The sequence below is a fragment of the Allofournierella massiliensis genome (assembly GCF_004345265.1).
GTDB lineage: Bacteria > Bacillota > Clostridia > Oscillospirales > Ruminococcaceae > Allofournierella > Allofournierella massiliensis.
Map to the genome: position 1 here is coordinate 1 of NZ_SLUM01000030.1, position 41,489 is coordinate 41,489.

Consider the following 41,489-nt stretch of genomic DNA (forward strand, 5'->3'; position numbering starts at 1 on the left):
CCAAGACACTCTCATTCTAACAGCTTAGGCAACGATACGGAAAAGACACGGCTGGCTGCCGTGCCTTAAACCGTAAATATATTGTAATAGGAGGAAGGGAACTTCACTCCGGAAGAGATCGAGGAGCTGAATGAGATCTATGTGTATGTGGCCAACGCCTACAAGAACTTCAAAAAGTACGAGCAGGTAAAAATCGTTACCAACATTCAGAACAAGATCATTGCATCGGGAGAAAAGGCGTACCTGATTACCGATGATTTTATGCATGTGATGAGCTGCAACCAACCTGCGCTGGATTGCTTGAAGGATATTCTGGGGTCTGCTGCGGTCAAACAGATCAGCAGTGAAACACCGTGCAACTGGCTTCCGTTTCTGCTGGGAAGCGATGCAGAGGAAACAGGCGAAAACGAAGTGCTGACCCGCGTGATCAAACAGTATACCTTTCACATTTACACCTACGACCAGACCTATTCCAACGGCATTGTGGACCGGTATCACTGGATCACCATCTCGCACAGCAGGAAAGGGCAGTCGGAGGAGTGGCTGGAAGCCAGCGGTACGCTGACCCCCACCGAACAGAAGGTGGCAGAGCTGATGCATCAGGGGCTCACCTATCAAAAGATTGCAGACGAGCTGGTGGTAAGTTATCATACCATCAAAAAACATGTACAGAACATATACAGCAAGTGCGGTGTGAACAGCCGGTTCGAGCTGTACAAATGGCTGGAAAACAGGGAAAAATAAAAACAAAATTCACACAAGACACCAGAGAAACACCATCCGCCTCCGTTCAGCAGGAGTAAGGCGGACGGTGTTTCTTTTTCTTTGCCTGAGAATTGTTTAACAAATACGGAAGAGCTTTGTTGTGCACTGTGTACAATAAAAATTCAGAAAAAATAAAATATAGGGAATGTTCCCTATATAGAATAATCCTTTTGTCTACTTTTAAAAAAAGCTGGCCTTGATATAATTCTAACGAACGGTGAAACTCACACGAAAAACGATACCGAAAGAGGTGAGCCGATGGGTCAAAAGGGAATGGTTTTTAACATTCAGCGATTCACGATTCATGATGGCCCCGGGCTGAGAACAGAGATCTTTCTGAAGGGATGCCCGCTGCGATGCAGATGGTGCAGTAATCCGGAAAGCTGGATGCTCCAGATGCAACCCGGTGTGTACCGGTCAAAATGTATTTCTCAGAAAAAGTGCGGTGCCTGCCTGGATGCCTGCCCCGGCGGCGACGTTCTCAAATTTTATCGAGGCAAGCTGGCCGCGATCGACCGGGAAAAATGCCTGCACTGCCTGGCGTGCGCAAGGGAATGCCCCTCCGAGGCGGTAAAGCAGTGGGGCGAATGGATGACCGTGGAGCAGTGCATGAAGATCATCCTGAAAGACCGGGGATATTATGAACGCTCCGGAGGAGGCGTTACGGTTTCCGGCGGCGATCCCATGGTCCAGAGTGACTTCGTGGAAGAGCTGTTCAAGGCCTGTAAGGAAGAAGGCATCCAGACCTGCCTGGAGTCCACCTTTCATGCTAACTGGAAGGACATTGAAAAGGTTCTCCCGTATGCCGATATCATCATATCGGACATCAAGCACATGGACCCGGAGATCCACAAACAGTATACGGGCGTGGACAACGCAAAGATCCTCGAGAATCTGAAGCGGCTTTCCGAAACAGGTAAGGAACTGATTCTCCGAATTCCGGTTATCCCGAACGTAAACGACGATATGGACAACATCGCCGCCACGGCCGATTTCATTCTGAACGAGATGAACGGAAACGTGAGAACGTTGCAGCTGCTGAGCTTTATGCGTCTGGGCGAGGAAAAATACGATTCGCTGGGCATCCCCTACGGGATGGAGGGCGTGAAGCTCAACCGCAAATCCTTCCAGAAACACGTTGAAAAAATCGCCGAGTATTGCAACGGCCGGGGCATTCATTGCCTGGTCGGAACAAAAGAAAAAGAGTAAGCAATTCACTTTACATACAATATTCAGGAGGAATCAAAATGAGCGAGAAGCACACCACTGCATGTGGCACCGAGCCTTTTGACAAGACTTACAGCCTGGGTTACCAGGTTCATCACGAGGACTGGTCTCCGTACCCCCGGGTCAACCGCCTGCGCCAGACCTTCCTTGACCGCCCCTACGAGATCGACGTGGAGCGTCTGCGTCTGGTCACCGAAGCCTATCAGAAGCACGCCCGTGCACCCCGCAAGCTGCAGTGCGCATACGCGTTCGAAAATGTCTTGCTGAACACCAGCCTTTACGTGTATGATGAAGATCTGATCCTGGGCGAGATTGCTGCTCCCGCAAAGGCGTCTCCCATCTACCCGGAATTCTCCGTGGCCTGGATCATCGACGAGATTCTGCATTCTCCCTTTGAGGAGCGCGAGCACGACCAGTTCTACATCCGCAACGACAAGGAGCGGCAGGAGATTCTGGATCTGTGCGCCTGGTGGCAGGGCCGCACCGTTGCCGACCGCATCGAAGGCCGCCTTTCCTACGACCAGGAGAAGGGCTCCGAGGTGGGCGAGAAGATCTTCCAGACCAACCTGTACCACTATGCGGGCACCGGCCATCTGGCCATCGACTACGCCAAGCTGATGCGCGTTGGTTACGACGGACTGATCAACGAGGCCAAGGCCCGTCTTTCCGAGCTGAGCATGCGTGACCCGGAATACGCCGACAAGCGCGATTTCTACGAGGCCATGATCATCATGCACGAGGCTGCGAAGAAGTACATCGAGCGTTACGCAAAGCTCTGCGAAGAGAAGGCAGCAGAGGAGAAGGACGAAAAGCGCAAGGCGGAGCTGGAGACCATGGCGGCAAACTGCCATCAGGTTGCAGGCGGCGTACCCCAGACCTTCTGGCAGGCTATGCAGCTGTTCAACTTTGCCACCACCCTGATTCAGGTGGAGAGCAACGGCCACTCCATTTCCTACGGTCGTATGGACCAGTGGCTGTACCCCTACTATGAGAAGGACATCAAGAACGGCACCCTGACCAAGGAATTCGCTCTGGAGCTGATCGAGGTCGAGTACGTGAAGATGAACAACCCCACCAAGCTGAAGGACAAGGGCAGCATGGCCGTGCGCAACGGCCGCGGCTTCGGCGGCGAGAGCCTGACCATCGGCGGTGTGGACAAGGACGGCAACGACGCCACCAACGACCTGACCATGCTGATGCTGGAAGGCTCTGCCCATACCCGTATGATGAATCCCTGGGTATGCGTCCGTATGCACAAGGACACCCCCTATGAGCTGAAGGTCAAGGCTGTGGAGTGCATCCGCGCCGGCTACGGCCATCCCAAGCTGTTCAACGACGAGCCCGCCATCAAGGGTATGATGCGCAAGGGCATGACTCTGGAAGAGGCCCGCGACTACTGTGTGGTTGGCTGCGTGGAAATCAGCCTGCCCGGCAAGGAGTACGGCTGGCACGACGCCGCTTATGTGAACACTCCCAAGATGATGGAGATGGTGCTGAACGGCGGCCGTTCCATGAACACCGGCGCACAGCTGGGCCCCGATCTGGGCAGCCTGGATACCTACCAGAGCTTCGAAGAGATTCTGGAGAGCGTGGACAAGCAGTTCGAGTACTGGACCGATCAGATGTGCAGCAGCCTGAACATCATCGACAACGCCCACCGGGAACTGAAACCCCTACCTTACCTGTCCGGCTTCTATCAGGACTGCATGGACTCCGGCAAGGACGTGACCGAGGGTGGCGCCAAGTACAACGGCACCGGCCCCCAGGCCTCCGGTATGGCCACCTGCGCCGACGAGCTGTCCACCATCAAGCAGCTGGTATTCGATGAGAAGCGCGTAACCGGCGCCGAGCTGCTGCAGGCCATCCGTGACAACTGGGAAGGCCACGAGAAGCTGTATGCTCTGGTAAACAGCTCCAAGGTGCATCACTACGGCAATGACGACGACTACGCCGACGAGCTGTTCAAGTTCATGTTCGAGTGCTACTGCCGTCACATCAGCGGCCGCAAGAATCCCCGCGGCGGCATCTTCAGCCCCGGCGTATACTCCGTAAATGCGAACGTTGCCATGGGCCTGAACACCAACGCTTCCGTTGACGGCCGCAAGAAGGGCGAAGCCATTTCCGACAACATGGGCCCCGTACATACCGATGCAGGCTCCCATGACGTGAGCGGCCCCACTGCCCTGACCAACTCCCTGACCAAGGTCGACCACAGCCTGGCCACCAACGGCACCCTGATGAACATGCGCTTCCCCCAGGAAGCCGTTGCAGGCATCGAAGGCCGTGACAATCTGATCAGCTTCATCGACGAGTATATGGCGAAGAAGGCCATGCACGTTCAGTTCAACATCATGAGCTCCGAAACCATGCGTGCCGCGCAGAAGAAGCCCGAGGATTACAAGGACATGCTGGTTCGTGTGGCAGGTTACAGCGCCTACTTCGTTGAACTGGGCAAGCCGCTGCAGAAGGACCTGATCCAGCGCACTGAGCTTCACTTCTAATTAAACAATAAAAAGCAGGAACGGCCGCCGCCTCTCTGTACGGCGGGTATCGGCAGAGAGGCGGCCCGGACTATGAATTTTGGGGGATATTATGACGTTCGAATTTAATTTTATTCTTGTGGGCTTAATGCAGATCATCGGATTCTTCGTACAGGGCTGTACGGGATTCGGCTGCACGGTAATTGCGGCTGCTGTGACCAATGGTCTGCTGGGCACCACCGCCGGTGTGCCCTACGGCACCCTGCTGACCCTCCCGTTCATGTATTTTCTGGCGATCAAGGCTCGGAAGGAAGTGGCCTGGAAGGATCTGGGCAAGATCATCCTGATGTGCCTGCCCGGCATCATCATCGGTAACTTCCTGTTCTATGTGATCAGTCCCGACGTTGCCAAGATCTGCATCGGTGCAATGGTAACCCTGATTGCCCTGATGAACATCTACAAGTGCATCATCAAGCCTCTGGTTCTGAAGGTGGAGGAAGAGGAAGAAGTCGATACTCCCGTGAAGAAGGCTCTGCGCTATGGCTGCCTGGCTCTGGGCGGCGTGGTTCACGGCGCATTCAACATCGGCGGCCCGCTGATCACTGTGTACACCATTTCCGCTGTAAAGGAAAAGGAGAAGTTCCGCAACACCATGAACATGGTGTGGGTTATTCTGAATACCTGGAACGCCATTTCCCAGTTCCGCAGCGGTGTGGTTACCCCTTACGTTCTGAGCGCCCTGGCTGTGGGTCTGCCCATGGCGGCCATCGGTTTCTTCCTGGGCATGGCGTTCCTGAAGAAGATCAACCGGGAGCAGTTCCTGCGTATCGTTTACTGTGTGCTGCTGTTTGTGGGCGGCAATATGCTGTTCACCAGCTTGATGGCAGTTCTTTAATTCGTTCAGAGAGAAGGCAAAGCAAATGAATGATTTCCGTTTTAAAGTACCTCAGGTAATTGAATTTGGCGTGGGCAGCCTGAAGAAGCTCCCCGAAATTCTGAAAGAGAGCAAGTCCGAGCATGTGTTCCTGATTTCCGACCATGGCCTGGAGAGCATCGGCGTTGTGAAAAAGGTGCAGGACATCATTGCTGAGGGTGGCCTGAAATGCACCACCTTCCTAGATGTAATCCCCAACCCCACCGTGGATGTGGTCAACGACTCCGCGAAGCTGTACAAGGAATCCGGCGCCACCAGCATCATCGCGCTGGGCGGCGGCAGCCCCATGGACGTGGCCAAGGCCACCGGTGTGCTGGCCACCTACGGCGGCAAGATCACCGATTACGAAGGCCTGTACAAGGTTCCCGGCCCCATCGTGCCGATCATTGCGATCCCCACCACCGCCGGTACCGGCAGTGAGGTTACTGCTTCCGCGGTAATCACCGACGAGGAAAGAAACTACAAGATGTCCGTGATCAGCTACGAGATGTTGCCCAAGTATGCCGTGCTGGATCCTGAGCTGATCATGACCGCTCCCGCATCGGTTGCGGCCTCCTGCGGCGTGGATGCTCTGATCCATGCGATGGAAGCCTACGTGTCCAACTTTGCCTCTCCCTTCACCGATGCCATGGCAGAGAAGGCCATGGAGCTGATCGGCGCCAACATCCGCCGCTTTGTTGCCAACCGGAAGGACGTGGACGCTGCCTGCGCCATGATGACCGGTTCCACCTTTGCCGGCATGGCCTTTGCCTGGGCAAAGCTGGGCAACGTGCATGCCATGAGCCATCCGGTAAGCGCATACTTCCATGTGGCCCATGGTGTGGCGAACGCTGTGCTGCTGCCCACCGTTGTGGAGTACAACGCACTGGCAGACCACGGCCGCTATAAGAAGATTTATAACTTTATCCGTGAGTCGAAAGAGCCCGCAAAGGATTTCAAGCCCCAGATGCTGGTGGATGAGATCAAGAAGCTGAATGCGGATCTGGGCATCCCTGCTTCGCTGTCCGAGGTCGGTGTGACCGAGGATAAGATCGAGGCCATGGCGAAGGATGCTGTGGTGCATCCCAACGTGATGGCCAACCCCCGTCAGACCAATCTGAAGGAAATGATCGCTCTGTACAAAAAGGCACTGTAATGTGAGGGCAGAGCCGAACAATTCACGTCGACTGACCAGAGCGGCGTGAATTGTTCGGTATTATCAAAGGAATATGAGGGAGAAGGAATGTTAAAGAAAAATCATGATCGAGTAGCATTAATCGGATGGATCGTCAGTATTCTGGTACCGGTGATCGTCTCGCTTCTCCCTGTTTCAGGGATCTTTACCGGGTCGCTGAAAACCTTCTTTGTAATCACTCTGTTTGTAATTCTGATTATTGCCTTTGAGCTGCTGCCCAAGCTGATTGCGGCAATTCTGCTGCCGTCGCTCTACCTGATCAGCGGGCTTGTGCCGGCAGACATTGCCTTTGCCTCCTGGACAAGCACCACCGTATGGATGGTAATGGGCGGCCTGATTCTGAGCAACGTGCTGGAAGACTGCGGACTGCTGAAACGAATCGCGTTTTTTGTGATTCGAAAATGCGGCGGAACCTATACCGGCGTGGTGTTCGGGAGCTTCATCATCGGCATTATCCTGAACCTGATCACCTTCTGCAATGGCTGGCTGGTGGCCAGTGTGCTGGTTTACGGCATCTGCCGGGCCATGGATCTGAAACCGTCCAAGGAGTCGGCTCTGGTCTGCTTTGCGGGAACGATCGGTGCAACGGGCTGCACCGTCTGCCTGTTTTATCCGGGCTACTTCTCCATTATGGAGGAGTCCATCCGGGAGTTTATTCCCGACTTCACCATGACCATGACCTCCTCCTTCCAGTACAACGGATGGTTTGTGCTGTGGAGTGTGCTGCTTATCCTCATTATGATGAAGGTCTATCGCATCAAGGACCTGAAAATCAATGTGCACAAAGAATATTTCGAGGAACAGTACGCAGCATTGGGCAAGGTCAGCACCAAGGAGAAAAAAGCGATTCTGATGATCGTTCTGCTGCTGGCCTACCTGATGACCTGTCGTTTATTCGGCCTTCCGGAAGCCTATGGCTTTATGGTGATCCCGTTCCTGATGTTCATCCCGGGGATCCGTTTGGGGGATGAAAATACGCTCAAGCGGCTGAACTATTCCACCGTGTTCTTTGTTTCCGCCTGTCTGGGAATCGGCACGGTAGGAGCCGCCGTGGGCTTCGGTGATTTCCTTACCGCCATTGTCGTTCCGGTTCTGGAAGGGAAGGGGACTCTGGTCGTCTGCCTGATCTTCCTGACCATGGGTATGATCGCGAACCTCTTCATGACACCGTACGCAATGCTGGGCGGTCTCTCGCTTCCCTTTGCACAGATTGCGGTTTCGCTGGGAATGAGCCCGGTCGCCGCATGCATGCTGCTGCTTTACTCCTGCGAGCTGCTGTTCTTCCCGTATGAGTCGGCGGGCAACCTGATCATGTACGAATTCGGCATGCTTCCCATGAAGGAGTTCATCAAGCAGATGACCCTGAAAACTATCATCATGTATTTGGGTTTTATCTTTGTCATGTACCCCATGTGGCATTTGCTGGGCTTTATCTGATAGAGGTAAGCACAAGGCAGGATACGGGAACCAAAAATGAAAAACACCCCACAGGGTGCTGCCAGCAGCGGCATCCTGTGGGGTGTTTTGTTCGTTTTACATGCGACCATGGTGCAGGATCAGACGTCGGAAATATCTGGGCGATAGATCACAACATCAGAAAGCTCACAGGCCAGAATTTTGCATAATGCATCCAATGTGTTGGTGGAAACCGACTCGTTTGCCTTCAGGCGGCGAATGGTGGAACTGCTAATTCCGCCCTTTACCTGCAGGGTATAGGTGGTGGCACCTTTCCGCCGCATTGTCTCCCATAGTGGATCATAGGAAATCATGTTCGCCGCCTCCTTTCCATCTTGCTATATCTCCATTATTGTCTATAATGAAGATATAGTGTGATAGGCAATATTGCCTATGATGAAAGGGCCGTGTTTTGGATTGGGCGGGAGGTATACCATGCGGCGAAAAACGTGTTGTGTGATTGGCGGAAAAAATGTGCCGTTTGAGCGGATGGACACGCTTCAAAGAGCATTGGAACAGGAGCTGGAGAGGGCATTGAAGGATGGATGCAGTCGTATGGTTTGTGGGTTTTCCGGGCCGGGGGATATGCTGTTTGCGCGGCTGGTCAGAAAACGAAAGACACAGCGGCCCAGGCTGTTTCTGGAGGCTTTCCTGATTAGTGACAGCGAGATAATCGGAACAGATGGAAAACTCCGAACAGAACTTACCTGGTGCAATGGCATACGGATCTTCTCACATACCATGTGCGCAGATGGTTCACGTCTGCGGGATGAGGAGATGGTTTTAAAATCCGATCGAATCATTGCAATTCTGAATGGGCCGACACAGCGGGAGACTTACCTGTGTTCCATCGCTCAATCAGCAGGGAAGGATGTTGGGGTAATTCGGATGGACTAAAAGGCTTTTCGAGTTTTGGCATCCTGCAATCAACGAAATCAATTGCAGCAAAAAACCAGGCATAGATTTCCCGGAAAGGAAGTTCTATGCCTGGTTATTGCAGCGATATTTTGAATGCCATTTCAATCGGTTGCCCGCAGCCGTTCCACGATACTCTGCTTTTCCAGATTTTTAAAGCAGATGTAGGGGATAACAATTGCAAACAAAATCAGAATCGGCGTGCAGATGGCAAGTGGCAGCAGTGTGAAATGGAAGGTTGCCGTCCAGTCATCGGCCACCATCATGCGTACACCGATTCCGACGGCTACCGCACCCAAAGCATAGGATGCCAGCAAGGTGATTCCGGCGTAATATAAGCCCTCGTCGATCAGCATGCGCCGAAGCTGACGTTTTGTCATGCCGATGCTCTGAATCATGGCAAATTCCTTCTGGCGGGAAACAATCGCCGTTACCATGGAATTGATGAAATTCAGAATCCCTACAAAGGCAATGATCAGACTGATGGCAAAGCCCATCACGGTGTTTGCCCGGGTCTGCTCCTGATAATGCGCGATCAACGTGGATTTTGCCGTGTAATTCAGGCTCTTGTCCACGTCATGCCGGTATTGAATCAGTATTTCTTCCGCCTGCGGATGGTATTCCTCGGCCACATCAAAGAACAGCTTGCGCAGGGTGTTGTCCGGGTACATGGCCCGGAAGGTATCGGCAGGAAGATAGAATGAAAGAAAGTCCTGTGTGCTGCTGTTCACGCCCTCGGTAATGGTGGGAATATCCGCCACAATCGCCATGACCTCGTATTGCTGCCCGTTCAACTCAACCGTATCTCCAACAGAATAAGTCGGCTGTGTTTCTTTCTCGCTGTCCTCCGCGCCGGTGGCTGCTTCCATTACCACATAGCCCCCGGACAGAAATTTCTTCTTGTCAAAGGTGCCGTCCAATATCCTGCCGTCCTGTGTAAAGGTGTCCAGAATCAGGCCGTCAATGCCGTACAGAATGGAAGTACATTCGCCGCTGTGGATCATCTCGTGATAGGCTTCTGCCAGGCTAGTATCGGTTGCCTCTATATAGGCCAGCCGATCATCTGCGTTATAGTAGGTCTGAATGTTTCGAAGTGCAGATGCCCCGATCTTATGCGTGAACACCTGCGAATACAAACACCCGGTTGCTCCCAGTCCGGGAAGTCCCTCAATGTTTTGTACCAGCTCCGGGGAAATGGTGGTACCGTAGGGATTGTATGTGCCAAAGGTGGAAGAAATCGAACTGTCCTCTACCTCAAAATCACTGATCACCATCTGGCTCATGTACTTATCGATATCGAAGCTGGCATTTTTCGCATAGACACAGGAAAGCAGCACAAGCCCCAGTGTCAGGGAGCAGATTACCGTAACGGTGCGTTTTTTGTTCCGGCCCAGGTTCGCCAGAGCCATTTTCGGAATGCTGGCTCCGCCGGTGCTTTTCTTTGTTTTCCGTTTGCTGTTCGTCCCGGCGTCGGTGTAGCGCAGAGCTTCCATCGGGGAAACCTTCCCTGCGATTTTCGCAGGCTTCTTGCAGGAGATCAGGACCGTCAGATAGGCAAACAGCGCGGAGCCGATGAAGAGATAGGGGTTGACCGCTGTTTTGGCTTTTCCCGCTGTGCCGGTTATCATGACCGGCACCAGCACAACCCCCAGCAGATACCCGATCACAAGCCCGACAGGAATGCCAATCAGCGACAGGCGATTGGCCTGCCCGTAAATCAGCTTTTTCAACTGCCGTTTGGTTGCGCCCAGAGTTTTCAGCCGGCCATAAAAGCGGATGTCGCTGGCAACGGAGATCTGAAAGATGTTATAGATGATCAGATAACCGCTGGCAAATACCAGAACCATGCAAATTGCCATAGGCAGAACTTCACGGATGATATTCTGGTTCATGGTGGAATCATAAGCGGCATTGGGAGAAAGGGACACATGAGACAGGCCGGTGTCGGCTAAAATCTGCTCCGCAGTCCCTTCCAGATTGCTGTCACTGTACAGATCGAGATGAAGCATCACCGTTCCCAATACCTGCCCGTTTGCCAGCTGTTCCGCCTGATCGATACCTGCACACTGGCTTTGCACAAAGGCTTCGGAAACCCACGCCATACTTGCCATGGCAGCGGAGTTTCCGTCCCAGTAGCCGGAGAGGGTAAAAGTGCTGGCGGTGGTTTCTTCACTGTTTAAGTCCTTCCGCCATTGCAGGGTGATTTCCTGCCCCAATTCATAAGGCAGGCCCAGCTTATCAAGGGTGATGGTATCCAAAGCAATTTCATTTTCCTGCACCGGCATGGTCCCTTCGGTGGGATAGGAAAAGCTGGAACGGGCATAGGTTTCATCCGCAGAGCGGATTTCCACCTGCCGTCCGGTCAATTCCTTGTTTTCAGCAATTCCAACCACAATGCTTTTTCCAAAATCCCGGACGGCTTCATGGGTGGTGATCTTCTCCGCATCCGCGTCCGTCATGATGCCGGAACTCAAGTGGCTGTTGTATCCGGCCTGCTGAAAATTCATGTTCCGCAGGTTTTCCACCATGCTCTGGGACAATACAAACAGGGAGGTAAACATTACCGTTGTCAGAACAATGGCTGCAACGGCAACCAGATTGCGGGTTTCGTTTGCCTTGAAACTGCGGTTTGTCAAGGTGCGTATCATTGATTTCTGCCGTTTCATGGAATCACCGCCTTACTCTGCAATCCGGCCATCTTCAATGCGGATGGTGCGGTCTGCCTGTGCTGCAATTTCCGGGTTATGGGTAATCATGACGATGGTCTGGTGAAATTTCCGGCTGGTGACCTTCAAACGTGCAATCACCTCATCGCTGGTCTTGCTGTCCAGATTGCCGGTCGGCTCGTCGGCAAGGATGATCGCCGGTTTGCTGGCCAATGCTCTGGCAATGGCGACGCGCTGCTGCTGGCCGCCGGAAAGGGTATTGGGCATATTGTAGAGTTTCTTTTCCAGACCCAGCAAAGCCACGATCTCTTTGATGAATTTTCGATCTGGCTTCTTGCCGTCCAGCTGGATGGGCATAACAATGTTTTCATACACATTCAAGACGGGAACCAGATTGTAGTTCTGAAAGATAAAACCGATCCGCTGGCGGCGGAACACAGTCAGATCCTCGTCCTTCAGCTTGCCCAGCTCGTAATTGTCCACCTTGACCGAGCCGGAAGTGGGGCGATCCAATCCACCCAGCATGTTCAACAGGGTGGACTTGCCGCTGCCGGAGGTGCCGATGATGGCAACAAATTCGCCCGCTTCAATGGAAATGCTCACGCCGTCCAGCGCTTTCACGATATTCGGTTCGGTGCCGTATTGCTTGGTCAGTTGATTGGTGCTTAGAATGCTCATGCTCCATGCCCTCACTTTGCTGTTTTTTCTTCATTGTATCCGGGCACAGAAAAGGCACAATGAAAAATGCGTAATCTAATATCCACAGCGAAAAAACTAACACGGCACAAAAAGAAACGCCGCTTCCTGCGAAGAAGCGGCGTAAATCCCATCAGGGAATGGGAATCAGAATTTTCAGCAGATAGGTTCCGTCTTTTGGGCGGAAGCTGCACTGGCCGTCGTATTTCTCAACGGCCTTTTGATGTTGGGGATACCGAATCCGTGAACAAAACGGTCGCTTTTGGTGGTTCCTCCGGTTGACTGGGTTCCCGGTGGGGTGTTGTTTTCCACGGTGATGAGCAGCATATCCCGTACGCGCTCTGCTTTCACGGTGACCAGCCGATCTTCCTCCGGCAGCTGCTCGCTGGCCTCCATTGCGTTGTCGATGGCATTGCCGAATATGGTGCTGATGTCCAGCGGCTCCAGAAAGTCCATCCCCTTAAAATCAACCAGGGCAGAGAAGTCGATCTTTTTTTCACGGGCTCTGGCAGCCTTATCCTTCAGGATGATGTCCAGAAACTCGTTGCCGGTATGCACATAGTCCTCATAGTCTGCAATCTGAGAGCGCAGCGTCTGGGCCATCTGCCGGGTCTCGGCGGTGTTCTGCCTGCTTTCCATCACAAGCAGATGGTTTTTCAGGTCGTGGTAGATGGCGCGCACCCGTTCCTCTTCGGCAATGCGTTCCTTGTAGTAATCCCGCTGAATCTCCATCTGCTGCACCCGGTATGCAGTCTGCATGGAATCGTAGATGTAGGCCGCCAGATACATACAGCCAAAGCTGGAAAAGACGGAGGCCCCGCAGATGGGGTAAACGATTGCGGTCTGTTCGGGCATAAAATAGATGATGGTGAAGATTGCCACGAAAGAGGAAAGAATCAGCATGTCAATGATCAGCCAGGTTTTCGTGTTCAGGTGGGACGGAATCTTTTCCAGAAACCGCCGCAGAACCAGCCATGCGCCAATCCAGAACAGCAGACGCAGCAAAAGCGATGCCGTGTGAATGGCGGTGCTGATGAGCGCCAGCTTTGGAGACTGTAACGTATCCTCATAGCTTGCCCCGGTCACCAGCTTAAACAGGCGTCCGCCGATATCCAGCATCAGGTAGTTGATGGCGATGAGTGCCGGATAAAACACCAGCAGCACAGACAGCTTTTCCATAAACGTTCCGCGGTAAAACAGCAGCACAAAAAGGAAGAACAAAAGCATGGTGCCGAACAGGCTTCCCGGGTCATTGGAGTATATAATGGAGTCGGCCAGAAAACCACAAACCAGAAACGTAATCACTTTCAGAATCAGAGGCTCCCGAAGGGGAAGAAAGGACTTTAAAATCAGGAAGAAAACCGCCGTATACCCCCATGCCAGCAGAAAAGAGAGGGCCTCGAAAAGGTGTATCACAAAAAACCCCCCCAATAATCGGTCAGCCGCTCCATGAATTCCTTTCGCTTTGGCTGGCTGATGGGAATGATTTCGCCGGTAATCAGCTCGATCTCCAGCTTTTTGATGCCCTTCACATAAAACAGATTCACAATATAGCTGGTATGGCAGCGTGCAAAGTCTCTGTCGCAAAGCGCCCGTTCCATCTCTTTCATGCTTTTGTAGCAGATGATGTTTTCCTGCTCGGTATGAACCATCAGATTGCGGTTAAAGGTTTCGATATAACGGATGGATTTCAGGGGGACCTTGTATTTGCCGGTATCGTTGGCAATCACCAGAGAGGGGGCATCTTCTTTCTGGCTTCGTTCAATGAAGTGGTCCAGCTCCGATTTGAGCCGGGCATATTTCATGGGCTTGATGATGTAGTTGGTGGCGTGATATTTATACCCTTCAAGCCCGTATTGAGTGAGTGTAGTCAGGAAAATAATGCCCACGGTTTCATCCATCTGCCGGATTCGTTCCGCCGCATGGAGACCATCCATCAGCTTCATCTGGATGTCCAGAAAAATCAGGTCAATGGTCGGATCGTATTTCTCGATCAGCTCCATGCCGTCATAATACGGGGTGATTTTTATATCCCGCCCGGTCTCCCTGCTGTATTGGTTCAGCAAGCCGGTCAGATATTGAACGAAGTCCTTTTCGTCATCACAAATTGCCAGATGCAGCACTGGCTCACCTGCTTTCGCTGTACCTGTCTGTGAACAGGCTTAATCTACTTCATTGTATTTCATTTGCCAAAAGAATACAAGAAATTGGAAAAGACGGGTTTCTAAAACTGCATCAGGCGAAGAATAGAAAACACCCCGGCGGCAGGAAATTGTCGTGCTGAAAACCTCCCTGACTGAGATTTCAGCGCGTTTTTATGCTACAATAAAACCAGAAAAATTCAGTATCCTTGATTGCAGCAAAGCGCAGCCGATTCCAAAGCTTTGCCCCGAAAAGGAGGAACGAACCCATGAAAACCGTTCAAAAAATCCTGTTGCTGGCAGCAATGCTGGTCGCCGTGCAGCTTACCGGGTGCGCACAGACACCAGAAACTTCGCAGCCGACATCGGAGCAGGAAGCGGCATCCGCTTCCTCTTCGTTGCCGGAATCGGAGCCTGCACCCGCAGAGGATGTGGTTCTGGACTATGACGAAATCCGAACCATAGCCGTTTACAGCGCGTCGCCTGCGGTTCCCTGTGAGGGCTACTTCACCATGTCGAAAGATGGACTGTGGGGTCTGATGCGTGCAGACGGAACAGAACTGCTTCCCTGTGTGTCGGCAGCGCCGGTTTCCGCATGCGGAATGGAGCAGCACTGGATCTGGGGAAGTGGCGGGAATCCGCTGAGCTGGGAAGAAATCGAGAAGCTGTCCGAACAACTGACTGCGTCCGGCGACGGCTCTATCTGCCCGGGGCATGGCGGCGGGGGAGACATGTTCTTTTATAATCTGGATTCCGAAGGACGTGACCCGTATGCGCTGGATGCGTCCGCCCTTCGCTGGTATCGGATGGGAACCCCCGGCGATGTGTTTCCCATGGAGGAAGAATTGTGGGACAAATACGGCCTGATTTTGCCGGTGTTCTCGGCTCATGAGGAAGGTGAGGAGGGCGATCCTGCCTATCCCTCGGAGCCGGTCGAGGACGAAAATGGTGCACTCTACTGGTACTTCTGCAAGGATGGCAGCGGTCTGCTGATTCCCGGGGCAAAACAGGCACTCTGGTTTTTGGATGAGGAACTGGCACCCGTCCAGATGGAAGAGAAGTGGGCCTATGTGAACCGAAAAGGGGAGATTGTGGCGAAAGCACAATATTCCCCCACATGGGAATCGGATTCCTTTATGGAAGATACCGGCCCACGCTATGCGGCCTGCCTGCAGAACGGTTATGCAGCCGTTTGCCGGGATGGCCAGTGGGGACTGCTGAATTACAGCGGAAAAGAAGTGATCCCCTGTGAAAAGCAGGGCGTTGCCTGGGAAGGAACGAACCTCTGGATCAAGGAACAGGATGGCTGGCACCGTAGTCCGTTGCCGGAATAAGCGACTGGAGCAATAATAGAGGGGGATCGATCAAATTTAGCCAAAAGAGAATTTAAAATGCAAAAATCCCCCCAGACACATCTGGGGGGATTTTCTGGCTAAAGGTTGGATGTGAAAAAGGGAATCACAGCGAGGGGGAGGCAGAAATTTTCCTCTTTTTAAATGCACAGGTAGATTGAATCAACATCATCAGCTCTAACTCACTCCGAAAACACACGGTCTTGGTGTTTCCAAGATTGGTATAGATAGTAGCTTTTCCCTGCATGCTGCTATGCTGTCGATACATGATGTCCGTCAGAACGCTGCAAATATCACCACGGCGGGGCTTGACGGGGATGGGCTGCAGGATCTTTTCAGGCGGAATATTTAAGATGGAACATTCCTTGAGAGGCCAGTTGGCTGTTTCGCACAGAGCATCCAGAGAAAGAATCATGTGTGACAGAGAATTGAACCAGTAATAGCGCTGTTCTACAGGATCGAAAATCGTTCCTGTACACGAAAACTCTATGCAGTCTTTGATATGAATCAGATATGTGGTTTTTCGCAGAAATTGAGTGGATTTCATGATGAATCTCCTATATAAAGTAGACATCCGAGGCAGAATATAAAAGGTGATTACAGGAAACGAGAACACGATCAGGACTGGAAAAAAGAAGAATTTACATTTTTCTGGATACAACGCAGATGGACACCACGGACAGGATGGTTGTGGTAATATTCGCAGATGCGTTTATGAACAATAAAAAATCCGTTGCTACTTGTGTTCGTCAGTAATACGATATATTGTCCACTTCTATATTGTGTGAAAGTATCACCGCGACGCAGACAGTTTTGCAGTGCTTCTCGCAATGAACTGCCGGCAAGAGAGATTTTACTGGAGTCAGCGATTGAACGTCCCTGGAAATCGGAAAAACTGTACAGCATGAGACAGGCGCTGGTATTAGAGCGTTCAGCCATACGGCAGACCATGCGGAACACATCCACAAAGCTGGATGGGCTGCAATAGTAGGGACCGTGCGCCTGTTCAGTCTCACACAGGCGTTGTTGTAAATCATGAATTGTCTCATGACCGTCCAGAAGCAACTGATCGATTTGATTTGCGTGATCCAAAAGAGCCTGACTGGGGGCAACAGATAGCTCATCCCGCAAAACGTGGGTTGCTTTCAGATAAAGTTGTTTTGCATCCCGGTACTGATTTTGTGCCAGCAGGCAGTCGATCCCGACGCAATAAAAATATTCCATAGGGTGCATGTTACAGGCTTTTAATACAACAGGGTATAGCGTTGCCCACTGTTCCTTCTTCCTCAGCAGGTGAATCAGGTTGTCCACACAGGACAAATATTTTTGCTGGAGTGAGGCTTGAACGCTTTGGATCCAGTTATTGACAGCAGAAAAGCGAAGGAAGTCGTCCAAATATAGTTTTTCTGCTTCCTGAAATAAAGAAAGTCCGGCAGAGGATTCTTCTGATTGACAGGCCTGAACATATAGCCTTTGAAAATCAATGGCATCAACGAAAAGAGGAACGGTACATTCAAGCCAGCGGTAATTTGCGTTGCCACAAATGGTAAAATAATTATGCAGAGGTGTGTTCTTCAGAAACTGTTTTAGCCGAAACATGATTACTCTCAGATTTGCGCTTGGATCTGCAGACTCTCCATCGGAAAAGAGAATCTCCAAAAGCAAATCACGGGAAACCTTGTGGGGATAATGGTAAATCAACACCTGTAAGGCCAGGATGATTTTTGAATTACGACCTTCTCCAAGCACAACGGGCTGGCCGCATACATCAACTTGAAAATTGCCAAACATCTGAACACGGATGTCTGTATCAGACATGACGGAGGAAATCCCCTTTCTTTGACAGGAGAATCAGATGCAGAAACAGAATAATAATTTTGTTGCATTTATTTAAAGGCGTCATTGAAAAAAAATGGACACTGATTGGACAATTTTCATAAAATTATATTAAATCACGCAAAAAAGGTAGCATTAAATACGCTGATGACACGAACACAGTGGTCATCGGCTTGCTTTGCTTTGTATTAATATAGAAGAAACTCTTGAAAAAAGCAAAAACATGCGATATATTGAAAATATAGCACAGGCAGAAAGAGAAAAAGTGCAACAAAATTATTATTTTGTTGTGTATATTGGTTTGAATCTGAACTGAGTGCATGTGGTTTGGACAAGAAGATTCAGGCGATCCACCTGTTGCGCATGTGTGATTCCGCTTTCGATGGTGTAAATGCGGGTGGTATTTGTATCGCTGTGGCCAAGGATATCCGCAAGATATCCCAAGTTGTGATGCACGGCATAATGCGTGCGTGCGAACAAATGGCGCAGGTTATGGGGGAACACCTTGCTGCAGGCTATCCCTGCCTTGCTGCACAGCTTTTTCATGCTCTTCCAGATATTGATTCGATGAATTGGCCGACCGGTCCGTGTGGTGAACACGGGACCGGTCTTTTTTTTGTGCTGTTTCAGGTAACGGGTTAAAAGTTGGCAAAGTTGTTTCGGAAGAAACACATATCGGATTTTTCCCTTGTTTCGAATTTGGGCATAGCTGAGTTTAACGGCTTCCGCAGTGATGAACTGTAGTTCTGATACCCGGATTCCGGTGGAACAGATCGTCTGGATAATGAGGGCAGTCTGTATGTCGTTCTGCCGCATGGCTTGCTTTACAAGCTGGGTATATTCGTTTCGTGTCAGTTCACGTTCCGGTTTGCAAAAAAGGCTGCGCTGGATGCGCAGAGGCTTAAGCTGGAGCTGGAATGCACCGATATATTTCAAAAAACCATTCACAGCAGCAAGAATGGTGTTTACGGTGGCAGGAGCATAGCGCAGAATGAGAGTTTCTTTCCACTGAACCAGCAGAGACTTGGTCAGGACGCCGTCAGGGGAAAATCCCATAAGGCGGATCAGATCCCGGCGATACTTTTTGGCGGTTTGCGCGCAGCGTTCCTGTTCAAGTAATGTCTGGATATACTCATTGATGATTTCGTTGCTGATGTGTGCAAAAGCTGGCGACTGATTCATGAAGGCTCCTTTGTGATTGCGTGGAAAACGAAAACGCTCTGAAAAATAAAAAAGAAATCCGTTTTGTTACGCTTATGTAACGGTGAATATGTAATAATAGACAGCGTTGTAATAGCCGGTAAACAATATGATGTGTAGCGCTGTTGGTTTGCTTCGAAAGATGCGCCCCAAAAGGGCTGCCTAAAAATTATACAGCGAATAAACTACGGAATCCATTCTGTTCCATAATTTTTATATGTGAAAAACGTGTGGAAGGAAAGGACAGTCCAGAGGTAGTGAGCTAAGGGGAAGTTGCGTATGCGAAAGGAATATCGAATCATAGCGGCAGGTTTGGCAGCAGTTCTTGCAGTGAATATATATGCGCCGATTCATGTAAAGGCGTCACTGTTTCCCATTCCTGTTGTTATGAGTGCAGAGGAAACACTGGATGGAAGTATTGAGCGGATAGAAAGCGCCGATGATATAACAGATTCTTCCGTGACCACGCTGGAGCCGGAAGCCAGTGCGCAACCGGAAGCCAGCGCGCAACCGGAGGCCAGCGCTCAACCGGAAGCCAGCGCGCAACCGGAGGCCAGCGCTCAACCGGAAGTCAGCGCGCAACCGGAGGCCAGCGCTCAACCGGAAGCCAGCGCGCAGCCGGAAGTCAGCGCGCAACCGGAAACCAGCGCGCAGCCGGAAGTCAGCGCGCAGCCGGAAATCAGTGCGCAGCCGGAAGTCAGCGCACAGCCAGAAGCTAGCACACAGCCGGAAGCCAGCACACAGCCGGAAGCAACAACCCGGCCAGAAGAGAATTCAGAGGGGTATGCAGTTTATCAGAACGGTGTGATCCTTCTGTATACTTACGAGCAGCTGTGTGCAGTGGGCAGCGGCCAGCCAGTAATGACTGGTGATGGTACAGAGCTGGGTAGCGGCGAACCGGTCTTGGATGAGCAGGGCCAGCCGGTCCTGTATGCACTGGATGCTGACTATCAGATCATGGAGGACATCCCGCTGGAGAGCGTCTGGACGCTGCCGGCAGACTTTACCGGGCATTTTCTTTCCGACGAAGTAGCACAGGATGCTCCGCTGTATGACAGAGAGACAGATACCATTTACATTTACCACAACTATCAGCTGCTCACCATCGCTTCGGAAAATGCAGCCCAAGAGCCGGTGATGAGCAACGATATCTGGCCGGAGCAGTTTGGTACAGGTCAGTTTGTGTATCCAGACGGACAGCCGGAGGACGAAGAAGGGGCCCAGGCGTATGTGACCTATGACCCTGACCATCACTATGTACTTTCCCGCTCCTTTACCGAGCAGATGCCCCAGATGATTGCGAGTCTGGTGGAAGCCCGTGAGGCAGACCCGGCTCAGCTGGGTGGTCGTGAGCATATCGGTCAGGTGTATGTGGAAATTGACGGGACCAAATATATTCTGATTGGCAATGAACATCAGCTTGCGGCCATCGGCACTGACGCCCAGGTGGCGCCGATGCTGTTTGTGCGGACAGAAGTGAAATTTCTGGTTGGACTTTTCCGTAAAGTAACACTGATTCCTTATTATCCGGGCGATGCGGATCTCAAAGCAACCAGTGTTTCGGATACAGGTATTACATACAAGGATATTGAAGAGGATACGCTTGATTTCCAATATTTAAAGAGCGAGGAATCGGACGGATTATGGAATCCGAATTTTGATGATCCCGGTCTGGTTGGAGCTGTGGTAGGAATTTTGGGAGATCTTCTGAAAGGTATTCTTTCCATTGTGAGCAGTAATAATGCCGAAATTGTGGGCCTCAAAGGAGAAAATACTGCCACACCCAGCATTGGTGCAGATGACGGTGGATTGTTAGGGAAGCCGGAGTACATGCCGTTTAACGAGGTAAAGTCCACCTATCAGGACCTAAAATACACCTCGGACGGCAACTACATCATCTTCCGGGATATCGATCTGAATAAGCTGAACGGCGATACCAGTCAGTCCAACTGGGTGCCGCTTACCTTTTCCGGCACCATGATTGGCGCAAAAGCGATAAATGGGGAAACGCTGACGAACGGAACTACGATCACAGCCACCGGTCGGCCTGTGATTTCCAATGTAAGAGTACTTCAGAATACCCCTTTGGATGTGGGGAAACGTATGGGAGTTGGTTTCTTCGCCACACTGCACAGCGAAACTGGTGAAGTAGAGGGAGAAGGCGGCTCATCCTTTGGCAGCACCGGCGCAACGGTAGTATCCAATTTGAGTTTTGCAAATCCGACGATTCACACCACCACGAGTGAGACCACGACAGAGGATACCCTCATCAACGACCTGACATCAGGACTAGGTTGGATTGTCGGCGTCATATTGGATGAGATTTTGGGGATGTTGGGAGCAGACGTCAGTTTGAAAGATATTCTGACTGATTTGTTGGATGCCCGTAAAAGTGACCCCACGGCACTGGCGACCGGTGCATTGGCTGGTCGTATAGTGGGGAATGTACAGATTACGGGGTGCGATGTAATAAGTCCTGATCTGTACAATCTCAACTCTGTCACAGGCGGTTTTGTGGGCTATTCTGAAGGTGCAACGAGCTATGCGACGGAGAATCTTGGCGTCCTCGTGAAATTGCTGTCTGGAGTTCTGAATTTGATCCCCGGCCTTGGCTTGGGAGATGTGATTACAATTCTGCTGGGAAATGCGCTGCCGTTGGATAAGCTGGTTCCCACTGGATATGAAAGCCCTGTACTGACGGACTGCACCGTCACCGGCCTGTCGGGTACCGTTGGAGTGTCTGATACCAAATATAACGGTGGTTTTACCGGTCAGATCATCGGCACCCAGATGATCGACTGTGATGTTATAAATAGCGATTACACCGTACAGGCGGAAAGCTACGGCGGCGGCTTTGTGGGTCTGGCCCGCGACGCTGAGATCAAGGGTATGCTGCAGGAAGGCCTGGGGATTCTGGATGCCGGAACCACCGGCACCCTGATGCTGGACTGCGATGTGAATGGCTGGACGCCTAAAAGAGGGGATGCCGTATCCGGCGGCAGCTATCTGGGCGGTTTCGCCGGTGCGCTGGCCAACAGCTATACCGTAGATTGCAGCCTTTCGGTGACGGGCGCTATTACAGGCAGTGGCAGCCATGTGGGCGGCTGGGCTGGCGTAGGCGCAATTGGCTGGGCCACCGACCTGGGCAAAGATAATACCAATGACACCACTTTGCTGGGCGGTGTGACCGACCTGCTGGGCAGCCTGTTGAGCAGCGGCGGTGATACAACCGCATTGCTCTCTCTGGCGGGTGTTTCTCCCTCTGCCATTATGGGGTGCCAGATTAATAGTGTTAGTCTTACCGTCCATGCCGATGGTGACTATGCAGGCGGTTTTGTGGGAAATGGCAATGGTCTGTTGTTAACGCCGGCTACCGCAGAATATCTGAACAAGTTGACCTATTGGAAATCGAACACCATTACCGGTAGCCCCTCTGAGGGTTCCAACAAACTGGCAGGGCTTTCGGCGGTTACAGCCAATGGCAACTATGCCGGCGGTATTGCCGGCTCGCTGGGTGGTGCCAGCGTGGGTGGCCTGCTCAACGATACCGTGGGTCTGGGTGAGTTCCTGGGCTTTACGGTGGATGGCGTAGTGCTGGCCGAGCCATATACTGTGGTTGCCAAGGAGTATGCCGGCGGCGCAGTGGGCCTGGCAGTAGGCGGTACTGTAAAAAATGTGGATCTGCAGGCATTAGAGAAAGTGTCTGCGGAAAACATGGCTGGCGGCTTTGTGGGCGCTGGTGGCCCCGGTAGTCTGGCCGATACAAATGGACTGAGTCTGAACCTGTTGGGCCTCGATCATCTGCTTACGGTGGGAGGTCTCCTGAATGTCATTCCTGGCATCAAGCTGGAACTGGAGAACTGCACGGTTTCCGGAGCAGGTGAAGGGTATATCGTGGAAGCCATAGGCCACGATACCCCGACTGTGGAATATGTGGCGGGTGGATTTATTGCTCGTTCCAACAGTACAAACATGACCAATTGCCACGCTGATAAACTGAAGAGCGTGACCGCGGATAACGCCCAAGGTTATGCCGGCGGTTTTGTGGGAATCTCCCGTACCGGAGATTTGGCAGACCTGGGTGATTTAAGGGATTCGGAAGGCGCATTGATTGCGGTCAATGACCTGCTGGGTACCATCGGCACCATGGTTCCCGATTACACCAACTGCACCGTCACTTATACGAATGGCGGCTATGTCCAGGCCGATGTGGCCGGCGGATTTGCCGGCGACTTCCAGAGCGGCAAGGTGAATAACCAGAGCCGTGGTGAGGAAAATTATTACGCCGTCTACAACATCGCCTCTGTAAATGGCCAGACCTATGCTGGCGGCTTCGGCGGCAAGGTATATTCCGGCGCGCTGGCCGATGTCGGCGGCGGTATCTCCATCCTGGGCGGCAGCGGTTTGGACATCAATCTGACCAATCTGCTGAATGTTATCGAGGCTTATGTGCCTTATGTGTCCTATGCGGGCGTCTATTCAGAGAACGGCTTCACCGTCACTGCCACCGAGCTGGGCGAGAACGATGTCTATGCCGGCAGTGCCGGCGGTTTTATCGGCTATGCCAGCGGTGCACAGATCTCCACCTGCGATGTGACCTATCTGAAACATACCAAGGTCACTCCGCCCGATGATCTGGAAGCGGTGAATGCGCCCAGCTACTTTGATAACAACAGCGCCTACGCCGTCACCGGCGGGCGGTATGCCGGCGGGTTCATCGGATGTATGGACATCGGCAGTGCGGCCTCGGTGGGCAGCGGTCTGAGCGTGCTGGGGGATCTTCTCAACCTGGACAATCTGCTCAGCGCCCTCAACGTGGTGGTCACCACCATTGAGCAGTCCGATGTCACGGGCGGTCCCGGCGGTTACTCCGTTCTGGCAACCGCCAGCGCTGCGTCCGGTGCGCTGGGTATGGCCGGCGGTTTCGCCGGAGCCATCAACGGCGGCCACATCCAGGACTCCAACGCCCACAACTTCGAGTACATCATCGGCCAGATCGCGGCCGGCGGTTATGTGGGTGAAATGAAGCCCGGCGATGTGACCCGGGTCATGGAAGATGCCAGCATTCTGAATGGATTGATCAGCGTGGATACCTCGCTGGCTTCTCTGCTGCAGACCTTTGTGCCGACCATCCGCAACAGCAGCACCGACGCGGTGCCCTGCGGCGGCGTGGTGCGCGCCCAGGCGGCCTCGGATGAAAGCATCCAGCGCGGCATGGCCGGCGGTTATGTGGGCCACAACATGGGCGGCAGCATCTGGGGACTGAATACAGACCCCTGGAAAACCGCTCTGAACCCGTACACGGGTCCCACCAGCATCTGCAAGGCGGAACGCATCCGCTCGGTTTACGGTGCGGAATACGCCGGCGGCTTTACCGGCTTTATGGAGGCTGCTGACACCGCCAGTGTGGGCGGACTGAATATCCTGGGCAATCTGATCAGTGTGAACAATATTCTGGGAGCCCTCAGCGTGGTGTATCCCACCCAGGAGAACACCGCAGTGTACGGCCCCCTGGCCAATCTGGATGTGAATACCTGGAACAAGTGGGTGGAATACGTCGGCCAGCACGGTGGCTACGGCTTTGAGCTGGCCCAGGCCGGTACGGTGACGAGCCCGGAAGAACTGAACCAAAAGCTGGCCAACTATATTTATGGTTTCAACGTGGTGGCCGGGCGCAGCGCGCAGGAAACGCTGCTGCCCAATCCCGGCGGTGACGCCGGTGGCTATGTGGGCCTGATGCGCAGCGGCACGCTGACCAACTGCATGGCTTACGATGTGAAGCTGGTCAGCGCCCGGGGCGCGGCAGGTGGCTTTGGCGGCCGGATGGAAACCGGCGGTGCGGCCGACTTCGGCGGTGTGGATATTATCGGTTTGAAATTGGAAATCGATAAGCTGCTGCAAGTAGTGGAAGTCTTTGTTCCCGCAGTCCGCAATTCCTCGGCGCAGGGCTATACCTCCGGCATGACGATAACGGCCACCGGTACCCCCGCTGCGGGGGATGACGTGGGCTATGCCGGCGGCTTCGTCGGTGCGGCTTACGGTGCACAGATCCAGCTCAACGATAACGACCTGCCCAACGCAGGCAAAGACTCCGCCACTTGGGTGGGCACCGGCAAATACCCTGCCCCCACCGCCAGCTGCGATGTGACTGGCCTGCGCCGGGTCACCGGACGCAATGCCGTTGGCGGCTATGTGGGCGTTGCCTCGTCTTCTTCCCTGGCCAGCGTCAACACCAACGCCTCCAGCGGCATTCTCCAGGGTATTCTGAACAGCCTGATCGATAAAGCGGGTGACCTGGTCGATCTGCTGCCCGCCACCTACACCACCATCCATAAGGCATCCGTCTCTCCGGCGGACAGCCAGTGGGGCTTCGTGGTGGATGGCACCTACCAAGAGGGTTCCACAACCCGGTACGCCCCCTATGCAGGAGGGTTTGCCGGATTCGTCCAGGCGGCCTCCATCGGGGAGAAAGCAGATGCCGGAACCACGGAAGAACAGCAAACAACCTATCGCGTGACGGTCAACGGTCTGCGCAGCGTGCAGGGCGGCCTGTACGCCGGCGGCTTCTTCGGCATGGCTGATGTGGCCGGTGTGGCCGAAGTGGGCGGCACCGGTTCCGATGGCGGCACCACAGATGTGATCGGCCCACTGATCCAGCTGGGCAGAATCGACGCCATGGACGTACTGCGCTGCTACATCAACAATGCGGCAGTTCACGGCGTTGCCGAGGGCTTTGCCATTCAGGCTTACAGCACAAACGCTGGCGAAGGTATTTATGAAGAAACCCGCCAGACCGGCTGTGCCGGCGGCTTTGGCGGCGGCCTGATGAACGGCACTGTCCAGAATGGCGCTGTGACCAGTCTCTCCAGCGTTCAGGCGCTCAACTATACCGGTGGCTTTATCGGCCACATGGGTAAGAGCGGCGTGGTGGACGTGGACAGCGTGGAGCTTCTTAACAAATTCCTGGCCCTGGGAGCCGGCGTGAGCGATCTCTTTGGTTCCCAGGTGTTTGACAGCATCGTGGCGGGCATTCCGGAAGGTGCTACCATTCAGGCTATGGGCGGCAAGGAACCCATTGCTGGCGGCTTCGTGGGTTACAGCGACCTGGGACGCATCAAAAATGACCATGTCACCGATCTGAAAAAGGTCACCAGCGACCAGATCGCCGGCGGCTTCATCGGAAAAACCGACATGGCCTATCTGGTCAGCGTGGGGGCGGATTCGCCTTTGCTGAACGGTGTGCTGTATGTGGTCAACGAGCTGGTGAAGGCCCTGTATCTGGATAGCGACCGCCTGCAAAGTATCAATCTTGCACATTTCAATCTTGGTATTGTAAGTGTGGATGTCCTGCGGGAGGGCAATGTTGCCAAAGTCAATCTTTTGGGCATACAGATTTCGGTGGCCCTGTCGAAACAATCGGATAACCCCAACCAGCAGACCGACGTGGCCATCATCACCATCGGCGATTCCGCGATTCGCCTGCCCTGCACGGAAGATGGCGTGAACGAGGACGATCTGAAAAACGTGGAGATCAACCTCATCAAGGGCAACCGCACCGAGCTGGACAACTGCTCCGTCACCGGTGTGGCCAATGGCTACGACGTGTTTGCCGGCGGCGCCACCCAGGATACAGACGGCACCCATGCAAACGGCATGGCCGGCGGCTTTGTGGGCTACAACCACGAGGGCAAGATCAGCAACTCGGAGATGGTGCTGTGCGATACGGTGCGCGGAACAGCCCAAAAGGTAGGGCCGTTTACCGGTTACAACGATCTGAAATCCGTGTATTGGTTCAACACCATTGCCTCTATCGAAGGTGAAGGAAATACGTACTCCATCTATCGTCCGCTGGAAGCGGCACTGACCAACATCAACACAAACGGCGGCAATCCGATCGGTGCTGCTGCAGTGGAATATCCGCAAGAAGCCCCGGTCTACAACCGTTATGTGATCCAGCACATCAACTCCTTTGAAGATGTGCTGGATACCGGTAAGGAGCTGAGCGTCTACGACATGTTCAAGGCGCTGGAAGGTGCCGATGAGGTCGGCGAAAATGACGAAGGTGAAACCACCGCCACACGGGAGCTGAATGCCTATATCAGCGACGCTCAGGCGGTGCTGATGCGGAATGCTGCTTCCCCGGACAACCCGCCCACCCTTGTGCCGGAGCCCGGCGTAAACGCCGACCCCTGCTACGAGAATGTGGACCTGACCATCCACAAGGTCTGGGACGACTGGTTCAACTTCGGCCAGACCCGTCCGGACAGCATCACCCTTACCATCTGCCGGCAAGAATATAATGCCGATGGCACGCCAATCGGCGCAACAGAAACCTATAAATCGGTCACCTTGACTTCTGCGGACCAGGATGGCCCCTGGTCTGCGGTTTGGAGTACTGTGCTGAAGAATGTGCCCCTGTATAAGTACGAGGATGCCAATGGAAACGGTGTACTGGACTACGAAGAAACCATCACAGCCTACTACGTCTACACGGTGAAGGAAGAGAACGTGCCGGCCGGATACACGGTCAGCTACGAATTCTACGACCCCAACCATGCAGGCGATTATGAACTGACCGTCACCAACAAGCTGAACATTCCGCTGCCGGACACCGGCGGTGCGGGCGACAGCCTGTTTGTGGTGGTCGGGGTAGGAATCCTCCTGCTGGGGGTGGCGCTGGGTAAGCGCCGTACCCGTAGAAGGGGGGCGCAGTAGTTCTTTGACTGTCCGCGGCGGTTTTCGACCGCCATACACCCTTGAACCAAAACCCAAAAAAGAAAACGAAAGGAAATGTGAAGAATGAAAAAGCAAATGAAGCGCGCAACAGCGGTTGCACTGGCAACTGCCATGACGATGGGCATGAGCTTCCCCGCTTTTGCAGCGGGCAATGGCGGCGACCGCACCCTGGTTGTCACAGGCGACACTCTGGACAATAAGAAGGTTTATGCCGTCCAGATGTTTGATGCCCGTGTGACCGAAGGCGGCAGCAGCAACACCTTCGATAACTATGAGCTGGTCAATACGGAGAACTGGCTGGAGTTCTTCACCGCTAACACAGAGGCTGGCGGCATGGGCCTGACCGATCAGGACGATGACAGCGATATCGACGCGGATGATGTGCGCGCTTATCTGGAAGGGATGACTGCCGATAGCGCTGAGGTGAAAACCCTTGCCGACAAGGCGCAGGCCTGGGTGCGGAATCACAGCACTGACTTTGCCGTGATCACTTCTGATGATGAGACTCCTGCTGTTGCCGACAAGGAGACTTTCACTCAGCTGAAGGCCGGCTACTACCTGGTGTATCCCGAGGGCGGCTCCACCGGCACCGGCAACCGCGGTACCGACGCCATGCTGGTGAACGTGCCCACTGACGCAAATGCCGAGTGGGCCATGAAGAGTACCTTCCCCACGGTGGACAAGAAGGTTGACACCGACGGCGAAGGTGGCAATGGCGCAGCCGATAACGGCAGCGCCCAGGTTGGCGATGTGGTCACCTTTACCCTGACCTCCGCTGTGCCCGATATGAGCGATTACACCACCTTCTACTTCGCCTTCAACGATACCCTGTCCAACGGCCTGAAGGTCGTAGACAACACTGGAGCCGATGTTGTTGATGGTGATAATCTTACGATTGACGGTCTGACCGTCACCATCGACGGTGAGACCGTCACCGGTTATACTGTTTCTCTCCACAGCAACGTACTGAAGGTGGAGTTTACCAATCTGAAGTCTGTTACCCAGGCCGCCGAGGCTGAAGACATCGGCAAGGCCATCGTGGTCACCTACAAAGCCATGATCACTGAGGGTGCTGTTGTTGGCAATCCCGCTCTGAACACTGTTAAGGTGGAGTACAGCAACGATCCCACCACTGGTACCACGGGTGAGTCCACCCCCGACGAAAGCGATGTCTTTACTTACGAGATCGATGTGAATAAGTGGTCCACTGAGGCCGGTGGCATTACTGGTAACCTGGCCGGCGCTGAGTTCAAGCTGACCACCGATAAGGCCGGCGAACAGGTTGTCGAACTGATTGCCACAGAGGACGGATACCGCGTGGCCAAGCCTGACGAGGTTGGTGTCAACTCCTTCACCACCACTGAGGTCGGCGACATCACCATCTCCGGCCTGGAAGCCGGCACCTACTACCTGCACGAGGTGGCCGCTCCCGAGGGCTACAACAAGCTGAAGGCCCCCATCGAGATTAAGATCGAAATGACCAATGAGGAGACCGGCGAAGCCAAAATCACCGTGGATGGTGAGGCTGCGACCGGCGATGACGGCACCACCGTGGACGTGGAGAACAAGAAGGGTATCGAGCTGCCCGAGACCGGTAGCATCGGCACCATCAGCCTGACCGCCGCCGGTGTGGCCATCGTGCTGGCCGGCGTGCTGGCGCCCCGCAAAAAGAAGTCCGAGCAGGAGTAATCCATGAAAAAAGATACGCTGTGGCGGCTGGTCCGGGTGCTGGTGATCCTGGTGGGCATTGGCGTTCTGGCCTATCCCTCCCTCAGTGAGTATCTTGCCGAGCGAAATAGCAGCCGGGTCACCTCTTCCTATGACGATACGGTCGCTCGTGCCGAGCAGGCCCGGCTGGATCAGCTGCTGGCTCAGGCGCAGGGATACAACCGCCAGCTGGCGGGCGCCAGTGCCGGGCAGGCTCCGCTCAGCGATGACAATGGAAATCCGATTACCCCGGAGAGCTACTGGGATCTTCTCAATGTGGATTCCACCGGCATGATGGGCTACATCGAGATCCCCAAATTGAACACCACCATCCCCATCTATCATGGCACTGAGGAGGCAGTTCTGCAGGTTGGCGTGGGCCATCTGCAGAACACCTCCCTGCCGGTAGGGGGCGAGTCCACCCATGCGGCGCTGTCCGGCCACCGGGGCCTGCCCACCCGCAGCCTGTTCACCGATCTGGACAAGCTGGAAGTGGGCGACATCTTTTATATTCGTGTGCTGAATCAGACATTGTGTTATACAGTGGATCAGATTCTGACCGTACTCCCTTCGGAGATGGACGCACTGGCCATTGAAGAAGAAAAGGATTATGTGACACTGATTACCTGTACACCTTACGGGATCAACTCTCATCGGCTGCTGGTGCGCGGCGTGCGCACACCTTATGATCCGCAGCAATACCAGGAAGAAACGGCGGAGACGCTTTCTTTCTGGCAGCGTATGCCGATTCAGTATCGGCACATGCTTACCGGAGCCGCTGTGCTTGTGGTGATTTTGCTGCTGCGCTGGATCGTAATTGCGCTTGCAGGTTTTGTGAAAAGGAGGAAACAGCAACATGAATAGCAACAGGATTTCCTCAAAAAATCGCTGTTGGATCATTCTTCTTCTGATAGTAATGCTGTTGGCATCCTTCCAGCGACCGGTGTATGCGCAGCAGCTGATGGGAAGCCTTCAACTGGATTGCCATGTGAATGTGGATGGTAGGTCTATTCCACTTGCGAACGACACATATGCCATTGTAAAAATCGCAGATATTACTGTGCAGGAAAGCCCGGCCATACTGACTTACAAAACAACAGAGGAATTTTCTTCCTTCCAGTACGACTGGGCGAACCTTGACGACAATGCGCGTCGTCAGGCAGCTCAGGAGCTGGCGGCGTTTGCTCAGGAACAGCCAGAGCTGTTGTCCACTACGAAAATCACAGACAGGAATGGTGACTTGACCTTTTCTCAGCTGGAGCCGGCGTTGTACCTGGTGGTCAGAACGCAGGTCGATGTGGCGAACCGTGCCTGTTCGCTGGACCCGTTTCTGGTGGATATTCCCACCATTGTGAACGGCAAACTGGAATATACGTTGACCGCAGTACCGAAATTCGATTATCAGAGCATCCGGCTTCGGCCCTGCAATGTGACCATTTACATGGGCGGCAATGAAGGCTATGACGCGGTTGGCGGTGTGCAAACCACTTCTCTGCCGAAACCGATGTTTGTGATCGAAGCTCCTGAGGGTGTGGCTGTGGAAGATTTGACATTGCTGTATCATGATGACCCCAACTATACCGGTAACCCCGGCAAGCGATTCGAGTGGACGCCAGTGGAAATCGGTAAGGATGAAGAGGGAAATGTGTGCTACCGCCTTGACCGCAAGGATGGCACGGATGAAAATTTCCATGTTCAGTATTATGCGGACGGAGAACCGGTACAAATGGATGAATTTCAGCCGGAGCTGGAAGAAGAGCTCTATAAAATGTATACCACAGGCATTCCGCTCAGTGAAGGCGAAGTGCTTGTGGCATATGTTACCAGTGAAGAGGGGTCTGTTTTTTATCCTATACAGCGTGGGACGGCTGAATTAACGGTTCGAGGTGTGGAAAGAGAATCTATCATCAGCAACCCGGAAAATCCTGTGACCCGTGTATTTGCGCAGGAGGAAACGATTCCTGAGATTCCAGCAGGAGTAGGTGTTGTGGTTGCTCCGGAAGGAACAACCTACACCTTGAATGAAACGGACATTGAATTAGAGAATCTGCACGGCGATTCTACCGAAATGGATGTGGGCCTGCTGTTTGATGACATCATGAATGAAGTGTATGACCGGCAGTCGCTGTTGGAAGCACAGGCGGATGAATGTATGCCGGAACTTGAGCCGGGAGCCACGAGGCACTTCCAAAGCCAATATCTGGACTTGGTGGATATGAACAACGGCAATGCCTGGGTTATGGCTTCTAATCCGGTTGAAGTTTATTGGGGTTATCCGGAAGGAACCGATGCGAATACATCCTTTACGCTTTGGCATTTCCGGGGATTGCACCGGGATGGCACGGATGACGCGATGGAATCTGGCTATAATCTGGAAGATATTATGGCGGTCGAGCCGGAAAAAGTTTTTATTGAGAATACGCTTCAGGGAATTCGCTTTACTGCTGAACCCGGTGGCTTTTCTCCGTTTGTCCTCGTTTGGGAGGAAAACACAGGCCCGGCCGAAGACTCGGATTCGCCTGTTCTGCCGCAAACGCCGTCAGATCAAGTGGATAAACCAATTCGAATTCCATTCCTGCCGCAAACAGGCGACACTGCTTTGTATGGCTGGTTGACTATTCTGCTTGTGGGCTGTATTGGAATTGTTTCCATCACGATTTACAAGGCATACGAGAAGAAAAAACAGAAGTAGCTGTTTGACCAGCAAGAAGCCTGCCCGGCGGGTTTCTTGCTGGTTTTTGTTTGAGAAAAAGTAAGTAGCAGTGAATATTGAAAAAGAAGCGGCAAGTGTTACGCTTGTGTAACGCCCCGTGTGGAATAATAAAGAAAACAATAGAAGGAGGCACCAAAATGATACCGTGGGAAAGAGCGACGGATTTCTATAGTGTTTGCATGGATAACACGGAGGATGGAGTGTGTAAAGGAAGACTGTATCATCGGTATCTGAGTGGCCCACTGATGTTTCAAAATCTGGATGATCTGATCTTTCAAATTAACGAACTCTGCAACCAGATTGGAGTGCCAGAAGCCTGGGAAAGATTCCGCGGAAAAAGAGTATCTGAACGGGTGGGAAATCATCTGGTTGAAGTCCCCAGAAATCATGAAGAGATTCGAACCGAGCAAGGCAAGAAGGAAACGTTTTGGATAGTGATTGTACGGCGGCAATTCAACACCTGGCAAGGGGAAGTCTTCTGGAAAGAGAAGCAAAAAGAGGGTCAGTTTAACAGTATAACAGAGCTTATGGTGTTGCTGGCATCTGCTGCAATGTGCTCAGAAACTGGAGGGGTATCGCAATGAAACACTGGGTAAAACAATCCGTTGCCGCATTGTTGACGGGATTGATGTTGACCACATCGGTTCCGATTTCTGCATTTGCGCGGGGAGAAGATCAGCAAGGTGGAGTAGTGAGTCAAGTCGATTTTGTGCCATCGGTTGAATATGGCTCGACGGAAAGAGAAACCGCGACGGTAACATATCATCGTGATGGTATCGCTCCGCCTGCATATAATGTGATATTTTTGGTGGATGTTTCCTGGCAGGGCAGTGGCTCCATGGAGCAGTTCAAGTATCTGGTGGGCAATGAAGCGTTTGAGTCCCTTTTTGAGAATGAGGAAGAGTTTGCCTCTACGCTGCAGATTATTACCTATCAGCAGGAAGTAACCCAGAATCTTTCGGGAATCAGGACGCGCGAAGGTCTGCTGAATGCGTTGAACAACATCAATGCAGTAGAAGGGCAGGGAACTGCAGATGCCACTAAGGGCTTGAATGCGGCGATTGCTGAAGTGTCGAAGGCCAAAAGCAACAACAATAATCCCACTGTGGTGTTTTGGGTGTTGGGCAGCTACTTAGGTTCCGCTGATAAAAGTGCGATAGAAAGCGAGCTGCAGAAGCTGAAGAATACTCTGAATGAGGATGGCGATGCGCTGATTACCTGGCAATACGGCTGTGATGCGCCCAATGAGCTGCTTGCAGAATATGCAACTGAATATACACCGGCCAACGCAAATCAGCCTGTTGTGGCGGCTTATTGTGAGACGGATGGTGCGCTGTATCGCCAGGGAGTGGCGGATACACTGGAAGCTGTTTTGCATGAGCACTACAGAGACACAGGATTTATCCTTAGCCTGAACAGCAATCAGACCGTGGTAACGGAAATTAAAGGCGCTCGATTTGAAAGCAGCAATCATTCCACAGAGATTGAGTTTGAAATTGCGGAAGATGGCAAAAGTGTAGGGGTCAAAGTAAATAAGCTGTGCCAGCAGACGGATCTGGATTTGATTCTGGAAGTAGAGCTGGACTGTAATGTCCATAAAGAACAAATTGCTGTTGACGCGTCAGAATTGAAAAAGCTGTACAGTGGAACATTTGATGAAACAACGAGTGATGCACCGGTACAAATTCCGTCGGTAACGATTGACCGCCAGCTTTATACCATTACCTTTGAAACGGGAAACAGCGGTACGGTGGACTCGATTCAGGCGATGGGAGACCAGATTGTGACCATGCCTGGCAGCGACAATCTGACCAACATAGGCAATAGTTTTGGCGGCTGGAATGTGACTGCGGGAGAAGTAAATCTGGAAACTCATTATGATTCCGGCGAGGTGATTCTCATGCCGGAAGGCAATATGACGCTCACACCTGCCTGGGCGCATGTGGAATTGGAACTGGATCTGGGCGAAGTGTATGTGGATGAGCCTGGCACGAATAATATGAGTGAAAACGCAAAAGTTGGCAGTGGTAAGTGGTTGAATTTTTCCGGTTGTGAAATTGATGGCCAACTTTTTGACCAGGACAATATTATCAGTGTTCAGGTAATTGATAAAAATATAAATTATGCATTTGTAAATGAAAAGACCCCTGGAGCAGAGGTTGAAATATATGACCCGGATATTCCGGAGGTTTATGCGCGTCATGTGGGTGCTACGCTGGAGGATGATGTCATCGCCTACCTGGTAAAAAATCAGGAAGACAAAGGAAAATACGATTTGATCATTGCAGGACCGGGCGGGGTAAAAGCGCCGCAAAGTTTGTACCAGTGGTTATATTCGGCCTCTTACTTAAAAACTGTAGATTTGGAGGCACTTGATACCAGCAACACCGTTAGCATGCAGGAAATGTTTCATGAATGCAAAGGCTTAGAAGAGATTAAATTTGGTGAAAATTTTGACACTGCTAATGTGACAAATATGTCATATATGTTTTATCAATGTCATAAGCTGACCGCCATTGATGTGGCGAAGTTTAATACATCGAAAGTGACAACGTTCCACCGGATGTTCTCGAGCTGTCCTAGTCTCACTACTTTGAATTTGAAGAGTTTCGATACTTCAGCTGCAACGAACGTGTCTTATATGTTCCAGGGGGCAAGTAAACTGATTGACTTGGATTTGTCCGGATTTGACACATCCGGGGTGACGAATATGAGTTGGATGTTCCAAGAGTGCACTAGTCTGACTTCCATAGAATTTGGCGAAACTTTTGACACATCGCAAGTCACTACCATGAGTTTCATGTTCCATGAGTGTAAGTCTCTTAAGTCTTTACATTTGGATTTTGATACGGCGAATGTGACGGAGATGAATCAAATGTTTGCCTGGATGAAGAGTCTGGAAAGCATTACGTTTGGCGACAGGTTCAAAACGCCCAAAGTCACAAATTATTTTGCGATGTTTATCGGCGATGAAAAATTAACGACGGTAGATTTGAGTGGTTTTGGCAGTTCCAGTTATGAAGAAGGCGCTGTTAACATACCGATGAATAGAATGTTTGAGCAATGCGAAGCATTGGAAATCGTTGTTTTTGGTGATGACTTTGACACGCAAAATGTAGTGAATATGCAAAATATGTTCTTGGGCTGCTCAAAATTGGAAACCGTTGATTTCGGAAAGAAATTTAACACATCCAGAGTGACCGATTTTAGCTCCATGTTTTCGGGATGTCAGTCTCTTACTACCATTACACCGTTCGATCAGCTTGATACGACCAGTGCCACTAATATGGGATATATGTTTAGTTCCTGCAAATCGCTGACTGAGATCGACTTTGGAGAAAAAGTGGATACATCCAGCGTAACAAATCTGAAGGCCATGTTTAATTACTGTACGGCATTGCAAAGCGTGAAATTGGGTGAGCACTTTGATGTCTCCAATGCAGAGTCTATTGCAGAACTGTTTTATCATTGCGAAAATCTGGAAACCGTAACTGGAACTATCAAATTTTCAACCGAAGAGCCCAATGCAGCCACGACGATGGCGGACATGTTTAATTCCTGCTACAAATTGAAAAGTGTGCCCATTGAACCCGTACCAAGAGGAGCGAAATATCGGTTTAATAATCTGTCAACAATGCAGAATATGTTCAACAGCTGTATAGCTCTGGAAAATGTGGACTTGGGGAATTGGGAAGTACCAAACCTAACCAGCACAGATACCATGTTTTATAATTGCAACCAATTGTCTAAACTGGATCTTTCTTGGAGTGGCATCCAGGCGCTTGAAAATGGTTTTAGCATTACAAACATGTTCGGCGTAGCGACTCAAAGTGTAGGTGCTAGTGTAGGGGGCGCGACATTAGAAATTGGTCAGGCGCCCACCGAGAATGATCACTTCATGAATGCGGTGGTAAGTGAATTCTTAAAACTGAAAAACTCTGAAATTACAGTAGCTGGCGAGGCTTGGGATCCTTCACAAACATCCGAAGAAGTTTCGGAGAATGAAGAAGGCTCTAATACAGAGGAGGAACCGTCCACCCCGGTAACTGGTGAAGAAGATTCTGCTCCCGCAGAGGAGGAACCGTCCACCCCGGTAACTGGTGAAGAAGATTCTGCTCCCGCAGAGGAGGAACCGTCCACCCCGGTAACTGGTGAAGAAGGTTCTGCTTCCACAGAGGAGGAACCGTCTGCCCCGGTAACCGGTGAAGAAGGTTCTGCTTCCACAGAGGAGGAACCGTCCGCCCCGGTAACCGGTGAAGAAGATTCTGTTTCCACAGAAGAGGAATTGTCCGCCCCGGTAACCGGCGAAGAAGGTTCTGCTCCCACAGAGGAGGAGTCGTCCACTCCGGTAGAGGAAGAAGTGCCCGCGCGCTTGATCGACGAAACGGAAAATACATCTGCTGAGAGCGGAATAATTGCTGCAGCATTGCAAAATGTAACGCAAGTGGCAGGAAAAATAAAGGCCAACATCATTACGTTAGCAGCTGAAAATAATACCGCCAGAACATTGTCGGCTCCGCAATCTTTTGAAATCTTGGGTGAAACCAATGATGCGAATGAAGAAAATGCGGTTATTAATTCTGCTAATGAAACGATTGTTGTACATAAAGATGCAACACCTGCCGGCTCTGTATTTCAGTATCGAATTCATGTGAAATACGTAGGTGATTCCGGAGCTCGAAGCAGCCGCATTGATGTGGAATTCCCCATTCCCAATGATGTGAGGGTATTGACCGACGAGGAATTGGAACAGCTGAATCAGCAGAATGGAACGTCTTACACGCTGGTAAATGTTGGAAGTGTGCAATATATTGACGGGCAGGGCACAGGCCCTATGGGAGGTCGCGTTGTAACGGAACCGTATTACGACACGGAAAGTAAGACCTTGTATGCTTCGTTCAGCGACCTGTACGCCGGGTGTGAGTTCGAGGTCACGGTTTGGTGCACCAATGAATCGAAGGCCTTCGATAAAGAAACCGGTTATTGTTACTGGGATGGTATTGCTTACGGCAGCAACAACACCGCTTCGGCGCAATCCAATTACTATCGTCTTTGGGATCACTATAAGGAAGGAGAAGTGCCCGATCCGAAAGAGTATAGTTTGAGCTATCAATTTGTGGGCGATGTGCCGCCGGATGCCGAGCTGCCTGCTTCGGGTCTTTACGAAGCGGGAGAGATGATTTCCGTTGAGCAGAAACCAGTAACGGCGTATGATTATTATACTTTTACTGGTTGGACCTATATTGATAATGAAGGTGGATCGCAGACGGTCGCTCCGGGAGAGGAACTGAAAATGCCGGCTTCCAATCTGGTACTGGTTGGCACCTGGACATTGGATAAGGATAAGGCACCTTTCATCACCGTGAAATATCAATATGATGGCAAGGTCCCATCTGGAGCGCCTAAGATTGATGAAGTGAATGCAGCTATTATTTCGCCTAAGTCGGTACTGGTAGGGGAAAATCATATCGTTGCACAAATCCCGGAAAATGCGGTGAAATATTATATCTTTACCGGCTGGACGCCGAGCCTGAGTATAGCTGGTCAGAATATTCCGTTGACAGATACTGATGCGGATGGCGTGTATACAAATGCAGAAAACAACTGTTCAATCAGCTCCAGTGGACAACTGCTTACCGAACAGTTCCGCGATAAAGAAGAGGTGGTTGTTACCTACACCGGAAGCTGGCAGGCATTTACTGGTACGATCAAGTTTAATGCCAACGGTGGCTCAGGTACGATGAAAGACATGGAAAATGTGACTGTTGATGATACCAGAACATTGACTGCAAACACATTCACTGCGCCGGAAGATTGTTCTTTTCTGGGATGGGCCTTGACGCCTGGTGGCAACATAGTAAAGGAGGATCAGGAAAGTGCGGCTGGTCTGATTACAGAAAAGAATCAGGTGGTTACGTTGTATGCGGTCTGGAAGTACACAGAGATCCCGCAGGAAGGAACATTGACCATTGAAAAACAAATAGCAGGAGATTCCGGAAGTGGTGAATTCAATTTCCGCATCACAAATGGAGCCGGAGATGTTTGGTATATGCATGTTGCGGGAAGCGGATCTGCCACATTAGACGGAACGACTGCCTATCTTACCCTGCCGGTCGGTGACTATACTGTGACGGAGTTGGATGGTTTGAATTTCAATGCCGACGAAGCGAATATCACAGTGGATGGTGAATCAAAGGGGAAGGGCTCTGATATACAAATTTGGATTTCAGCTCTAAATACAACAGATATTGTTTTCGAAAATACTGTGGCCAGCAGCAATATCCCCAACGACAGCAGTGCCGTGATCAATGGTATGCAGAAGAATGATGATAACCAGTTTACTCTGACCTTCGAACAGAAGAAGGAGCTGGGTCAAGAACTTCCCCAAACCACCACCAGCGACTAAACCGGAAAGGAGCGATGAAACATGAAAAAGTTTTTTAAAACCCATGCGAAACTGTGCATCGCCGTTCTGGCTCTGGCGCTGGTCACGGTGGGCGGCACTCTGGCTTTGATGGCGGTTTCCTCCAATTCGGTCATCAACAGCTTCACCGCTGCAAGCATCGACACGGAGATTGAAGAAGGCGTTGGTGGTGATGGAACAAAACAGGTATCCATCACCAACAAAGGCCCCTCCGATGCCTACGTCCGCGCCCGGATCATGGTATCCGGCGTGGAAAAAGATCAGGTGGGAATTGTTGGCAGTGTACCTTCTGACGCAGGAATAGCTGCAAACAAGGTCTATCTGGTAATGCCAAACAGCACAACCTGGAAGCAGGCTACAGGAGAAACGGAGAAGGATGACTTCTATTACTATCTGGGCGTATTACCCAAAGATGGAGAAACCGATAAGCTATTGACCGAAGTTGTGTTCGGCAGTGAGCTGGCGAACGATCAGAAGTTCCTTGCCGGGTTCAACATTACCGTCTATCACGAAAGCGTACTGGCCATCAACAAACCGGAACAGCCGAATGGAACGGTTGATTTGAACATGGTAACGAAATCTTTCGAGGCGGCCTCTGCAGCAAATGCGGTAACGCCATAATATGTGCAAAAAGAAATCGGATAAGGAACTGGTTGCATGCTTCAAAAAATTTGCGGCTTCTTTTCAACCATCCTGATGGTGGTGCTGCTTGCGCTGGCTGCGGTGCTCATTGTGCCCGTGATTCTGGGCTACACAGAGCTGGCCGTGCTTACCGGCAGCATGCAGCCCACCATCCCGGTGGGAAGCCTGATCTATGTAAAAGAGGTGGAGCCTTCCACCCTGCAGGTGGGCGATGTGGTCACCTATCAGCTGGAAGGTGATACCATGGTCACCCACCGGGTGGTGGAAGTCAACCCGGACGAAGGCTATCTGGTTACCCAGGGCGACGCGAACCAAGACCCGGATGGTCAGATCATCTTCGACCGGATCGTTGGCAAAATGGATTTTCATCTGCCGTATCTTGGATATATCAGCATGAACATCCGCACCCAAACCGGCATTTTTGCCATCTGTGGAACGCTGATTGCGATTATTCTGCTTACCTTTATCCCCGAAATTTTCTCCAATGATGAGGAAGAGGAAGAAAAAACCGAACCGGCAAAATAACAAAATTGAAGGGCGGTTTTTTAGGCGGGCTTTAAGTCTTGCATGGTAGGATAGTGGCAGTTTAGAAAACAGCGTTTCTGGAAACAGACAAAGGAAGAACACGGACGCAGCGGCGCCCGGTATGTACCAAAGGAGGAACGATCATGAAGAAAAAGAAGCTGATGATGGCGGTTGTGTCTGCCTCTCTGGTAGGCGTAGTTGCCATCGGTGGCACCCTGGCTTATCTGAGCGATAAGTCCAACACCGTAACCAACACCTTCAACGTGGGCGTTGGTTATACGGAAGATGGCGATCACGTTGGCCTGTGGTTGGATGAGAAGAATGTAACAGATCCAGATGGGCCGGAGCGCACTGAGAAAGGCAACCAATATACCGAGCTGATGCCCGGATCTGTTGTGGAAAAAGACCCCACCTTCCACCTGACCAAGGGCTCTGCCGACAGCTATGTGTTTGCAGAAGTAAAGGGTCTGGATGCACTAGTAAAGGCAGGCTTTGTGGTGAGCGATACCGACCTGAACAATGTTCCGGAGCCGGCATCCAACCTGAGCGACAGCTGGCAGAAGGTTGCCGATTTCGGCGATGATCAGGATGCTGGTCTGGATGGCCTGTACATCTACGGTATCAAGGACAGCTGGGCAGAAGGCGGCATTCAGCCCATGACTCCCGGCGGCGGCGAAGACGGCTATACTTACGATGCCATGTTCAACTACGTGAAGTACAGCAGCACTGTGGAAAACGGCCAGCACAATGAGAATCTGAAGGGTCTGGATGAAGTGACGGTTCGTGGCGTTGCGGTGCAGGAAGCGAACCTGACCTGGCAGCAGGCACAGGTAGAAGCCGAAAAGGTACTGGCTGGCCCCACTGCCACTCCCGAGCCGTGAGCGGATACATACGCTGAGAAAATCAAGCAATAGTATGGAACAATTCCCCAATAAATCTGCGATGGGTAGCCATCCGGAGGGGATTTAAAAACAGTGAAAAGGAGTTTTGAACAATGAAACGCAAGAATATGGCAACGATGGTCACTTGCATTGCCCTGGTAGGCGCAGTAGCAGTAGGTGGCACTCTGGCCCTGCTGAGCCGGGGGTCTAACCCTGTTACCAATACTTTTACTGTAGGCAAAGGGTATAAGACTGGTGATGTAATCCTGGATGAGGCTCCTGTAAAGCAGGAGACCAGCGGTGTTAATCTTGGCGATTATGTAGAGATTACCTCGAATGATCCAGAGCATCCGGTAGTTCGTGTAAAGGAAAATGACTATAAGAATCTGATCGACACTTCTACTATGGACAAAGACCCTCAGTTCCATATTTCTGGTGCCTGTGAAGTGAAATATTCTTGGATCGTAGCAAAGGTAGATGGATTTAATACGACTCAGGGAGCCACCACTCTGAAGTTCACTGATGTAATTGATGATACACTGGAAAACAACGCGGTCGCTGGTGAGTGGGTCAAAGTAACGAAAAAACCAGAGGGTGGCTATAACTATACTAACGTAACGGACAATACCCAAATGGGTAATGGCATCTATATTTATAATATGCCGCTGATGGCAGGCCAGAGCACCGAAGATCTTTTCCAGGAATTGGAGATTAATAACTTTGTTGCCGGCAATAGCCCTTCCACCATTACTGTTACTGGTTATGCAGTAGAAGGTGTATACAGCACTACTGTTGTAGAAGGTGAAGAGACCTATACCCCTGTTGGATACAACGACATGCGTGATGCCGTTATGGCGCAGGTTGATACTTGGGCATTCCCCACTGCTGGCGAAGCAGGCTGAGAGTGTTCCTATTAACTAAAACAAAGAGGTACATACCATGAAGCATAAAAGATTTTTGACCGGTGCGATCAGTCTGGCGCTGGTTGCCGTGGTCAGCGTGGGTGCTACCTTGGCTTAT

Annotated in this window: 26 protein-coding genes; 18 read left to right on the plus strand and 8 right to left on the minus strand. The window is 51.8% G+C overall.

The genetic code is table 11. From position 1 onward, the window contains the following. Nucleotides 1-141: 141 nt before the first annotated feature. The 6 genes from EDD77_RS14920 (at nt 142) to EDD77_RS14945 (ending at nt 8,017) form a co-directional block, all read left to right on the plus strand. Nucleotides 142-744 (plus strand): LuxR C-terminal-related transcriptional regulator, encoded by a 603-nt coding sequence (locus tag EDD77_RS14920; protein ID WP_058964963.1) that lies wholly within the window; start codon nt 142-144, stop codon nt 742-744. A gap of 294 nt (nt 745-1,038) precedes the next feature. Continuing rightward, nucleotides 1,039-1,974: a (2S)-3-sulfopropanediol dehydratase activating enzyme gene (gene hpfH, locus EDD77_RS14925; protein WP_243117495.1), complete on the plus strand. Its 936-nt coding sequence runs from the start codon at nt 1,039-1,041 to the stop codon at nt 1,972-1,974. 38 nt (nt 1,975-2,012) lie between these two features. After that, nucleotides 2,013-4,493 (plus strand): (2S)-3-sulfopropanediol dehydratase, encoded by a 2,481-nt coding sequence (gene hpfG / locus EDD77_RS14930; protein WP_058964566.1) that lies wholly within the window; start codon nt 2,013-2,015, stop codon nt 4,491-4,493. Between the two features lie 91 nt (nt 4,494-4,584). After that, complete coding sequence (locus EDD77_RS14935; protein ID WP_058964449.1) at nt 4,585-5,367, plus strand: sulfite exporter TauE/SafE family protein; 783 nt, start codon at nt 4,585-4,587, stop codon at nt 5,365-5,367. 25 nt (nt 5,368-5,392) lie between these two features. After that, nucleotides 5,393-6,541 carry an iron-containing alcohol dehydrogenase gene (locus tag EDD77_RS14940; protein WP_058964447.1) on the plus strand — a complete coding sequence of 383 codons (1,149 nt, stop codon included), beginning with the start codon at nt 5,393-5,395 and terminating at the stop codon, nt 6,539-6,541. An 87-nt stretch (nt 6,542-6,628) separates the two neighbouring features. Beyond that, entirely contained in the window at nt 6,629-8,017 is a 1,389-nt protein-coding gene (locus tag EDD77_RS14945) for an SLC13 family permease (protein ID WP_058964445.1), read from the plus strand. Nucleotides 8,018-8,136: 119 nt separating this feature from the next. Here EDD77_RS14945 and EDD77_RS14950 read toward each other — a convergent pair whose 3' ends face one another. Further along, nucleotides 8,137-8,349, minus strand: coding sequence for a helix-turn-helix domain-containing protein (locus tag EDD77_RS14950; protein ID WP_058964443.1), 213 nt, complete (start codon nt 8,347-8,349; stop codon nt 8,137-8,139). A gap of 121 nt (nt 8,350-8,470) precedes the next feature. Between EDD77_RS14950 and EDD77_RS14955 the strand changes: the two genes are divergently transcribed. After that, nucleotides 8,471-8,932 (plus strand): hypothetical protein, encoded by a 462-nt coding sequence (locus EDD77_RS14955; RefSeq protein ID WP_058964441.1) that lies wholly within the window; start codon nt 8,471-8,473, stop codon nt 8,930-8,932. 122 nt (nt 8,933-9,054) lie between these two features. On the opposite strand, the gene EDD77_RS14960 is transcribed toward EDD77_RS14955, so the two are convergent. The 4 genes from EDD77_RS14960 to EDD77_RS14975 all read right to left on the minus strand — a co-directional run bounded on the left by EDD77_RS14960 (nt 9,055) and on the right by EDD77_RS14975 (nt 14,435). Next, nucleotides 9,055-11,616 carry an ABC transporter permease gene (locus EDD77_RS14960; RefSeq protein WP_058964439.1) on the minus strand — a complete coding sequence of 854 codons (2,562 nt, stop codon included), beginning with the start codon at nt 11,614-11,616 and terminating at the stop codon, nt 9,055-9,057. Between the two features lie 12 nt (nt 11,617-11,628). Next, nucleotides 11,629-12,294: an ABC transporter ATP-binding protein gene (locus tag EDD77_RS14965; protein ID WP_058964437.1), complete on the minus strand. Its 666-nt coding sequence runs from the start codon at nt 12,292-12,294 to the stop codon at nt 11,629-11,631. A gap of 174 nt (nt 12,295-12,468) precedes the next feature. Further along, on the minus strand, nt 12,469-13,728 hold the full coding sequence (locus EDD77_RS14970) for a sensor histidine kinase (protein WP_242868392.1): 1,260 nt from the start codon (nt 13,726-13,728) through the stop codon (nt 12,469-12,471). Then, nucleotides 13,725-14,435, minus strand: coding sequence for a LytR/AlgR family response regulator transcription factor (locus EDD77_RS14975; RefSeq protein WP_058964435.1), 711 nt, complete (start codon nt 14,433-14,435; stop codon nt 13,725-13,727). Before EDD77_RS14975 ends, EDD77_RS14970 begins: the two co-directional genes overlap by 4 nt. Before the next feature lie 287 nt (nt 14,436-14,722). On the opposite strand from EDD77_RS14975, the gene EDD77_RS14980 reads away from it, so the two are divergent. Further along, nucleotides 14,723-15,787, plus strand: coding sequence for a WG repeat-containing protein (locus EDD77_RS14980; protein WP_058964433.1), 1,065 nt, complete (start codon nt 14,723-14,725; stop codon nt 15,785-15,787). 124 nt (nt 15,788-15,911) lie between these two features. Here EDD77_RS14980 and EDD77_RS14985 read toward each other — a convergent pair whose 3' ends face one another. The 3 genes from EDD77_RS14985 to EDD77_RS14995 form a co-directional block, all read right to left on the minus strand. Beyond that, nucleotides 15,912-16,352 (minus strand): hypothetical protein, encoded by a 441-nt coding sequence (locus EDD77_RS14985; RefSeq protein ID WP_058964431.1) that lies wholly within the window; start codon nt 16,350-16,352, stop codon nt 15,912-15,914. Between the two features lie 71 nt (nt 16,353-16,423). After that, nucleotides 16,424-17,623, minus strand: coding sequence for an AfsR/SARP family transcriptional regulator (locus EDD77_RS14990; RefSeq protein ID WP_058964429.1), 1,200 nt, complete (start codon nt 17,621-17,623; stop codon nt 16,424-16,426). 297 nt (nt 17,624-17,920) lie between these two features. Next, the gene (locus EDD77_RS14995) at nt 17,921-18,823 is read right to left on the minus strand and encodes a tyrosine-type recombinase/integrase (RefSeq protein ID WP_058964427.1); all 903 of its coding nucleotides are present in this window, start codon (nt 18,821-18,823) and stop codon (nt 17,921-17,923) included. 297 nt (nt 18,824-19,120) lie between these two features. On the opposite strand from EDD77_RS14995, the gene EDD77_RS15000 reads away from it, so the two are divergent. From EDD77_RS15000 to EDD77_RS15045, 10 genes are all read left to right on the plus strand, one after another. Further along, nucleotides 19,121-27,556 carry an LPXTG cell wall anchor domain-containing protein gene (locus EDD77_RS15000; protein ID WP_132587427.1) on the plus strand — a complete coding sequence of 2,812 codons (8,436 nt, stop codon included), beginning with the start codon at nt 19,121-19,123 and terminating at the stop codon, nt 27,554-27,556. An 84-nt stretch (nt 27,557-27,640) separates the two neighbouring features. Beyond that, complete coding sequence (locus tag EDD77_RS15005) at nt 27,641-29,266, plus strand: isopeptide-forming domain-containing fimbrial protein (protein WP_058964423.1); 1,626 nt, start codon at nt 27,641-27,643, stop codon at nt 29,264-29,266. A gap of 3 nt (nt 29,267-29,269) precedes the next feature. Then, nucleotides 29,270-30,148 carry a class C sortase gene (locus tag EDD77_RS15010; RefSeq protein ID WP_058964421.1) on the plus strand — a complete coding sequence of 293 codons (879 nt, stop codon included), beginning with the start codon at nt 29,270-29,272 and terminating at the stop codon, nt 30,146-30,148. Beyond that, a complete protein-coding gene (locus EDD77_RS15015) occupies nt 30,141-31,976 on the plus strand; it encodes an isopeptide-forming domain-containing protein (RefSeq protein WP_058964419.1) in 1,836 nt (611 codons plus the stop codon). Before EDD77_RS15010 ends, EDD77_RS15015 begins: the two co-directional genes overlap by 8 nt. A 158-nt stretch (nt 31,977-32,134) precedes the next feature. Next, a complete protein-coding gene (locus EDD77_RS15020; RefSeq protein WP_058964417.1) occupies nt 32,135-32,581 on the plus strand; it encodes a hypothetical protein in 447 nt (148 codons plus the stop codon). Then, entirely contained in the window at nt 32,578-38,403 is a 5,826-nt protein-coding gene (locus EDD77_RS15025) for a BspA family leucine-rich repeat surface protein (protein WP_132587428.1), read from the plus strand. The genes EDD77_RS15020 and EDD77_RS15025 overlap by 4 nt, the downstream gene beginning before the upstream one ends. Nucleotides 38,404-38,424: 21 nt before the next feature. Continuing rightward, on the plus strand, nt 38,425-39,042 hold the full coding sequence (locus EDD77_RS15030) for a hypothetical protein (protein WP_058964413.1): 618 nt from the start codon (nt 38,425-38,427) through the stop codon (nt 39,040-39,042). A gap of 36 nt (nt 39,043-39,078) precedes the next feature. Next, a complete protein-coding gene (locus EDD77_RS15035; RefSeq protein ID WP_058964411.1) occupies nt 39,079-39,588 on the plus strand; it encodes a signal peptidase I in 510 nt (169 codons plus the stop codon). Between the two features lie 143 nt (nt 39,589-39,731). Next, nucleotides 39,732-40,469 carry a TasA family protein gene (locus EDD77_RS15040; RefSeq protein ID WP_058964409.1) on the plus strand — a complete coding sequence of 246 codons (738 nt, stop codon included), beginning with the start codon at nt 39,732-39,734 and terminating at the stop codon, nt 40,467-40,469. 113 nt (nt 40,470-40,582) lie between these two features. Continuing rightward, entirely contained in the window at nt 40,583-41,371 is a 789-nt protein-coding gene (locus tag EDD77_RS15045; protein WP_058964408.1) for a hypothetical protein, read from the plus strand. Nucleotides 41,372-41,489: the final 118 nt, after the last annotated feature.

Bases quoted from the DNA above. Each gene is read 5' to 3' on its own strand.
- EDD77_RS15040 (WP_058964409.1), top strand. From the start codon at position 39,732: ATGAAGAAAAAGAAGCTGATGATGGCGGTTGTGTCTGCCTCTCTGGTA.
- EDD77_RS14935 (WP_058964449.1), top strand. From the start codon at position 4,585: ATGACGTTCGAATTTAATTTTATTCTTGTGGGCTTAATGCAGATCATC.
- EDD77_RS15025 (WP_132587428.1), top strand. From the start codon at position 32,578: ATGAAACACTGGGTAAAACAATCCGTTGCCGCATTGTTGACGGGATTG.
- EDD77_RS15035 (WP_058964411.1), top strand. From the start codon at position 39,079: ATGCTTCAAAAAATTTGCGGCTTCTTTTCAACCATCCTGATGGTGGTG.
- EDD77_RS15000 (WP_132587427.1), top strand. From the start codon at position 19,121: ATGCGAAAGGAATATCGAATCATAGCGGCAGGTTTGGCAGCAGTTCTT.
- EDD77_RS15005 (WP_058964423.1), top strand. From the start codon at position 27,641: ATGAAAAAGCAAATGAAGCGCGCAACAGCGGTTGCACTGGCAACTGCC.
- EDD77_RS14945 (WP_058964445.1), top strand. From the start codon at position 6,629: ATGTTAAAGAAAAATCATGATCGAGTAGCATTAATCGGATGGATCGTC.
- EDD77_RS14980 (WP_058964433.1), top strand. From the start codon at position 14,723: ATGAAAACCGTTCAAAAAATCCTGTTGCTGGCAGCAATGCTGGTCGCC.
- EDD77_RS14990 (WP_058964429.1), bottom strand. From the start codon at position 17,623: ATGTCTGATACAGACATCCGTGTTCAGATGTTTGGCAATTTTCAAGTT.
- EDD77_RS15020 (WP_058964417.1), top strand. From the start codon at position 32,135: ATGATACCGTGGGAAAGAGCGACGGATTTCTATAGTGTTTGCATGGAT.
- EDD77_RS14960 (WP_058964439.1), bottom strand. From the start codon at position 11,616: ATGAAACGGCAGAAATCAATGATACGCACCTTGACAAACCGCAGTTTC.
- EDD77_RS14955 (WP_058964441.1), top strand. From the start codon at position 8,471: ATGCGGCGAAAAACGTGTTGTGTGATTGGCGGAAAAAATGTGCCGTTT.
- EDD77_RS14950 (WP_058964443.1), bottom strand. From the start codon at position 8,349: ATGATTTCCTATGATCCACTATGGGAGACAATGCGGCGGAAAGGTGCC.
- EDD77_RS14940 (WP_058964447.1), top strand. From the start codon at position 5,393: ATGAATGATTTCCGTTTTAAAGTACCTCAGGTAATTGAATTTGGCGTG.
- EDD77_RS15045 (WP_058964408.1), top strand. From the start codon at position 40,583: ATGAAACGCAAGAATATGGCAACGATGGTCACTTGCATTGCCCTGGTA.
- EDD77_RS15015 (WP_058964419.1), top strand. From the start codon at position 30,141: ATGAATAGCAACAGGATTTCCTCAAAAAATCGCTGTTGGATCATTCTT.
- EDD77_RS14965 (WP_058964437.1), bottom strand. From the start codon at position 12,294: ATGAGCATTCTAAGCACCAATCAACTGACCAAGCAATACGGCACCGAA.
- EDD77_RS14985 (WP_058964431.1), bottom strand. From the start codon at position 16,352: ATGAAATCCACTCAATTTCTGCGAAAAACCACATATCTGATTCATATC.
- hpfG (WP_058964566.1), top strand. From the start codon at position 2,013: ATGAGCGAGAAGCACACCACTGCATGTGGCACCGAGCCTTTTGACAAG.
- EDD77_RS15010 (WP_058964421.1), top strand. From the start codon at position 29,270: ATGAAAAAAGATACGCTGTGGCGGCTGGTCCGGGTGCTGGTGATCCTG.
- hpfH (WP_243117495.1), top strand. From the start codon at position 1,039: ATGGTTTTTAACATTCAGCGATTCACGATTCATGATGGCCCCGGGCTG.
- EDD77_RS14995 (WP_058964427.1), bottom strand. From the start codon at position 18,823: ATGAATCAGTCGCCAGCTTTTGCACACATCAGCAACGAAATCATCAAT.
- EDD77_RS15030 (WP_058964413.1), top strand. From the start codon at position 38,425: ATGAAAAAGTTTTTTAAAACCCATGCGAAACTGTGCATCGCCGTTCTG.